Below are 57,501 nucleotides of genomic sequence, written 5' to 3'. Positions count from 1 at the left end.
TCAAGGAGCACGCCCGCACGCCCTTCCGCGAGGAGGTCTGGCAGCAGCTCATCCAGGGGATGCGCTTCGTGCAGGGCACCTTCGACGACGACGAGTCCTTCGAGCGGCTGCGCGACACGATCGACGAGCTGGACAAGGCCCAGGGCACGGGCGGCAACTTCGCCTTCTACCTGTCGGTGCCGCCGCGTTCGTTCCCGGTGGTCATCCAGCAGCTCAGGAAGCACGGGCTGGCCGACCAGACCGGCGGCTCGTGGCGGCGTGCGGTCATCGAGAAGCCGTTCGGCCACGACCTGAAGTCGGCCGAGGAGCTCAACGCCATCGTCCACGAGGTGTTCGCTCCGGACCAGGTGTTCCGGATCGACCACTACCTGGGCAAGGAGACCGTCCAGAACATCCTGGCGCTGCGCTTCGCCAACACGATGTTCGAACCGATCTGGAACCGCTCGTTCGTCGACCACGTGCAGATCACCATGGCCGAGGACATCGGCATCGGCGGCCGGGCCGGCTACTACGACGGCATCGGCGCCGCCCGCGACGTCATCCAGAACCATCTCCTGCAACTGCTGGCGCTGACCGCGATGGAGGAGCCCGCCTCCTTCGACGCGGACGCGCTGGCCGCGGAGAAGACCAAGGTGCTCGGTGCGGTCCGGCTGCCGAAGGACCTGGGCCGGGACACCGTGCGCGGGCAGTACGCGGCCGGCTGGCAGGGCGGCGCGAAGGCGGTCGGGTACCTGGAGGAGGAGGGCATCGACCCCTCCTCGAAGACCGACACGTACGCGGCGATCAGGCTGGGCATCGACAACCGCCGCTGGGCGGGTGTCCCCTTCTACCTGCGCACCGGCAAGCGGCTGGGCCGCCGGGTGACGGAGATCGCCGTCGTCTTCCAGCGGGCGCCGCACTCCCCCTTCGACACCACGGCCACCGAGGAGCTGGGCTCCAACGCGATCGTGATCCGCGTCCAGCCGGACGAGGGCGTCACGGTGCGCTTCGGCTCGAAGGTGCCGGGCACGTCGATGGAGATCCGGGACGTGTCGATGGACTTCGCCTACGGCGAGTCGTTCACCGAGTCCAGCCCGGAGGCGTACGAGCGGCTGATCCTCGACGTCCTGCTCGGCGACTCCAACCTCTTCCCGCGCACGGAGGAGGTCGAGCTGTCCTGGAAGATCCTCGACCCGATCGAGGAGTACTGGGACACCAACGGCAGGCCGGCCCAGTACCCGGCCGGTACATGGGGGCCCGTCGAGGCCGACGAAATGCTCGAGCGAGACGGACGGAGCTGGCGCCGGCCATGAAGACAGACCTCACGGACACCACGGCCAGCAAGATCAACAAGGCGCTGGTGACGGGGCGCCGCGCCATCGGCACTCCTGCCGTCGGCATGGTGCTCACGCTGGTCATCGTGACGGACGAGGAGAACGCCTACGACGCGCTGAAGGCGGCGAGCGACGCCTCGCGCGAGCACCCCTCGCGCACGCTCGTGGTCATCAGGCGCGTCTCCCGCTCGCCCCGTGACCGCACCCAGTCCCGCCTCGACGCCGAGGTGCGGGTGGGCGCGGACGCGGGCACCGGCGAGACGGTGGTGCTGCGGCTGTACGGCGAGGTCGCCGACCACGCCCAGTCGGTGGTGCTGCCGCTGCTGCTGCCGGACGCCCCGGTGGTGGTGTGGTGGCCGGTCAACGCCCCGCTGGATCCGGCGAACGACCCGCTGGGCGCGCTGGCCCAGCGCCGGGTGACCGACACCTACGCCTGCGAGCAGCCGGTGAAGGAGCTCGCCGCCCGCGCGGACGCCTATGCCCCGGGTGACACGGACCTGTCGTGGACCCGCATCACGCCCTGGCGTTCGATGCTGGCGGCGGCGCTGGACCAGGTCGCCTGCGAGGTGCAGGGCGTGGAGGTGGAGGGCGAGGAGTTCAACCCGAGCTGCGAGCTGCTGGCGATGTGGCTCGCGGACCGGCTGGACGTCCCGGTCAGGCGGTCGCACTCGGCCGGCCCGGGACTCACGTCGGTCCGCCTGGACACCGACTGCGGCCCGATCGTCCTGGACCGCGCCGACGGTTCACTGGCGACGCTGTCCATCCAGGGGCAGCCCAAGCGCGCGGTGGCACTCAAGCGCCGGGACACGGCGGAGCTGATCGCGGAGGAACTGCGCCGCCTGGACCCGGACGACACCTACGCCTCGGCCCTGCGCTACGGCGTGGAACGCCTGAAGGCCCCGGACGGGGACGACGCGCCGGCCAAAGGAGAACGGGAGGCGGTCCCCGCTCCCGTCGGGGCGGCTGCGAAAGCTCCCGCGGCCGAGGCGACGGCGCAGGCACCGGTGAAGAAGGCGGCGGCGAAGTGAGTACGGCACCCCAGCTGGTCGTGCACCGGGACAAGGAGCTGATGGCGCAGGCCGCGGCGGCCCGGCTGATCACCAGGATCGTGGACGCGCAGGCCTCCCGGGGCTCGGCGTCCGTGGTCCTGACCGGTGGCCGCAACGGCAACGGCCTGCTGGCCGCGCTGGCCGCGGCACCGGCCCGGGACGCGATCGACTGGGCCCGGCTGGACCTGTGGTGGGGCGACGAGCGGTTCCTCCCGGAAGGCGACCCGGACCGCAATGTCACCCAGGCCCGCGAGGCACTGCTCGCGTCGGTGCCGCTGGACCCGAGGCGCGTGCACGCCATGCCCGCGTCGGACGGCCCGTACGGCACGGACGTGGACGCGGCGGCGGCCGGCTACGCGGAGGAACTCGCCGCGGCCGCGGCCCCGGAGAACCACGCGTCCGTCCCCGCCTTCGACGTCCTGATGCTGGGCGTCGGCCCGGACACGCACGTGGCCTCCCTCTTCCCGGAACTCCCGGCGGTCCGGGAGACGGAGCGCACGGTGGTGGGCGTGCACGGCGCCCCCAAGCCCCCGCCGACGAGGGTCACCCTGACCCTCCCCGCGATCCGGGCGGCCCGGGAGGTCTGGCTCCTGGCCGCGGGCGAGGACAAGGCGGAGGCAGCGGCGATCGCCCTCTCGGGCGCGGGCGAGATCCAGGCCCCGGCGGCGGGCGCCCACGGCCGCGCCCGCACCCTGTGGCTCCTGGACAGGCCGGCGGCGTCACAACTCCCGAGGGCCCTGTACCCACCGGCGTCCCCGTAGTCGGCCCGTCCGGCGATTGAGGACGAGGCCCGTTCAGGGCCGAAAGGGGGTCCGGGGGCGCAACCCCCGGGAACGGGAAGGGAAGGGGCGGAGGGGGCGAAGAACCCTCCCTGCCCCACCCCCTACTTCACCGACCCCGCCATGACCCCCTGCACGAAGTGCCGCTGGAACGCGAAGAACACCACGACCGGCACCACCAGCGACAGGAACGCCCCCGGCGCGAGCACGTCGATGTTGCTCCCGAACTGCCGGATCTGCGACTGGAGCTGCACCGTCAGCGGCTGCGAGGAGCTGTCCGCGAACAGCAGCGCGACCAGCATGTCGTTCCACACCCACAGGAACTGGAAGATGGCGAGGCTGGCGATCGCCGGCCGGCCCACCGGCAGCACCAGCCGGGTGAAGATCCGCCACTCGCTCCCCCCGTCCATCCGGGCGGCCTCCAGCATCTCCTTCGGCATCTCGGCGAAGTAGTTCCGCAGCAGGAACACCGCGAACGGCAGCCCGTAGGCCACGTGGAACAGCACGACGCCGGGAATGGTCCCGAACAGCCCCAGTTGCCCGAAGAGTTTGGCGACGGGCAGCAGCCCGATCTGCACGGGCACCACCAGCAGCGCGACGACCAGCAGGAACACGGAATCGCGGCCGGGGAAGTCCAGCCAGGCGAAGGCGTACCCGGCGAGCGCCGCGACGACCACGACCAGCACGGTCGTCGGCACCGAGATCAGCACGGTGTTCCAGAACGCCTGGGTGATGCCCGAGTTCTCCAGCAGCGCCGAGTAGTTGTCGAAGGACAGCTGCCCCGGGCCGGTGAACACGGTCCACCATCCGCCCTTGGCCGTGTCCTCCGCGGACCGCAGCGAGGACAGGAACAGGCCGGCCAGCGGGGTCATCCACACCAGGCCGATCACGACCAGGAAGGCCTGCACCACCGTGTTGCCGAGGCCGCGCCGGATCGCGTTCATCGCTGACTCCTTCGAAAGCGGCGGACGTTGAACACCATGGCGGGGATGACCAGGAGCAGGAGCAGCACACCGAGCGCACTGCCGAGGCCCTGGTTGTTGCCGCCGCCGAACGACACCAGCCACATCTGGGTCGCCAGCACGGTCGCGTCCTCCTGCACCGGTCCCGGGGCGATGATGTACACCAGGTCGAAGACCTTCATGACGTTGATGACCAAGGTCACGAAGACGACGGTGAGGACGGGCGCGAGCAGCGGAACGGTGATGCGGCGGAAGATCTGCCACTCGTTGGCACCGTCCATTCGCGCGGCCTCGAGTGCGTCCCGCGGCAGGGCCGCGAGCCCCGCGCCGATGAGCACCATCGCGAAACCGGTCCATATCCATAGGTACGCTCCGATGATCGCCGGCGTGACGAGCGCCGGGCCGAGCCAGGAGATGCCGTCGTAGGGTGCCGCGAAGTTGGAGGACGGCAGCTTCACCGCGTACGAGCCGCTGTCCAGTCCGGTGAAGCGGAAGGAACCGTCGGCCGCGGTGGTGGTGCCGGCGACCGTCTTCCCGTCGCGCACCGCCTCCACCGTCACCCCGGGCAGGCCGCTCTCCTCCCGGTCGACCACGCCCGGCTTCCCTCCCCCGCCGGGGGTGAAGTCGAGGTACACCACACCGCGCACCTCGTCGGAGCCCGCCTTCCCCGCCGCCGCCGCGGCGGCGGGTCGCGCGTCGCCCGGCAGATCCTTGGGGGCGACGCCGACCAGCCCCAGCGCCGCCGTGCCGCCGGGCGAGACGTCCGCGCCGGTGACGTACGAGCCGTCCGCCTGCTTGGTCAGGCCCTCGCCGTCACGGGCGCGGGCGGTCGGGTAGGAGGAGGTGCCCTCGAAGGCGTCGTGGACGGAGACGACCGCGGCGTTGAGCACGCCCTTGTCCGGGTCCTCGTCGTAGGCGAGCCGGAAGATGATGCCGGCGGCGAGGAAGGACACCGCCATGGGCATGAACAGCAGCAGCTTGAAGGCGGTGGCCCAGCGGACCTTCTCGACCAGCACGGCCAGGATGAGACCGAGCCCGGTCAGCAGGGTCGGCGCCACGACGACCCAGATGGCCGTGTTCCGGATGGCCGTGAGGGTGGTCGGGTCCCGGAACATCTCGGCGTAGTTCTCCCCGCCGACGAACTCGTTCCCGGAGGCGTCGAAGAGGCTGCGGCCGACGGAGAACAGCACCGGGTACACCACCAGCGCGCCCAGCAGGAGCAGCGCGGGGAACACGAACAGCAGGGCGATGACCCGCCCCCGACGGCGCAGGCGTCGGCCGCGCGCGCCGTCGGGGTGCACAGGTGCCGGAGGGCTCGCCTCTTTCACCATGGTGGCGGTCATGGCCGTCAGTTCCCGTACGCCTTGGCCGCGGCCTTCTCGAGCTCGGCCGCGGTCTTCGCCGGGTCGGCCGGGTCGCGCAGGAAGTCCTGGAGGATCTTCCACTCACCGGCGCCCTTGGTGCCGCCGAAGGCCGCGGGGGCCTGGTCGGACATGTCGAAGCGGACCGAGTCGCCGGCGGCGACGAGGGACTTGGCGGTGGCGCGGGTGACGTCGTCGCCGTAGGAGGAGAGGTCGAGCTTCTTGTTCGGGGAGAGGAAGCCGCCCGCCTCGGCCCACACGGCGGCGGCCTCGGGGGTGGCCAGGTACTCCAGCAGTGCCATGCCGGCCTTGCTGTTCTTGCCGTCCTTGAGGACGACGGCCGCGTCGCCGCCGCTGACCACGGGCGCCTTGCCGTCGCCGACCGGCGGGAAGGGGAAGAAGTTCGCGTCGGTGCCGATGCTCTTGCCGAACTGGTCCTTGGCGACGCCCGCGACGAAGTCGCCCTCGTAGACCATGGCGGCCTCGGCCTCGGGGCCGAAGACCTTCTCCACCGAGCCGGGGAAGTCGGTGTTGAGCGCTGCCTTCTGGCCGCCCGCGATGAGCTGCTTGTCCTTGAAGAGCTTGCCGAGGGTGGTGAGCGCCTCGACCACCGTGGGGTCGGTCCACTTGATCTCGTGCGCGGCGAGGGCGTCGTACTTCTCGGGCCCGGCCTGGGAGAGGTAGACGTTCTCGAACCAGTCGGTGAGGGTCCAGCCGTCCTGTCCGGCGACGGAGAAGGCGGCGAGTCCGGAGTCGGAGATGGTCCGCCCGTCCTTCAGCATGGCGTCGTACGTCTTCGGCGGGGTGACGCCGGCCTGTTCGAGGGCCTCGGGGCTGTACCAGACGGTCGACTTGTGGGCGGCCTTGAAGTAGAGGCCGTACAGGGTGCCGTCGACGCTGCCGTAGTTCTGCCAGACCTCGGCGAAGTTGGCGCCCACGGTGGACCGCACCTTCTCGTCCAGCGGCTTGAGCCAGCCGTTTCCGGCGAACTGCTTGAGCACGCCGACCTGCGGGACCATGACGACGTCGGGGGCGTTGCCGCCCTCGATCTTGCTGCCGACGACGGTGGAGACGTTGTCGCCGGTGGAGACGAACTGGGTCTTGGCGCCGGTCTTCTCGGTGAAGGCGTCGAGCACCTTCTGGAAGTTCTTCTGCTCGCTGCCGGACCAGACGCCGGCCACGGTGACGGTCTGGCCGTCGAGCGACTTGTCGCCGCCGCCGGCCGAGACGGGTTCGTCGCCGCCACAGGCGGTCGCGCCGAGCGCGAGGACGAGGGCGGTGCATCCGGTGAGCAGGGTGGTACGTCGTCGCATCATCATCGATGTCCCTTCGGGATACGGGAGTTGACCGGACTTTCAGGAGCCGTCGATCCACCAGGCGGCGGTGGAGCCGGGAAGCACTCCGGGCGGGCAGGGACCGCTGGCGAGCAGCGGGGTGCCGGGGACCGGAGCGGGTACGGGGGCGGTGCCGAAGTTGACGGCGCAGACGAGGTCGTCGCCGCGGGTGAAGGCGAGGATGCCGGGCTGGGTGTCCAGCCAGCGCAGCGTGCCCTCGCCCAGCTGGTGCAGGGCGGAGCGCAGTTGCAGTCCGTCGCGGTACAGGTGCCAGGAGGAGCGGGTGTCGGCGAGGGCGCGGTGGGTGGCGTACTCGGCGAAGTACTCCGGCTGCGGCAGCCACGGCTTGGCGCCCTCGGCGCCGGAGGTGAAGCCGAACGGGGAGGCCTGTCCCGACCAGGGCAGCGGCACCCGGCAGCCGTCCCTTATCCGGGCGCGGCTGCCGGTGCGGCGGAAGATCGGGTCGGTGAGCACGTCGTCGGGCAGGTCGACGACCTCGGGCAGGCCCAGTTCCTCGCCCTGGTAGATGTACGCGGCTCCGGGCAGCGCCAGCATCAGCAGGGCCGCGGCGCGGGCCCGGGCGGCGCCGAGACCGCTGCCCTCGGGGGCGGGTTCCCCGTAGCGGGTGACGGTGCGGACCTGGTCGTGGTTGTTGAGGACCCAGGTGACGGTGGAGCCGGTGCCGGCTATGTCCTGCATGGCCTCGGAGATGACCTTGCGGAAGGCGTCGGCGTCCCAGTGGGCGCCGAGCAGGTCGAAGAAGAAGGCCTGGTGCAGCTCGTCCGGGCGGACGTACCGGGCGTGCTCGCGTGCGGTGGGCACGGAGACCTCGCCGACCAGGAGGCGTTCGCGGCCGTCCCGGGCGGTGTACTCCTCGCACACCGCGCGCCAGTGCCGCCACACGTCGTGGACCTCGGGCTGGTTCCAGGCGAGCGGGTTGACCGAGTCGCGGGTGCGGGCGTCGGCCTCCGGGTCCGGGGAGTCGGGCAGTTCGGGGTGCTTGAACAGGCCGGCGGCGACATCGATGCGGAAGCCGTCGACGCCCCGGTCCAGCCAGAAGCGGAGGGTGCGGTCGAAGTCGGCGGCGACCTCGGGCTCGCGCCAGTTCCAGTCCGGCTGTTCGGGCGTGAACATGTGCAGGTACCACTGGCCGGGCCGGCCGTCCGGCTCGGTGACACGGGTCCAGGCGGGGCCGCCGAACATGGCGTGCCAGTTGTTGGGCGGCTCGCTGCCGCCGGGGCCGCGGCCGTCGGCGAAGTGGAAGCGGGCCCGTTCGGGGCTGCCGGGGCCGGCGGCGAGCGCCGCACGGAACCAGGGGTGCTCGTTGGAGCAGTGGTTCGGGACGATGTCCAGCAGCACCTTGATGCCGAGCCGGCGGGCGGAGGCCACCAGCAGGTCGAATTCGGCGAGGTCGCCGAAGACCGGGTCGACGTCGCGGTAGTCGGCGACGTCGTAGCCGTGGTCGTGCTGCGGCGAGGGGTAGAAGGGGCTCAGCCAGATCCCGTCCACACCGAGCTTCTTCAGGTAGGGCAGTCCCGCTCTGACCCCGGCGAGATCGCCGATGCCGTCACCGGTGCTGTCCAGGAAGCTGCGGACGTACACCTGGTAGATCACCGCGTCACGCCACCAGTGATGCCTGTTCACCCCGTTGACCTGTCTGTGAGGAGCGCTAGTCGTTATGCATGCATGTTAGGTAGCGGTGTCGAGAGGGTGTCAATGAACTTACGCAAGCTACCGCGCGGTTGGGTTCGCTACATCGGGACGTAAGCGGGCACAGCGGACACATTTGAGACGTCCGCGTTACCTAACATGTAACTAGGAAGGCTCCGGGACTAGCGGGAGGAGACGGCGGCGAGCTCGCCCGCCAGCCGGCGCACCGCGGCCTCGGGCGTCTGCCGCCCGGTCATCGCGTCGTGCACCACCGCCTGCACCACCAGGCTCACCTGGTCGTAGTGCGGGCTCTTGGGGCGCGGAGCGGCGGAGCGCACGCTCTCGCGCAGGGTCGGCAGGTACGGGAAGTCCCGGACCAGTTCCGGATCGTCGTACAGGTCGGCCCGTACCGGCGGCAGCGCGCCGCGGGTGAGCACCTGGCGCTGGACGCGCTCACTGGTGAGGTACGCGATCAGGCGCGCGGCGGAGTCGGGATGCCGGGCGTGGCTGCTGACGGCCAGGTTGGAGCCGCCGAGGACACTGGTGCCCGGACCGTCCGGCCCCGGCAGCGGTACGGCGCCGACCTTGCCGGCGACCACGGAGCCAGGGGCGGAGGCCGCGACGTAGGCGTAAGGCCAGTTGCGCAGGAAGAGCAGCCGCCCGTTCTGGAAGGCCTGCTTGGACTCCTCCTCCTTGTACGTCAGCGCCTCGCGCGGGATCCAGCCCTCGCGGACGCCGCGGGCCAGGAAGCCGATGCCCTCCCGGGCCGCCCTGGAGTTCACGGTGACGCGTTCGCCCTCGTCGCCGAGGATGGTGCCGCCCGCCGAGTAGACGGCCTCGGCCGCGTTCACGGTCAGGCCCTCGTAGGGCAGGAACTGGCCCGCGTAGCCGTCGAGACCGTGCTCCGGGGCGAGGGTCTTCGCGGCCCGCTCCAGATCGGCCCAGGTGCGCGGCGGCGGGACGCCCGCTTCGGCGAGGACGTCCTTGCGGTACAGGAGCAGGCCGGCGTTGGTGACGTAGGGGACGGCGAAGAGCCGGTCGCCGTAGGTCGCCGTGTCCACCACCGGGGGCAGGAAGGTGTCGAGCGGGAACCGGTCGCGGGGCAGCGGACGGATCCACCCGGCGCCGGCGAACTCCGAGGTCCAGCTGACGTCGATGTTGAGCACGTCGAACCGGCCGCGCTCACCGCCGCGCAGATCGGTGATCATCTGCGCGCGCGTCTCGTCGGCGGAGTCGGGCAGCTCGACGAGGGTCACCTTCTCGCCGGGATGGCTGCGGTTCCAGCCGTCGAGCACGGAACCGAGATAGCCGGTGAGATCGCCGGCGGTGGCAAGGGTCAGGGGGCCGCGACCGCCCGCGTCGGCCTCGCCGGCCCGCGCGCCGGAGGCGACGTAGCCGGTCAGGACGACGATCAGGACAAGGAGGCCCCTACCCGCGGCATGCATCCACCGCATAGGTTCCTCCCTGTGCACCGGCACCCGGGCACCCTTGCCGGGGTCAGAGGCCATGTATACCCGTTAGGTATGGGCGATACTAGGTCCTGCGGCACATTACCCAGGATGCGAGGAGGAGAGCACGAGTGCGGCTGCCCCTCCTGGCCCTGCTCGCCCGCGGTCCTGCCCACGGCTATGAGCTGAAGCAGGACCTTGAGCAACTGCTGGGCTCCGCGTACCCTCAGCCGAACGTCGGCCAGATCTACGTCACCCTCGGCCGCCTCGAGAAGACCGGACTGATCGAGGGCGAGGACGTCGCGCAGTCGAGCCGGCCCAACAAGAAGGTCTACCACCTCACCGACGCCGGGCGGGAGGCGCTGCTCGCCTGGTACGAGGAGACGGCGGACGAGCCGCGGGTGCGGGACGAGTTCTTCATGAAACTGGCCCTGGCCCCGCAGACCGGTCTCGCCGACCGGATCGCCCTGATCAACAGACAGCGGCGCCAGTATCTGAACACCATGCGGCAGTTGTCGAAGCTGGCCGCCGCCGAGGACCGGGACAACCGCATTTCCCATCTGCTGATCGAGGGCGCGATGCTGCACCTGCAGGCCGACCTCGACTGGCTGGAGCGGTGCCAGGAAGAGCTGGAGGAGCTGGGGTGAGTGACAGCACCACTCCCGTGCTGCGCGCCGAAGGCCTGGTCAAGACGCACCACGGCGAGGGCGCCCCGGCGCACGCGGTGCGCGGGGTCGACCTGCGGGTGACACCGGGCGAGTTCGTGGCGATCACCGGCCCGTCCGGTGCGGGGAAGTCGACGCTGCTGCATCTGCTCGGCGGGCTCCAGCGGCCCGACGCGGGCAGCATCTGGCTGGACGGCGAGCGCACCGACGGCTACAGCGAGGCCCGCTGGGCCGTCGAGCGCCGCAGGCGCATCGGGATCGTCTTCCAGTTCTTCAACCTGGTCTCCGACCTGTCGGTCGCCGACAACGTGGAGCTGCCCGCCCTGCTCGCCGGGGTGCCCCCGAAGAGGGCCCGCGCCGGGCGGGAGGAACTCCTCGCCGAGCTGGGTCTCGAGGGCAAGGAGCGCAGCATGCCAGGCGAGCTGTCCGGCGGCGAGCAGCAGCGGGTCGCCCTCGCCCGGGCGCTGGTCAACCATCCTCCGCTGCTGCTGGCCGACGAGCCCGCGGGCAGCCTGGACAGCAAGGGCACCCGTGAGGTGATGCGGCTGCTGTCCCGCTTCCACCAGCGCGGGCAGACCATCCTGCTGGTCACGCACGACGCGCGGCTGGCGAGCGCCGCGGACCGGGTGATCAGCTTCTTCGACGGCCGGATCGCCGACGACGCCGCACTCGACGGCGGCGCGCCACTGCGGCGGACCGGGATATCGGGTGTGCTGGAGCTCAAGGACTGACATGCGCCTCCACGACCGACCCGCGAGGGGCTGAGGCCGGTGCGAGCGACTCTGCGCTGGGCGCACTCCGATCTGCGTACGCACCGCGGCGAGGCACTGTTCCTGGTCCTCGCCACCGCGGGCATCGTCGCGTCCCTGCTGCTGGCCACGGCCCTGTTCGGCTACGCCACCAACCCCTGGCAGCGCGTGTTCACCCAGGCGCACGGCGCGCACGTCACGCTGCACACCACCGCCTCCGCCGACGCCGGGAAGCTGGCCGGCCTGGACGGTGTGGACTCCGTGGCCGGCCCCTACCCCACTGCCTCGGTCACCCTCGCCTCGCAGGGCGGCCGCGCCTCGGTGGAGCTGCGCGGCACCTCGGGACGGCCCGGCGTGGGCCGCCCGCTGATCACGTCCGGGCACTGGCTGGACCCGGCCTCCCCCGACGGGGTGGTCCTGGAGAGCCGTCTCGCCCGTGCCCTGCTGACGGCCCCCGGCGACACCCTCACCGTGCCGGGCACCGCGCGCCGGCTGACCGTGGTGGGTATCGCCGACAGCGCCGAGCCGCGCTACCGGCCGGGTGAGCGGACGGGCCTGGTGTGGGCGCTGCCCTCGGCGGTGACGGACCCGGGCGGCCAGGTGGTGGGGCTGCGGCTGACCGACCCGGGCGACACCGGGTACGCGGTGCAGCGGGCGGTGACCGAGCTGGGCGCCGGGGCGATCGGCGAGGTCGCCACCTGGCAGCAGGCGCGCGCCGAGGCCCAGGGTGACAACCGGCTGCTCGGCCAGGTGCTCGGCCTGTTCGGTCTGGGCGCGCTGGTCGCCGCCGGGTTCGCCGTGCACGGGGCGATCGCCACCCGGATCCGGGGGCATCTGCGGGACATCTCCGTCCTCAAGGCGATCGGCTTCACGCCCGGCCAGGTCGTCCGAGTCTTCCTGATCCAGCACCTGGTCTACGCACTGCTCGGTGCCGTCGCGGCCGCCGCGCTCACCGAGGCGCTGGGCAGCGCGGTGCCGGGGCGGCTCGGGGACGCCGTCGACGTGTGGCAGGACCTGCCAGGGCACACCGTGGCGCTGTTCGTGGTGCCGGTGGGGGCGGTGCTGTTCATCGGCGCGACCACCGGGCTGGCCGCCTGGCGTGCGGGACGGGTGCCGCCGGTGCCGGTGCCGCGCCCCGCGGCGCCCCCGGCCGGAGGGCTGACCGGCGTGGCCCGGCGGGCGCTGGGCGCGAAGGTGCCGCCGGCGCTGGTCCTCGGCTGGCACAAGGCGTTCACGCGCCGGCCGCGTTCGCTGGGCGCGGTGGGCAGGCTGGCGCTGCCCCTGCTGCTGATCGTGGTGGCGCTGAGCGCCTGGACCACCATCGACCGCTTCCACAGCACCCCCGAGCGGATGGGGATGCCCACGGCGCTCGGCGTCCGCGCGGACACCTCGCTGGGCGACCGGGAGGTCCGCGCCCTGCTGGAGCGCGATCCGCAGGTCGCCGCCGCCTACCCGGGCGTGGAGGTGGCCGCCCTGGTCCCGGGCCAGACCGCCACCATCGCCCTGCGCGGGCTCGGCACCTCCCGGGAGCCGTACCCGTTCACGCTGGCCGAGGGCCGCGCCGCGCGCGGGCCGGACGAGGCGGTGGCCGGGCAGGGGCTGCTCGACCTGCTGCACGTCCAGGTCGGCGACTGGGTGCGGATGACCGTGGGTGACCAGCCGCAGATCCTGCACATCGTCGGCCGCAGCATCGAACCGGAGAACGCCGGCCGGGTCATCTCCACCTCGCTGGACACCCTCCGCGCCAACGACCCGGACCTGCGGCCGAGCATGTACCAGGTGCGGCTGGACCCCGGTGCCGACCCCGCCGCGGTCGCCGCCCGGCTGGACTCGGCGGGCCGCGGCCACCTGGACGTGCACACCGTGGCGAACCCGGCCGACGGGCTGTCGCCACTGCGCGCGGTCGTCCTCGGAATGATCGCGGTCCTCGCGCTGATCGGGCTGATCGAACTGCTGACGGCGATCGGCGGCACGGTCCGTGAGGGCGAACGCGATCTGCTGGCGCTCAAGGCCATCGGTCTCTCCCCACGGCAGATCACCGCGGTCACGGTCACGGCGACCGCCGGTACCGCCCTCGCGGCCGTGCTGCTCGCCACGGCCCTCGGGCTGCCGCTCGCGCACTGGCTGATCGACGCCCAGGGGAGAACGAGCGGCATCGGCGCCGGGATCGCCCAGGGGCCCTCCCCCGTGCTCCTGCTGCTGCTCGGGACGGCCGCGGTGCTGGGTGCCGCCGCCCTCGCCGCCGTCCCGGCCGCACGAGCGGCCCGCCGCCGCCTCGCGGACACCCTGAGCGCGGTGGCCTGAGCCCCCTCCCGGACGGCCGGTCAGCCGCCGTAGGGGCCGTGCGGGCTGTAGGGGCCTTGCGGGCTGTAGGGGCCTTGCGGGCTGTAGGGCGGCTGCGGAGCGTACGGGCTGCCGCCCGCCCCGGTCGCGTACGGATTGCCGCCCGCCCCGGGGACGTACGGGGGCCGGGGGTGCGCAGGGGCGTACGGGTTTCCCTGGGGCGGTACGTGGGGCAGTCCCGTCGGGGGCACCGGCGGGACGGGGCCGGGGACCGGCGGGAGGCTCGCCGGATGGGTGGCCAGCCGGATGCCGTAGCGGCGCTTGAGCCGCCCCGTCTCCAGCAGGGCGATCGCCGTGACGGTGACGGGTGCGCCCAGGATGAAGACGACGCCCATGGTGAGGCCGAGGCCGTGCAGGTCGCCGGTGACCAGGTCGGGGATCGCCATCAGCCAGCTCGTCACCGTGGCGAGCAGCGCCGGCAGACAGCGGTGCACGGCGGCCGTACCGAAGAAGTTGCCGGAGACCCGGACGGCTCCGTAGGCGACGAAGATCAGCATCCACATCATCGTCGCGCCCACGCCGAGGATCATCAGGATGCTGCCGGAGGCGTTCGTCATCTGCGCCAGCAGCACCACCGTGACCACGCAGCCGATGAACAGCAGGAGCAGCTTGAGGGAGTTGAGCAGCGGCACCCGCAGCTGCCGCACGGTGCCGGTGCGCCGCCAGACGAACAGCATCACGCCGACCGTCAGCGGCGTGAGGAACAGCAGCACCGCCGAGGCGGTCAGCGCGTTCTCCAGCAGCTCCGTGAGGTCGAAGCCGCCCTCGAGGACGGTGTAGACCCCGACGGACGCGACCGCCCCGGCGATGACCCGGATGCGCTTGAGCCGTTCGACGGACGGGTCGAGCGACGGCGGGATCCACGCGGGGTGGAACACCACCGCCGCGACGTGATGGGGCTTCAGGAACGTCCGCGGCGTGAGCGTGCCACCGGTCCAACTTCCGTACGTCCGTGCCATCTTGTGCTCCCCCGAGCGCTCGCCGTGATGATCGCCGGGGATTCTACGGGAAGCGGACGGCGCTCCGCCGCCCGCTTCCCGCGGCGTGCTCACTGCCGCCCGCGCAGCTCCCGGTAGGTGGCGACCAGGGCCTTGGTTGAGGCGTCCAGACCCGGCACCTCGGCGCCCTCGGTGAGGGCGGGTTCGACGCGCTTGGCGAGGACCTTGCCCAGTTCGACGCCCCACTGGTCGAAGGAGTCGATGTTCCAGATCGCGCCCTGGACGAACACCTTGTGCTCGTAGAGCGCGACGAGCTGGCCGAGCACGGACGGCGTGAGCTCGCGCGCGAGGATCGTGGTCGTCGGGTGGTCGCCCTTGAACGTCTTGTGCGGGACGAGCTCCTCCGGCACCCCTTCGCCGCGCACCTCGTCGGGCGTCTTGCCGAAGGCCAGGGCCTGGGTCTGCGCGAAGAAGTTGGCCATCAGCAGATCGTGCTGGGCCTTGAGTTCGTCGCTCAGCTCGGCGACGGGCTCGGCGAAGCCGATGAAGTCCGCCGGGATCAGCTTCGTGCCCTGGTGGATCAACTGGTAGTAGGCGTGCTGCCCGTTGGTGCCCGGGGTGCCCCAGACGACCGGCCCGGTCTGCCACTCCACCTCGCGGCCGTCGCGGCCGACGTACTTGCCGTTGGACTCCATGTCGAGCTGCTGGAGGTAGGCGGTGAACTTCGACAGGTAGTGCGAGTACGGCAGCACCGCGTGCGACTGCGCGTCGTGGAAGTTCCCGTACCACACGCCGAGCAGGCCCAGCAGCAGCGGAACGTTGGACTCGGCGGGGGCGGTGCGGAAGTGCTCGTCGACGACGCGGAATCCGTCGAGCATCTCCCGGAAGCGGTCCGGGCCGATGGCGATCATCAGGGACAGGCCGATGGCGGAGTCGTAGGAGTAGCGTCCGCCGACCCAGTCCCAGAACTCGAACATGTTCGCCGTGTCGATGCCGAACTCGGCCACCTTCTCGGCGTTGGTCGACAACGCGACGAAGTGCTTGGCGACCGCCGTGTCGTCACCGAGCCCCTTGAGCAGCCAGGTCCGCGCGGAGGTGGCGTTGGTGACCGTCTCGATGGTGGTGAAGGTCTTGGACGCGATGATGAACAGCGTCTCCGCCGGGTCCAGGTCCCGGGTGGCCTCGTGCAGGTCGGCTCCGTCCACGTTGGACACGAAGCGGACGGTGAGATCGCGGTCGGTGAAGGCGCGCAGCACCTCGTACGCCATGGCGGGACCCAGGTCGGAGCCGCCGATGCCGACGTTGACGACGTTGCGGATGCGCTTGCCGGTGTGGCCGGTCCACTCTCCGGAACGGACCCGGCCGGCGAAGTCGGCCATCCTGTCGAGCACGGCGTGCACGGCCGGGACGACGTTCTCCCCGTCGACCTCGATCACCGCGTCACGGGCGGCCCGGAGCGCGGTGTGCAGCACGGCCCGGTCCTCGGTCGTGTTGATCTTCTCGCCGCGGAACATGGCGTCGCGCAGCCCGGCCACGTCGGTGGCGGCGGCCAACTCCCGCAGCAGCCGCAGGGTCTCGTCGGTGACCAGGTGCTTGGAGTAGTCGACGTACAGGTCACCGACCCTGAGGGTGTACCCGGTGCCGCGGCCGGGGTCGGCGGCGAACAGCTCGCGCAGCCGCACCTCGCCGAGCTCCTCGCGGTGCTTGGCCAGTGCGGTCCACTCGGGCGTCTGGTTGAGCCTCGTACGGCCGTCTGCGTTCATCTCGGACTTCAGCCTTCTTCCTTGGTGTCCCCGCTGTGCCGGCTGTTCCCAACCTAATTGATCAGCGGTGAAGAGGACTGAAGGCGTCCGCAGTGCGAACCGGTCCGGCGGGAGGCCCGGGGCCCGTCCCTCCGGTCCTAGATCTCGCCCCGCAGTTTGGCGAGCGCCTCGGCGAGAATGGCCTCGCCGTCCGCGTCACTGCGCCGCTCCCGCACATAGGCGAGGTGGGTCTTGTAAGGCTCGGTGCGCGGCGGGTCCGGGGGGTTGTCGCGGTCCTGCCCGGCCGGGAATCCGCAGCGGGGGCAGTCCCAGGTATCGGGCACCTGCGCGTCGCTTGCGAAGCTCGGCTGTGTCTCGTGCCCGTTGGAGCACCAGAAGGAGATGCGCAGCCGCGGCGCGGACTCGCCGCGCTCGGCCTCGCCCATCGGCCCCGCCCCGACCCGGCTTCCCCGGATCGCGTTGCCACTTGCCACGGTCGTAACTCCCTGCGTGATGGTGCCGCGAAGCGAGTCGGCGTTCCGCTTCGCCGCGAGCGCCTCAGTCTACGTAAGGCCCAACGCGCGTCCAGTGGTAGGAGTTACCTGCCCCCGCTTCCAGACGCAAGCCCCATGATAGGCCGCGCTCAGCTGCGCGTACCGTACATGGGGCCTTACGCGGGGAATGCGTGGGTGATTGCGGGCGGATTGCGCCCTCGGCTCAGTTGCTGACCTTCATCATGATGCCGAGCACGACGATGCACGCGAACCAGAGCAGACCGATCACGACGGTGATCCGGTCGAGGTTGCGCTCGGCGACCGAGGAGCCGCCGACGGAGGACTGCATGCCACCACCGAACATGTCGGAGAGGCCGCCGCCCTTCCCCTTGTGCATCAGCACCAGCAGCATCAGCAGCAGGCTGAAGACGATCAGGGCGATGGAGAACCCCAGAACCACGGCTGGACCAACTTCCTCGGATGCGGATGGACGACGCGGGGCCCAGCACAGGACTGGACCCCGCAAGGGTACGACGAATCGTCGTTACCGCATACTCACTGGTCGCGGAAACGAATGATCTTGACGAACTCGTCGGCGTCCAGCGAGGCACCGCCGATCAGGGCACCGTCGATGTCGGCCTGCGCCATGATCTCGGCGACGTTGCCGGACTTGACCGAGCCGCCGTACTGGATCCGGACCCGGTCGGCCAGCTCCTGGGTGTAGAGCTCGGCGATCCTGCCGCGGATGGCGGCGCAGACCTCCTGGGCGTCCTCGGCGCCGCAGACCTTGCCGGTGCCGATGGCCCACACCGGCTCGTAGGCGATCACGATCGTCCCGGCCTGCTCGGCCGGGAGGTCCTTCAGGCCGCCCTCGACCTGGGCGAGGGTGTGCGGGACGTGGTTGCCCGCCTCGCGGACCTCCAGCTCCTCGCCGACGCAGAGGATGGGGGTGATGCCGTGCTTGTAGGCGGCCTTCACCTTGGCGCCCACGATCTCGTCGGTCTCGGCGTGGTACTGGCGGCGCTCGGAGTGGCCGATCGCCACGTAGGTGCACTTCAGCTTGGCCAGCATGGGGCCGGAGATCTCGCCGGTGTAGGCGCCGCCGTCGTGCGCCGAGATGTCCTGGGCGCCGTACTTGATCTTCAGCTTGTCGCCGTCGACCAGGGTCTGCACGGAGCGCAGGTCGGTGAAGGGCGGCAGGACGGCGACCTCGACGGCCTCGTAGTCCTTGTCGGCCAGGGCGAAGGCGAGCTTCTGGACGTGGGCGATGGCCTCGAGGTGGTTGAGGTTCATCTTCCAGTTGCCCGCCATCAGCGGCGTACGGGTGGTCATTGAGGGTCAGTCCTCCAGTGCGGCGAGGCCGGGGAGCGTCTTGCCCTCGAGGTATTCGAGGGAGGCGCCGCCTCCGGTCGAGATGTGGCCGAATGCCTGCTCGTCGAAGCCCAGGGTACGGACCGCCGCGGCGGAGTCTCCGCCGCCCACCACGGTGAATCCCGGGGAGTCGACGAGGGCCTGGGCGACCGCCTTGGTGCCCTCGGCGTAGTCGGGGTGCTCGAAGACGCCCATGGGGCCGTTCCAGAAGACGGTGGCGGCGTCGGCGAGCTTCGAGGCGTACAGCTTGCGGGTCTCCGGACCGATGTCCAGGCCCATGTGGCCGGCCGGAATGGCGTCCGCGGCGACGGTGGTGGGGTTGGCCGACGCCTTGGTCTTCATGTCGGGGAACTCCGCGGCGACCAGCGTGTCGACCGGCAGCACCAGCTCGACGCCGTTCTTCCCGGCGCGCTCCAGGTACTCGCGGACGGCCGGGATCTGGTCCTCCTGCAGCAGGGACGTACCGATCTCGTGGCCCTGGGCCTTGAGGAAGGTGTACGCCATGCCGCCGCCGATGAGGATGCGGTCGGCCTTGCCGAGCAGTGCGTCGATGACGGCGAGCTTGTCGGAGACCTTCGCGCCGCCGAGGGCGACGACGTAGGGACGCCTGACGTCGTCGGTGAGCTTCCTCAGCACGCCGACCTCGGTGGCGATGAGGTACCCGGCGTAGTGCGGCAGGCGGGCCGGGAGGTCGAAGACCGAGGCGTGCTTGCGGTGCACGGCACCGAATCCGTCGCCCACGTACACGTCGGCGAGGGCGGCCAGCCGGTCGGCGAACTCGCCGCGCTCGGCGTCGTCCTTGGACGTCTCGCCGGCGTTGAAGCGCAGGTTCTCCACGACCGCGACCTGCCCGTCGGCGAGGCCCGCGACGGTGGCGCCGGCGGACTCGCCGACGGTGTCGGTCGCGAAGGCGACGTCGGCGCCGAGGAGTTCACCGAGGCGCGCGGCGGCCGGGGCGAGCGAGAAGGCGGGGTCCGGGGCACCCTTGGGACGGCCCAGGTGCGAGGCCACGACCACGCGGGCGCCCGCCTCGGCGAGGGCCTTGACGGTGGGCAGCACGGCGCGGATGCGGCCGTCGTCGGTGATGGTGGTGCCGTCCAGCGGCACGTTGAGGTCGGCGCGGACGAGGACCCGCTTGCCCGCGACATTTTCGGAGAGGAGTTCGTCGATCGTCTTCATAGGGGCTCCCTGGCTAGAGCTCGTGTTCGCTCGTGATCGCTCGTGATCGAAAGGGGGCGACCGTTCCGATACGTGCGTCAGGGCTCGGACAGCGCGTTGCCGCGCCGGCCGAGCCCTGCACTCATATCAGGCCGCCTGCTCCACGGTCAGAGCTGGTTGCCCACGAAGACCGTCAGGTCGACGAGGCGGTTGCTGTAGCCCCACTCGTTGTCGTACCAGCCGATGACCTTCACGTTCTTTCCGTCCTGGACCATGGTCAGGGAGGAGTCGAAGGTGCAGGACGCCGGGGCGTTGACGATGTCGGAGGAGACGATCGGGTCCTCGGTGTACTCGAGGATGCCCTTCAGTTCACCCTCGGCGGCCTTCTGGAAGGCGGCGTTGACCTCTTCCTTGGTCACCTCACGGCCGAGCTCCAGCACCAGGTCGGTGACCGAGCCGGTCGGCACCGGCACGCGCATGGCCATGCCGTCCAGCTTGCCCTTGAGCTGCGGGAGCACCAGGGCGGTGGCCTTCGCGGCACCGGTGGTGGTGGGGATGATGTTCTCGGCGGCGGCACGGGCGCGGCGCAGGTCCTTGTGCGGGAAGTCCAGGATGCGCTGGTCGTTCGTGTACGCGTGCACCGTCGTCATCAGACCCTTGACGATGCCGAAGTTCTCGTCGAGGACCTTCGCCATCGGCGCCACGCAGTTGGTGGTGCAGGAGGCGTTGGAGATGACGTGGTGGTTCGCCGGGTCGTACTGGTCGTGGTTGACGCCCATGACGAGGGTGATGTCCTCGTTCTTCGCCGGGGCGGAGATGATGACCTTCTTGGCGCCGCCGGTGATGTGCTTCTCGGCGTCTTCCTTCTTGGTGAAGATGCCGGTCGACTCGATGACGATGTCGACGCCCAGCTCGCCCCACGGGATGTCGGCGGGGTTGCGCTCGGAGAGGACCTTGACCGTCTTGCCGCCGACGGTGATGGTGTCCTCGGTGTGCGAGACCTCCTGCTTGAGGCGGCCCAGGATGGTGTCGTACTTCAGCAGGTGTGCCGTGGTCGCCGTGTCACCCAGGTCGTTGACGGCCACGATCTCGATGTCGGCGCCTTGTTCCAGCAGTGCGCGGAAGTAGTTGCGACCGATGCGGCCAAACCCGTTGATGCCTACGCGGATCGTCACGAACCGATCTCCTCGTTGGTACGCCGGCTGTGACGCCGGCGAGCTGTATTTGGGATGTCCCCGACCACTGTCGACCCTACCTCTCCGGGGCCCCGGTCGTGACATCGAGTTGCCCCATACCCGGCAGGGCGGTTCGTACCCGCCAGTAGGGTACGGACCGCCCTCCCCGGCGGACCCTTCTCACCCCATTTCGCCACGGATCGCCGGTCTCCGTGGGCGTGCGGTGTCACCCGTCGAGGGCGGCCAGCGCCTTCCCCAGCAGTGCGGACCGGTCGGCCGCGGAGGCCAGGTGCTCCAGGCCGAAGCCCAGCAGCACGGTGTCGTCGGTGGTGACCGCTCCATGGGTCCGGAACAGCACTCCGGTGCGTGTCCAGTCCTTCAGGACGGCCGGGCTGCCCGCGGGCGGTCCGGACGCCTTCCAGACGCCGAGGGAGGTCTCGAAGCCCTCGGTCCCGGTGGCCGTGCCGCCGACCACGAGGGAGGCCTCGTCGGCGAGGACGCCGTGGCCGCCGCTGCCCGGGTCGGTGACGTAGGCGATCGAGACCTCGACCGTCCTTCCGGCGTAGGCGCTCAGGTCGAAGTCCACCTGCTGCCAGCCGCTGGAGGACCCGGTGAGACTGTTCCAGGAACCGGTGGTGCCGGTCGCGGCGCAGCCGTCGTCGGCGAGGGTCAGGTAGTGCTCCAGCCAGGGGTGCTCGCCCAGGTAGAACCCGGCCGCGCACTCGGCCGGCACGGTGGTGCGGGTCGCTCCGCCGGCCTCGGGCAGGGTCGTCCAGTCGTCGGCGCCGGCGGTGTGCGCCTCGACGACGACGTGGTCGTAGCCCGGCTCGGTGTCCCACAGCAGCTGGGTGCGCAGGGTGGGCCGCTCGGCGGCGGCGACACCGGTGAGGTCGACGGTGCGGGTGAGGCGCTTGTAGCCGTCGTCGGTGTGCACGGCGGCCGCCATGTACGAACCGGCGTAGGGCCCGTAGGGGTTGACCGTCCCGGAGAACTGTCCGGCACCGGCGCTCGCGAACCGCGGATACTGCTCGGCGGGCAGCTCGTCGGAGGTGACGCCGTAGGTGCCGGCCCGGTCCAGCGGGTTGCCGGGCGCGTCGCCGAGCGGGCCGGTGAAGCCGCCCAGAGCGCCGGAGCCGGTGAAGGCGGTGGCTCCGGGGGTCGAGGTGCGGCTGTAGGCACCCAGGTAGTACTGGCTGAAGTCGTCGGACAGGGTGCCGCCGCCGAGGTCGACGCTGCCGCCGGCCTGCTCCCCCGCCTCGATCAGCCGGCCGCCCTCGTTGAGGAAGGCCCGCAACTGGAGTTGGGTGGCGACGCCCGGGGCGCCGGCACCGGTGTGGTGCACGACCGTGCGGAAGTGGCTCAGCACCCCGAGCGCGTCCGGGGCTCCCTGCTCGGCGACGTCCCAGACCGCCGCGCGGCGGCCGTTGGCCCTCAGCGCGTCGACGTACTTCTGCGTCCCGGTGGACTTCGTGCCCTCCTCGGAGACGACGAGGACGTCCGCGCGGGGCCGCTCGGCGACGGTGTAGGTGAAGTGCTCGCTGGAGACCTTCCTGCCTCTGCGGTCCTCGCCGGTGAACCACACCTCGACCTCGTCGCCGGGCCCGCCGCGCCTCACCTCGGCCCGGTACTCGTCGAAGTGGAGGTTGTCCTCACCGCCGTACCGCTCGCCGCCCCGCCAGCGCCTGAGGTCCACGTCGTGCGTCCGGCCGCCGTTGACCCGGTACTTCAGCTCCTTGTCGCGCACGGCCCTGCGGGCGACGACGGAGACCTCCTGGCCGGCGCCGCGCGCGTACGACGTGCCGAAGGCGGCCGGGGTGAAGTCGGCGGCCTCCAGGCCGACCGAGGAGGACGGCCGGTCGGGGTGGGCGGCGGACTCGGCGACGGAGAGCGCGAACGGGACGTTCTTGGCGAACTCCTGCTGGATCAGCTTCTCGTCGTCGGGGAAGTTGAAGCCCGAGCGGCAGTCGCCCGGGTTCCACTCGTCGTCCGGGTCGGCCTCGGACACGGTCTGGCAGGTCGACATCTCGGGGGTGAACATCGCCATGCCGTTGACGTTGGCCGCGTGGCCGTCCGCCTCGCCGTTGGTGGTGTACAGCTCGGAGGAGAGCTGCGGGTGGTAGCCGGGGATCGCGGAGTTGCCGGGTGTACCCGCGAGGGCCTCGTGTAGGACGTCGTCGGGGGTCGGCGTGGCCACCTGCCAGCCGACCCCGTAGAGGAGGAGTTCGGCGGCGGAGTGGTAGTTGATGCCGTAGGTGAAGCCGATGCGCTTCTGGAAGGCGTCGATGGCCTTGGTCTCGGGCTCGGAGCCCGGGCCGGCGCCGCGGTAGGTCTGGCTGGTGGGGCTGGGGGACGATCCCTCGTCGTCGTAGCCCCACTTGTAGGGGAAGTTGCGGTTGAGGTCGACGCCGTCGCCGGTGCCGATGACGCCGTCGCCGTTGACGTCCCGCAGGTTCTTGCGCCACAGGCGGTTGTCGTCGTCGGCGAAGGTGTGGTCGTAGCCGTCGGGGTTGGCGGAGAGGACGAACCACAGCTCGGTGCTGTCGACGATCCTCCTGGTCCGCCTGTCCGTCCTGTACGTGTCCAGGTAGTGGTGCATCAGCCGCCGCGTCATCTCCGGGGTGATCCACTCACGCGCGTGCTGGTTGGACATGTAGAGGACGGCCGGCCTGGAGCCGTCCTCGGTCTGCCTGGCCTTCCTGGTGAGCTTCAGGGCGAGGATGTCCTGGCCCCTGACCGTCCTGCCGATGGAGACGACCTTGGTGAGGCCGGGGTGCTCCCGCGCGGTGCGGAGGATCTCCTCCTTGATACCGCCCTCGCCGCCGTACGGGCGGAACACGCCCTCGGCGGCGTCCTCGACGCGGTTCTCCGCCCGGGCGGAGAGGGTGTGCTCGGTGAGGTCGACGCCCTGCTTCTCCAGCTTCTCGGCCTGTCCCTCGGTGAGGTACACCTCGACGGTGGCGGTGCCCCTGCCGGGCACCCGCTCGCCGAGCTCGTGGCCGTCCTGCCCCGCCGCCAGAAGCAGGGGCACCTGCTGCTGGGTGACGTCGGCGCGGAAGACCTTGACCTCCTCCGAGCCGGAGGCCGAGGGGGTTGCTGGCTGTGCCTGGGCGATGGGTGCGAAGCCCGCTCCGCCGATCAGGAGCGTGCCGACAGCGAGGATCGATCTCGCTCTGTGTCTCATGAGCCCCCCAGAGAGTGGTCCGCCACAGCAGCGAACAGATGCCAGGCTCATGACACAACATGATCGAGTCAAGGGTGCCGCCACGACACACGCGAACGGCGCCGGTCACCCAAGTGGACGCCGGCGCCGGTGCTCTGATCGGCCGTCAGCCGACGAGGTTGTCGGCCAGTTCCTCACTGAGATTGGCCTCCGTGCCCGGGATGCCGAGGTCGGAGGCGCGCTTGTCGGCCATGGCCAGCAGTCGCCGGATCCGGCCGGCCACGGCGTCCTTGGTGAGCGGCGGGTCGGCCAGCGCGCCAAGCTCCTCGAGGGAGGCCTGCTTGTGATCCATGCGCAGCCGGCCGGCCGCGGCGAGGTGCTCGGGGACGTCGTCGCCGAGGATCTCCAGCGCGCGCTGGACCCGGGCGCCGGCCGCCACCGCCGCGCGGGCCGAACGGCGCAGGTTGGCGTCGTCGAAGTTGGCCAGCCGGTTCGCCGTGGCCCGCACCTCGCGGCGCATCCGGCGCTCCTCCCAGGCCAGCACCGACTCGTGCGCGCCGAGCCGGGTGAGCAACGCGCCGATCGCGTCGCCGTCGCGGACCACCACGCGGTCCACGCCGCGCACCTCGCGCGCCTTGGCGGCGATGTGCAGCCGGCGGGCGGCGCCGACCAGGGCGAGCGCGGCCTCGGGGCCGGGGCAGGTCACCTCCAGGGAGGAGGAGCGGCCCGGCTCGGTGAGCGAGCCGTGGGCCAGGAAGGCGCCGCGCCATGCCGCCTCGGCGTCGCAGGTGGCCCCCGAGACCACCTGCGGCGGCAGACCGCGGATCGGCCGGCCCCGGCCGTCGACCAGACCGGTCTGGCGGGCCAGCTGGTCACCGCCCGCGACCACCCGGACGACGTAGCGCGAACCGCGGCGCAGTCCGCCCGGGGCCATCACGATCAGTTCGGAACCGTGGCCGAAGATCTCCAGGATGTCCCGCTTGAGGCGGCGGGCCGCCATCGCGGTGTCCAGCTCCGCCTCGATCACAATGCGCCCGCTCACCAGGTGGAGGCCGCCGGCGAACCGCAGAATGGCGGAGACCTCCGCCTTCCTGCAGCAGGTACGGGTGACGGGGAGCCGGCTGATCTCGTCCTTCACCGCTGCCGTCATCGCCATGGGCCGATCCTTCCATGCATCCGAAAAATACGGTCGTACGCGGCGGCCAACAGCTCCGGGTCGTGCCGGGGGCTTCCGTCGGGCCGGGCCACCGGGGCCAGCTCGACCGCGGCGCCGAACCGCTTGGCGGCGTCGGTCAGCGAGTCGCGGTCGGGCACGGCGGCCTCGTCGGCCAGCACCACGTCCAGGGCGAGTTTAGGGGCGTGTCGTCCCAAAACCTCCAAATGACGCTGCGGAGAGAAGCCCTCGGTTTCTCCCGGCTGCGGCGCGAGGTTCAGCGAGAGTACCCGGCGCGCCTTCGTCTCGACGAGCGCGTCCAGCAGCTCGGGCACGAGCAGATGCGGGATGACCGAGGAGAACCAGGAACCGGGCCCGAGCACCACCCAGTCGGCGTCGAGGACCGCGTCCACCGCTTCGGGGACGGCGGGCGGGTCGTTCGGCACGAGGTGCACGGACTGCACCTCGCCCGGGGTGAGGGCGACCGTGGCCTGTCCGCGGACGGTGTCGACCTCCTCGGGCCGCTCCGGGTCGTGGCCCCTGACCAGGGCCTGGAGTTCCAGTGGCACGGCGGACATGGGCAGCACGCGCCCGTGCGCGCCGAGCAGCCGGCCCACCAGGTCCAGCGCCTGGACGTGGTCGCCGAGCTGCTCCCACAGGGCGACGATGAGCAGATTGCCGACCGCGTGCTCGTGCAGGTCGCCCTGGGACTGGAAGCGGTGCTGGATGACCCGGGCCCAGGTCTGGCCCCAGTCGTCGTCCCCGCACAGCGCGGCCAGGGCCTTGCGCAGGTCGCCGGGCGGCAGCACCCCCAGCTCGTCGCGCAGGCGTCCGCTGGAGCCGCCGTCGTCGGCGACGGTGACCACGGCGGTGAGGTCGCCGGTGATCCGGCGCAGGGCGGCGAGCGAGGCCGACAGGCCCATGCCGCCGCCGAGGGCGACGACCTTGGGCTGGGTGCCTCTGCGGCGCGGTCTCGCGCCACGGGTCTCGACCGGCCGGCCGGCGCGGCCGTCGGGGACCGCTCTGCGCAGCCGGCTCAGCCGCGGAGTGCGTCGCGTCATTCCCGTCCCATGTCCCGGTGGACGACCACCGTCTCCACGCCCTCGGCGGCGAGCCGGGCGGCGAGCTTCTCCGACATGGCGACCGAGCGGTGCTTGCCGCCGGTGCAGCCGACCGCGATGGTCACGTAGCGCTTGCCCTCACGGCGGTAGCCCGCGGCGACCAGCCGCAGCATCTCGGCGTACCGGTCGAGGAACTCCTTGGCGCCGGGCTGGTTGAAGACGTACGACGCCACCTCCTCGTTGAGGCCGGTGTACGGGCGCAGCTCGGGGACCCAGTGCGGATTGGGCAGGAACCGCATGTCCACGACCAGGTCGGCGTCGACCGGGAGGCCGTACTTGAAGCCGAAGGACATGACGGTGGCGCGCAGCTCGGGCTCCTCCTCGCCGGCGAACTGGGCGTCCATCTTGGCGCGCAGCTCGTGCACGTTGAGACTGGAGGTGTCGATCACCAGGTCGGCGTCGCCGCGCAGCTCGCGCAGCAGCTCCCGCTCGGCGGCGATGCCGTCGACGATCCGGCCGTCGCCCTGGAGGGGGTGCGGGCGCCGCACCGACTCGAAGCGGCGCACCAGGGCCTCGTCGGAGGACTCCAGGAAGACGGTCCGCCGCGTCACTCCCCGCGCGTCGAGGTCGGCGAGGGACTCGCGCAGATTGTCGAAGAAGCGGCGGCCGCGGACGTCGACGACGACCGCGATCCGCGCCACGTTGCCCTGGGAGCGCGCGCCGAGCTCCACCATGGTGGGGATCAGCGCGGGCGGCAGGTTGTCGACGACGAACCAGCCCAGGTCCTCCAGACACTTCGCGGCCGTCGAGCGGCCGGCCCCGGACATGCCGGAGATGATCACCAGCTCGGGGATGCCCGCCTCGGGCACCCCGGAGTTCTCCTTGCCCGTCTTCACCTGTGCTCCGTCGTCCTGGGGGGCGCTCCCGAGCGTGCCGTTCCCGCCGGTGTGCTGCCGCGCCCCGTCCTGTTCCGTCACGGGCCCTGTCTCGTGCTCCGTCATCGCTCCTGCCCCCGTCGTTCGTCCGGGGCGCCCGTGGACACGGGCTCCCCGGGAGAACCCGTCGCCTGCCCGGGTTCTTCCGTGTCATCCATGATCTCGCCCGTCGCCGTGTTCACGGCGGGGGCGGGTGCCGCCTGTGCGAGGGCCCCGGCGATGGTCTCGGCCGTCTTGCGGCCTATGCCCGGAACCTCACAGATCTGCTCGATTGTCGCCGATCGCAGCTTCTTCAACGAGCCGAAATGCTTGATCAGCGCCTGCTTGCGGGTCCCGCCGAGGCCCGGCACGTCGTCCAGGGGGCTGGACCGGAAGCGCTTGGCACGCTTGGAGCGCTGATAGGTGATCGCGAAGCGGTGCGCCTCGTCACGGACCCGCTGGAGCAGGTAGAGGCCCTCGCTGGTGCGCGGCAGCACCACCGGGTCGTCGTCCCCGGGCAGCCAGACCTCCTCCAGCCGCTTGGCGAGACCGCACACCGCGATGTCGTCGATGCCGAGCTCGTCCAGCGCCCGCTGGGCCGCCGCGACCTGCGGGGCGCCGCCGTCGACCACCACGAGCTGCGGCGGGTAGGCGAAGCGCCTGGGGCGGCCGTCGTCCTCGGTGAGGGTGCTCGCGGGCGGCTCGCCGAGGCCTCCGTCCGATTCCCCGGCAACGGGGTCCTCGCCGTCGGTCCACTCCCCCGTCCGCTCCTTCTCCGCGAGGTAGCGCCGGAACCGGCGGGTGATCACCTCGTGCATGGAACGGACGTCGTCCTGCCCCCCGAAGCCCTTGATCTGGAAGCGCCGGTACTCGCTCTTGCGGGCCAGCCCGTCCTCGAAGACGACCATGGAGGCCACCACGTCGTCGCCCTGGAGGTGCGAGATGTCGTAGCACTCGATCCTCAGCGGGGCGCTGTCCAGGCCCAGGGCGTCGGTGATCTCCTCCAGCGCGCGCGAGCGCGTGGTGAGGTCGGAGGCGCGCTTGGTCTTGTGCAGCACGAGCGCCTGCTGGGCGTTGCGCTCCACGGTCTCCATCAGGGCCCTCTTGTCGCCGCGCTGCGGGACGCGCAGGGAGACGCCGGAGCCGCGCCGTCCGGTCAGCCACTGCTGGACCGGCTCCACCGGGTCCGGCAGGGCGGGGACCAGGACCTCCCGGGGGACCGCGTCGCCGGTCTCCTCGCCGTAGAGCTGCTGCAGGGCGTGCTCGACCAGGGCGCCGGTGGTGATCTCCTCGACCTTGTCGGTGACCCAGCCGCGCTGGCCTCGCACGCGTCCGCCGCGGACGTGGAAGATCTGGACGGCCGCCTCCAGCTCGTCCTCGGCGACCGCGATCAGGTCGGCGTCGGTCGCGTCGGCGAGCACGACCGCGTTCTTCTCCATCGCCTTCCTCAGGGCGCCGATGTCGTCGCGCAGGCGCGCCGCCCGCTCGTACTCCATCTCCTCGGCGGCCTCCGCCATCCGCTTCTCCAGACGGCGGAGGTAGGTGCCGGTGCGGCCGGCCATGAAGTCGCAGAACTCCTCGGCCAGTTCCCGGTGGTCCTCGGCGGGTATGCGGTCCACGCAGGGCGCCGAGCACTTGCCGATGTAGCCCAGCAGACACGGGCGGCCGGTGCGGGCGGCGTTCTTGAAGACGCCGGCCGAGCAGGTGCGCACCGGGAACACGCGCAGCATCAGGTCCACGGTGTCGCGGATCGCCCACGCGTGCGCGTACGGACCGAAGTAGCGGACGCCCTTCTTCTTCTGACCGCGCATCACCTGCACGCGCGGGAACTCCTCGTTCATCGTCACCGCGAGGTACGGGTAGCTCTTGTCGTCGCGGTACTTGACGTTGAACCGGGGGTCGTACTCCTTGATCCAGGAATACTCCAGCTGGAGCGCCTCGACCTCGGTCGACACCACCGTCCACTCCACGGACGCGGCCGTGGTGACCATCGAGCGGGTCCGCGGGTGCAGCCCGGCCAGGTCCTGGAAGTAGTTCGCCAGGCGCTGGCGCAGGCTCTTCGCCTTTCCGACGTAGATCACCCGGCGGTGCTCGTCGCGGAACCGGTAGACCCCCGGCGAGTCGGGGATCTCACCCGGTTCGGGGCGGTAGCTGGAGGGGTCGGCCATGTCTCACACCCTACTGGCGGGGACCGACACCGCGGCGGGCCTGTGGACACCGGGCCCCGGGCGGGCCCGGATGGGTTACGGCGGCCGGGAAGCGGGAAGGTGGGGGGTCCGTCCTCCGGACGACCGGAGCACGGTCACGGAGGCGGCCACGAGGGCGGTCACGAGTCGGAGGACGGTCGGATGATGCGACGGACGCGGATCGAGAAACCACGACGGCCGGCCCGGTCCCGCCGGTACGCGGACGAGACGGCGGCGCTCGTCGAATCCCTCGACCCGCGCGATCCGGACATCGTGCGCGCGAAGCGCCTGCGGCCCCGTCTCCAGGAGCCGGACGGCGCCTCAGGCGCGTAGAGCCGGACGAAAACCGCATCACGGTACGTGCCCCGGGGGCCGTACCGGCCCTCGGGCCGGTACGGCCCCCGGCGGGTGTGCGCCGCCGTGGGGACTCAGGTGTTGTCGGGACTTGGTCAACACGCTTCAATGCGGGGGAACTCGGGGCCCTGAACGACGGCGTACGGATGTGAAGGCTCCGCCGCGCCGACGGGGGTGGGCTCCGGGATGCCCCGCGCGAACGGTCTGACCAGCCGTTGTGGACATTCACAGAAAGGCCCCTGCATGCCGCACGCCACACAGCACGCGGACGTCGCCACCGCGGAACTGGACTCGGCCCTGCGCGGCGGACCGTTCCACGTCGCCCTGCGCGCCGCGATAGCCGCGCGAGGGCTGCCGCTGCAGCGGGTGCAGCACCATCTGTCGCGCCACGGCGTGAAGGTCGGCGTCACCAGTCTCAGTTACTGGCAGCAGGGCGCCCGCCGCCCGCAGCGCCCGGAGTCACTGCGTGCCGTACGGGCGCTGGAGGAGATCCTGCAGCTGCCGGAGGAGTCGCTGATCCGGCTGCTCGCCGCGTCGGACGGGCGCGCCGCGGACCGGCGCTCCCCCGGCCGGTCCTACCGCTCCCTGGTGGAGGCGTCGGGCGTGCTGGACCGGCTGCTGGCCGAGTTCGGCACCCCGCGCGACGGTGGGCTGCACACCCTCGGGCATCACGAGCGGGTGCGGATAGGGACGCGCCGCGAGCTGGCGGAGCGCGAGTCGCACCACATCGTGCGCGCGCACCGGGACGGTGTCGACCGCTATGTGGCCGTGCACCACGGCGACCCCGGTTCCGCGCCGGAGCGGATGAGCGTGCACGCCCTGGAGAACTGCCGGACCGGCCGCGTCCGCCGGCACCACGAGACCGGGGTGCTCGCCGCCGAGCTGCTCTTCGACACCCGGCTGCGGGCCGGTGACACCTTCCTCTTCCGCTACGCCGTCGAGGACGGCACGGCCGGCGTCTCACGCGAGTACGTGCGCGGGGCGGACTCCCCCGGCGGCCAGTACGCGCTCCAGGTGTGCTTCGACTCCGGGGTGCTCCCGGTGCGCTGCCACCGGTTCACCCAGCATTCGGCGGCGGCGCCGCGCGGGGGGCGTCAGGAGCTGCCGCTCAGCGGGCGGCACCGCTCGGTGCACCTGGTGGAACCGCGTGTGCGGTCGGGCTACGTGGGGATCTCCTGGGACTGGGACTGACCCGCTCAGGTCTGCGGCCCGGCGACCATCGTGCCGTTCCTCACCTCGACGGTCAGCGGCACCAGGGGGGCCACGGCCGGCTCGCGCAGCACCTTGCCGGTGGTGACGTCGAACTCGCTGCCGTGACAGGGGCAGATCAGCTTCGTCCCGTCCAGCTTGTTGATCGGGCAGCCCGCGTGCGTGCAGACGGTGTTGTACGCCTTGAGGGTGCCGTCGCCGCTCCGGCTGACCACGACGTTGTGGTCCCGGTACAGCTTCGCGCCGCCTTCGGCGACCTCGCTCTCGGGGCCGAGCTCGACGGGCTCGCTCAGCGGGGCGGACCTGTCGTCGCCGCCCTCGCACGCGGTGAGGCCCAGTCCTGCGACGGGGGTGAGGGCCGCGCCCCGCAGGACGGTACGGCGGCTCGCGGCGGGTCGGGCGGGCATGAGGGCTCCACTGGCGGGACGGTGTGGACGGGGTCACCGGCGACGATACCGGGGGTGGCCGTGCCGCCTGCGACCGCCCCACCACGCCCGGCCGCGCTCTCCCCCTCGGTCCGCATCAGTCCTCATCCGTCCGCGTAAACGCTTGCGCAAACGTTTACGCCCACCCATCGGATGGGGTACGGTCCCCACCCAGTACGTGAGCGCACCGGCACCCGAGGAGAACGCACGATGGCCACCATGGTGGACGTGGCGCGGCGCGCCGGTGTCTCGGTCGCCACCGTCTCGCACGTGCTGAACGACACCCGGCCGGTGCTGCCCCGCACCCGTCAGGCGGTCCTGGACGCGGTCGAGGAGCTCGGCTACACCCCGAACACCCTGGCCCGCTCCCTGGTGACCTCCCGGACCCGGTCGATCGGCCTCGCGGTGTCGGCGATCAGCAACCCGTACTTCACGGAGATCCTGCAGGGCGTCGAGGCCGCGGCCCTGGAGCACGGCTACAGCCTCCTGATCGCCGATCCGCACGACGACCCGGCCCACGAGCGCAAGGTCGTCCAGCTGCTGCATGAGCGCCGTGTGGACGGCATGATCGTCGCACCCTCCGCGCGGCCGCGGGAGCTCCTCGCCTACCTCGGGCGCCACCGGGTGCCCGCCGTGTTCCTGGACCGGCTGGTCGACGCGCCCGGGGACGTCGACGGACCGCGCTTCGACCAGGTCTGCGCCGAGAGCGCCGGACCGACGGCCCGCCTGGTCACCCATCTCGCCGGTCTCGGACACCGCCGCATCGCCCTGGTCGCGGGGCTGCCGGGGCTCAGCACGACCACCGAGCGGATCACCGGGTACCGGCACGGACTGGCGGCCGCCGGTCTGCCGTACGACGAGCGGATCCTGGTGCACGGCGACTCCGCGTCGGCGGGGGCGGAACGGGCCACCGCAGGCCTGCTGGCCCTCGGTTCGCGTCCCACCGCGCTGGTCACCGCCAACAACGCCATGACGATCGGCGCGCTGCGGGCCCTGCGGGCCCACGGGCTGTCCGTGCCCGGGGACATCGCCCTGTGCTGCTTCGACGACTTCGCCTGGGCGGACCTGTTCTCACCCCGCCTGACGGCAGTCGCCCAGCCCAGCAAGGACATCGGGGCCCGCGCCGTGCACATGCTCCTGGACCGCCTCGCCGCGCCGGACCGCCCGGCGCGGACCGAACGGCTCCCGTGCGCCTTCGTGCACCGGAATTCCTGCGGCTGCCCGGATGAACGGCGACGGCCAGGGGATTCCGATCGGCCGTAGCATCCCGCGCACCCCGAGTCCCGAGCCCTCCGAGAAAGGACCTCTCTCGTGATCGTCGTAGCCGGTGAGGCACTGATCGACCTGGTACCGCGGGGCGCGGGCGCGCTCGCGGCGCTGACGCCCGCACTCGGCGGCGGCCCCTTCAACACGGCGGTGGCGCTGGGCCGCCTCGGCTCCCCCGCCGCCTTCTGCTCCCGGGTGTCCCGTGACGCCTTCGGCGAGGCGCTGCTGGAACGGCTCCGGGAGACCGGGGTGGACGTGGCGTCCGTGCAGCGGGGCGACGAGCCGACGACGCTCGCCGTGGCCACCGTGGGCACGGACGGCTCGGCGGCGTACTCCTTCTACGTGGAAGGGACCGCGGACCGGCTCTTCACGGCGCCCGCGGCGTTGCCCGCCGGCACCCGCGCGGTCTCCTTCGGAACCTGCTCACTCGTGCTGGAGCCGGGAGCGAGCGCCTACGAGGAGCTGATGCGCACCGCGTCCGCGCGGGGCGTGTTCACGGCGCTTGACCCCAATGTCCGGCCCGGGCTGATACCGGATCCCGGCGCCTACCGGGCCCGGTTCAGGAGCTGGCTGCCGTCGGTGTCGCTGCTGAAACTGTCGGAGGAGGACGCCCAGTGGCTCGGCGGGGCACCGCGGGAGTGGCTGGCGGCAGGTCCGGCGGCGGTCGTGGTCACCCGGGGCGGCGACGGGCTGACCGTGCTCACCCGCGAGGGCGAGGAGTACTCCGTACCGGGTGAGCGGGTGCGGGTGGTGGACACGATCGGCGCCGGCGACACGGTGAACGCGGCGCTGCTGCACGGCCTGGCGGCCCGTGACGCGCTCAGTGAGGAGGGCGTGGCCGCACTGGGGTCGGAGGGCTGGAAGGGTCTGCTCGGTTTCGCGGCGCGCGCGGCGGCGGTCACCTGCTCCCGTGCGGGCGCGGAACCGCCGTACGCGCACGAGCTGGAGCCGGAGGGCTCCTGACGCACGCGCGCGCCGTGCAGCACGGGGCGTGGGCCCCGGCGGCACGGCGCGTGCGTGCGGGCCGCGCCGGTCAGGACTTGGTCGCGCGTGTCGTCTTCTTCGCGGTGGCATTGGTGGCCGTCTTCCTGGCCGCGGCACCGGCGACGGTCTTGGTGGCCGTCTTCCTGGCGGCGGAGGTGGCGGCGGCCGTCTTCTTCGCGGCGGTCCTGCGCGGGGCCCGCACCTGGGTGGCGTCGCTGACCCGCTCCGCGCCGAGGATCTCCCGCAGGAACTTGCCGGTGTGGCTGGCCGGAACGCCCGCCACCTGCTCGGGCGTGCCCTCCGCGACGACCAGACCGCCGCCGGAACCGCCCTCGGGGCCCATGTCGACGACCCAGTCGGCGGTCTTGATCACGTCGAGGTTGTGCTCGATGACGATGACCGTGTTGCCCTTGTCGACCAGGCCGGACAGGACCGTCAGCAGCTTGCTGATGTCCTCGAAGTGCAGACCGGTGGTCGGCTCGTCCAGGACGTAGACCGTGCGGCCGGTGGAGCGCTTCTGCAGCTCGCTGGCGAGCTTCACGCGCTGTGCCTCGCCGCCGGACAGGGTGGTCGCGGACTGGCCGAGGCGGACGTAGCCGAGGCCGACGTCGTTGAGCGTCCTGAGATGGCGGGAGATCGCCGGGACCGCCTCGAAGAAGTGCATGGCCTCTTCGATCGGCATGTTCAGCACGTCGGCGATGGACTTGCCCTTGTAGTGGACCTCCAGGGTTTCCCGGTTGTAGCGGGCGCCGTGGCAGACCTCGCAGGGGACGTACACGTCCGGGAGGAAGTTCATCTCGATCTTGATGGTGCCGTCGCCCGCGCAGTTCTCGCAGCGGCCACCCTTGACGTTGAAGGAGAAGCGGCCCGGCAGGTAGCCGCGGACCTTCGCCTCCGTCGTCTCGGCGAACAGCTTGCGGACGTGGTCGAAGACACCGGTGTACGTCGCCGGGTTGGAGCGCGGGGTGCGGCCGATGGGCGACTGGTCGACGTGGACGACCTTGTCGACGAGGTCGTCGCCCTCCACGCGCGTGTGCCGGCCGGGGACGCTGCGGGCGCCGTTCAGCTCGCGCGCCAGGTGCGTGTAGAGAATGTCGTTGACCAGCGTGGACTTGCCGGAGCCCGACACACCGGTGACCGCGGTGAACACGCCCAGCGGGAAGGACACGTCGATGTCCTGCAGGTTGTTCTCGCGGGCGCCGTGCACCGTGAGCCGGCGCGAGGGGTCGTGCGGCCGGCGGATGTCGGGCAGCGGGATGGCCTTCTTGCCGGCCAGGTACTGGCCGGTCTGCGACTCCGCGTTGGCCAGCAGCTCCTTCAGGGAGCCGCTGTGGACCACCTTGCCGCCGTGCTCGCCGGCGCCGGGGCCGATGTCGACGATCCAGTCGGCGACCTTGATGGTGTCCTCGTCGTGCTCCACGACGATGAGCGTGTTGCCCATGTCGCGCAGCCGGACCAGGGTCTCGATGAGACGGTGGTTGTCGCGCTGGTGCAGGCCGATGGACGGCTCGTCGAGGACGTAGAGCACGCCGACGAGTCCGGAGCCGATCTGGGTGGCCAGGCGGATGCGCTGGGCCTCGCCGCCGGAGAGGGTGCCCGCCGCGCGGTTGAGCGAGAGGTAGTCCAGGCCGACGTCGACCAGGAACCGCAGCCGTTCGTTGACCTCCTTGAGCACGCGCTCGGCGATCTTCTTTTCCCGTGCGGTGAGCTTCAGCTCGCCCAGGAAGTCCGCGCAGTCGCTGATGGACATGCCGGAGACCTCGGCGATCGACTTGCCCATGACCGTGACGGCGAGGACGACCGGCTTGAGCCGGGTGCCCTCACAGGTGGGGCAGGGCACCTCGCGCATGTAGCCCTCGAAGCGCTCCCGGCTGGCGTCGCTCTCGGCCTCGCTGTGCCGGCGCTTGACGAAGGGGACGGCGCCCTCGAAAGCCGTCGTGTACCGGCGCTCTCGCCCGTAGCGGTTGCGGTACCGCACCTCGACCTGGGTCTTGTGGCCGTGCAGCAGGGCCTTCCTGGCGCGCTGCGGCAGCCCCGCGAAGGGGATGTCCGTACGGAATCCCAGCGCGTCCGCGAGGGCGCCGATCAGGCGGTCGAAGTAGTCCCTGGTGTGGCCGTGCGACCACGGGTGGATGGCGCCCTCGTCGAGGCTCTTGTCCGGGTCGGGGACGATGAGCTCCGGGTCGACCTCCATGCGCGTGCCGATGCCGGTGCACTCGGGGCAGGCGCCGAAGGGCGAGTTGAAGGAGAAGGAGCGGGGCTCCAGCTCCTCGAAGGACAGGTCGTCGTACGGGCAATACAGGTGCTCCGAGAACATGCGCTCGCGCTCGGGGTCGTCCTCGGGGAGGTCGACGAAGTCGAGCACGACCATGCCGCCGGACAGTCCGAGGGCGGTCTCCACGGAGTCGGTGAGCCGGCGCTTGGCGCTGTCCTTGACCGTGAGGCGGTCGACGACCACCTCGATGGTGTGCTTCTCCTGCTTCTTCAGCGTGGGCGGCTGGGAGAGCTGGACCGTCTCGCCGTCCACCCGCGCGCGGGAGTAGCCCTTGGTCTGGAGGTCGGAGAAGAGGTCGACGAACTCGCCCTTGCGCTCGCGCACCAGCGGGGAGAGCACCTGGAAGCGGCTGCCCTCGGGCAGTTGCAGGACCCTGTCGACGATGGCCTGCGGCGACTGCCGGGAGATCGGGCGGCCGCACTCGGGGCAGTGCGGCTTGCCGATGCGCGCGAAGAGCAGACGCAGGTAGTCGTAGACCTCGGTGATGGTGCCGACCGTCGAGCGCGGGTTGCGCGAGGTCGACTTCTGGTCGATGGAGACCGCCGGGGACAGACCTTCGATGAAGTCGACGTCCGGCTTGTCCATCTGGCCCAGGAACTGCCGGGCGTACGAGGAGAGCGACTCCACGTAGCGCCGCTGTCCCTCGGCGAAGATCGTGTCGAAGGCCAGCGAGGACTTGCCCGACCCCGACAGGCCCGTGAAGACGATGAGCGAGTCGCGCGGGAGATCGAGCGAGACGTTCTTGAGGTTGTGCTCGCGCGCTCCACGGACGATGAGACGGTCGGCCACGCCGGTCCGCACCTTTCTTGAGAGAAGTGACAGGGGCGGGGCCCCCGTCCTTCTCAGACTAGGGGGAGCCACTGACAACGCCGGTTCGGGTTCACGGGTTGTCAACAATCCCCGGCTCTCCAGCATGCCCGACGCCGCACCCGACCATATAGCACGTGCATTCGATTTAGCGTGCCGGTTCACCACCTTCACCCGAAGGTGTGACGGGACTAGGGTCAGCACCATGATTGATCACGCTGATGACCTGGCGTCTGTACAAGCCGCTACGGAGCGGCTGCTCACCGCGGTCGGCACCCTGGACAACGCGGCTGTGACCCAGTCGTCACGCCTGCCCGGCTGGACCCGCGGCCATGTCCTGGCCCACCTGGCCCGCAACGCCGACGCCCTGCTGAACGTCCTGGAGGGACGTCCCATGTACGTCTCCGGCGAGGCCCGGGACGCCGACATCGAGCGGGGAGCCCCGCGTCCCCTCGACGCGCACCTCACCGACCTGAGGGAGAGCGCGGAGCGCTTCCGCGCGGCGGGCGCGGCACCGGCGGACTGGTCGCGCACGGTGGAACTGCGCAACGGTGTCACCGACCGGGCGGAGCGGGTCCCGTTCCGGCGGTGGGCCGAGGTGGAGCTGCACCACGTGGACCTCGGGATCGGCTACGAGCTGGAGGACCTGCCGGAGGACTTCACGGAGCGGGAGATCGACTTCCTCGCGGCGCGGTTCGCCGGTCACCGGGACGTTCCGCCGACCGCCCTGGCCACCGCGGACGGCAGGACCTGGACGACCGGCGGCGGGGCGGACGGCGGCCCGGTCGCGGTCGAGGGGACACCCGCCGACCTGCTCGGCTGGCTCGCCGGCCGCCGGGACGGCTCCGGCCTGGCGGTGAAGGGCGGCGGCCTTCCGTCGCTTCCCCCGCTGTAGGACGCCGGGGAGCCCGGACGCCGGGGCCCGGGTGCCGGGACGACCGGCGCGGGTTCCGGCGATAGGCTGACGGCCATGACGTACAGCGGTCGGGTGACGGTCGGCGGCCCAGCCGACGTGCACGAACTCAAGGACCTGATGATCACCAAGATCGCGGTCGGCCCCATGGACAACAACGCCTATCTGCTGCGTTGCCGGGCCACCGACGAGCAGTTGCTGATCGACGCGGCCAACGACGCGAGGACCCTGCTGGGCACGATCGGTGACGACGGCATCGCGTCCGTCGTCACCACCCACCGCCACGGGGACCACTGGCAGGCGCTCGCCGAGGTCGTGGCGGCCACCGGCGCCCGCACCCACGCGGGCCGGGACGACGCCGAGGGCATCCCGGTGCCGACCGACGTACTGGTCGACGACGGCGACGTCATCCGCGTGGGACAGGTGGAGCTCACCGCCCGCCATCTGGCCGGGCACACCCCCGGCTCGATCGCCCTCGTCTACGACGACCCCCACGGGCATCCGCATGTGTTCACGGGGGACTGCCTGTTCCCGGGCGGTGTGGGCAACACCCGCAAGGATCCGAAGGCGTTCGCCCGTCTGATCCACGATGTGGAGACCAAGATCTTCGGCGTGCTCCCGGACGAGACCTGGGTCTACCCCGGCCACGGCAACGACACCACCCTGGGCGCGGAGCGCCCGCATCTGCCGGAGTGGCACGCGCGGGGCTGGTAAGGGCGCGGGCGGACCGTGAGGAGGGCCCGCCCGGCCGCACGGGGCTCACGCCTCGGTCAGTCCCGGGCCGGCGAGCGCCGCGATCCGCTCCACCGCGAACACATAGCCCTGCACCCCGCACCCCGCGATGACCCCGTCGGCGCGCAGGGAGACGTAGGAGTGGTGCCGGAAGGACTCGCGCCGGTGGATGTTGGAGATGTGCACCTCGATCACGGGCAGGCCGTCACAGGCGTTGAGGGCGTCCAGGATCGCGACGGAGGTGTGCGAGTAGGCGCCGGGATTGATCACGATCCCGCAGTGGTTCAGCCGGGCCTCGTGGATCCAGTCCACCAGCCGGCCCTCGTGGTTGGACTGCCGCAGGTCCACCGTGCCGCCCCGCGCTGCCGCCGCCTTCGCGCACAGCGCCTCCACGTCGGCGAGCGTGTCGGACCCGTAGATCTCCGGCTGGCGCTGCCCGAGGAGGTTCAGGTTGGGGCCGTTGAGGATCATGATCGGGGCGCTGGCCAGGGTGCGGGGCACGGTTCCTCCGGTCGGTCGGGTGGGTCGGTTCCCGCCGGAACCGCTGCTCGCACCCGGTTTATCACGGTGCGGCGCACGGCCGTCGGGTCCTAGCCTTCCCCCATGACGACGACCCCCTCGTACCCTCCCAAGCCCTCCCCGGGTGACCGCGTCGCCGTGCTCTCCCCCTCCTCGGGTCTTCCGGGGCTCCTCCCGCTCCCCTACGAGCTGGGGCTGCGACGGCTGCGCGAGGAGTACGCCCTGGAGCCGGTCGAGTATCCGGCGACGCGCACGATGGGCTCGACACCGCGGCAGCGTGCCGACGACATCCACGCCGCCTTCGCCGCCCCGGAGATCAAGGCGGTCATCGCGTCGATCGGCGGTGACGACCAGATCACCGTGGTGCCCCTGCTGGACCGGGAGTTGATCCGCGCCAACCCGAAGCCGTTCTTCGGGACGAGCGACAACACCAACCTCCTCGCCTTTCTCCGCGAGACCGGCATCGTCGGGTTCCACGGGGCGAGCGTGATGGCCGAGCTGGGCCGCCCCGGGGCGATGCATCCGCAGACCGCCGATTCCCTGCGGGCCGCGCTGTTCACCTCCGGCGAGTACGAGCTGCGCCCCGCCGAGCGGTGGCGCGACATCGACCGGGACTGGGCGGACCCGGCGACGTTCGACGCGGAGCCGGAGACGCGGCCGGGGACGGGCTGGATCTGGCTGAACGCCGATCGCGTGGCCGAGGGCCGCACCTGGGGCGGGTGTCTGGAGGTCCTCGGCTGGATGCTGATGGCCGGCCGCGGGGTCGCGCGGGACCTGTCCGAGTACGACGGCGGCGTGCTGTTCCTGGAGACCTCGGAGGAGATGCCGAGCGGGGAGGAGGTCTTCCGCACCCTGCGGAACATGGGCGAGCGGGGACTGCTCGGGCGCTTCTCGGCGCTCCTGATGGGCCGCCCCAAGACCTGGTTCTTCGACCGGCCCCGCACTCCCGTGGAGGCCGCGGCCTACGCCGCCGAGCAGCGCGAGGCCGTGACGCGGGCGATGCGGGCCTACGCGCCCGAGGCGCTCGTCGTCTTCGACGTGGACCTCGGGCACACCGATCCGCAGCTGGTGATCCCCTACGGCGGCCTGGTCCGTGTCGACGGTCCCGCCCGGCGCGTCACCGTCACGTACTGAAGCCGGGCGGAACCGCCGTTCTACGGATTGACCGCCAGCTCCAGGTAGGCGGCGAGCAGCACGAGGTGCACACCGCCCTGAAGCGGCGTGGCCCGGCCGGGCACCACGGTCAGCGCGCCCACCACCATGGTCAGGGCGAGCAGCACCATATGGGTGCTGCCGAGGCCGAGGACGAGGGGGCCGGTGAGCCAGAGGGAGGCCAGCGCGACGGCGGGGATGGTCAGGCCGATACTGGCCATCGCCGAGCCGAGTGCGAGGTTCATGCTGGTCTGCACCTGGTCGCGGCGCGCGGCCCGCACCGCGGCGATGGTCTCCGGGAGGAGGACCAGCAGGGCGATGATCACACCGACGACGGAGTGGGGCAGCCCCGCGCCCTCCACGCCCGACTCGATCGTGGGCGAGACCCCCTTGGCCAGGCCGACCACTCCGACCAGGGCCAGGCCCAGCAGTCCCAGACTGATCAGCGCGGTGCGGGTGGACGGCGCCGGGGCGTGCTCGTCGGGCGCGGTCGCCTCGCCCTGCTTGGCCACCGGCAGGAAGTAGTCGCGATGTCTGACGGTCTGGGTCGCGACGAACAGGGCGTAGAGGATCAGCGAGGAGACCGCCGCGAACGTGAGTTGCACGGTGGAGAACTCCGGGCCCGGCTTGCTGGTGGTGAACGTCGGCAGGACCAGGCTGAGGGTCGCCAGGGTGGCCACCGTGGCGAGGGCCGCTCCCGTGCCCTCGGAATTGAAGACGGCCGTGCCGTGACGCAGCGAGCCGACCAGCAGACTCAGCCCGAGGATTCCGTTGACGGTGATCATCACGGCCGCGAACACGGTGTCTCTGGCGAGCGTCGCGCTCTTGTCCCCGCCGTCGATCATCAGCGTGACGATCAGCGCCACCTCGATGACGGTGACGGCGACGGCCAGGACCAGGGAGCCGAAGGGCTCACCGACCCGGTGCGCGACCACCTCGGCATGATGCACCGCCGCCAGCACCGATCCCGCGAGAACCAGGGTCACCACCACGACGAGCCAGCCGGGCAGATCCCGCCCCCAGGTCAGCGCCAGCAGCACCACGGCGATGGCCGGCACCGCGGTCGTCCACCGCGCCGCGAGCGGCCCGATCCGAGCGATCATGGTGCGATCGTCCCGGACGTCAGGAGGCGCCGCACCTTGCTGGAAACCTCCGCCCGACGGCCGGCCGCGGTGGGCGCGAGAGGTGTCAGCGCCCCACGGCGTGTCCCTTCGCCGCGCCCTCCTGATCGTCCCGGGGTCATCAGGGTCATGCATGGCCTCCTCGTACGAGTCGAATACGGTCGGCGCCGGCGGGCGGCGCGGGGGGAAACAGGCGGGCACCGGGAGCGGTGGCCGGCGTTGTGCTGACCTCCGTTCCCGGTGCCCGTGTTTCCCTGTCCGACAGGGTCAGACGTCGATGTCGCTCTTGGCGGAGGTGTCGTCCCGGTCCCCGGCCGCCGCGGCCTCGGCCTGCTTGCGGGAGGCCCGGAGGCTGGTGATCGTGGTGACGATCAGAACCGAGCAGATCACGCCCAGCGAGACGGGGATGCTGATCTCCGGTACGTGCACCCCGGACTCGTGCAGTGCGTGCAGCACGAGCTTCACGCCGATGAAACCGAGGATGATCGACAGTCCGTAGGAGAGGTGCACCAGCTTCCGCAGCAGTCCGCCGATGAGGAAGTACAGCTGCCTGAGGCCCATCAGCGCGAACGCGTTCGCCGTGAACACGATGTACGGGTCCTGCGTCAGGCCGAAGATCGCGGGGATCGAGTCGAGCGCGAACAGGACGTCCGTGGTGCCGATGGCGAGCATGACGACCAGCATCGGGGTCATGACCCGCTTGCCGTTCTGCTCGATCCAGAGCTTGGTGCCGTGGTACCGGTCGGCCACACCGAAGCGGCGCTCGGCGGCCTTCAGCAGCTTGTTCTCCTCGAACTCCTCGTCCTCCTCGTCGGTCCGGGCCTCCTGGATGAGCTTCCAGGCGGTCCAGATCAGGAAGGCACCGAAGATGTAGAACACCCACGAGAAGCTGGCGATGATCGCGGCGCCGGCGGCGATGAAGATCGCGCGCAGCACCAGGGCGATGAGGACACCGACCAGGAGCACCCGCTGCTGGTACTGCGACGGAACCGCGAACTTCGCCATGATCAGGACGAAGACGAAGAGGTTGTCGACGCTCAGCGACTTCTCGGTGATGTAGCCGGCGAAGAACTCGCCCGCGGGCTGTCCCCCGCCCCAGATCAGCAGACCGAGCCCGAAGAGGGCGGCCAGGACGATCCAGACGATGGTCCAGATTCCGGCCTCTTTGATGGACACGTCATGCGGTTTGCGGCCGATGAAGAAGTCGACCGCGATGAGGGCGCACAGGCCCACGATCGTCAGGACCCACAGGGTCAGGGAAACATCCACTGCGCCTCCGGCAGTACGTCACAGGGCAAATGTCAGCGTCGTCGCTGCCGGAGGTCTCTTCCACCCGGGCCTCCGGCGCTCGATTGCGCCCGGACGGTCCTTCGGGCCGACGCCCCGGGATCTGGCCTGATCCGTATTGACGGGGTCGCCGCACAGACAGGGAGTACTCCCCTCCGTGCGGCCAACAGTACCGAATCACCAAGGATTGGTAAAGACTCAAGTAAAGAAACTCACAAAGCCCCAGCTCACAGGGGCTTTGCGTGGGCTTGGTCAAGGGCCCGGCGAGGTCACCGGTCCCAGGCGCGGCGGGCCGCCGCGACCTGGGTGAGCACCTGGTGGAGAACCTGGCTGCCCGGCGGCACCAGCGGCGGCTCGTACGTCCAGGCGTGCCCCACCCACGGGTCGGCCAGGTGGTCGTCGGGCACGGGGGTCAGCCGCAGCAGCGAACGCCACAGCGGGTCGAGGAGCGGGCCGTAGCCGGCGGACTCCTCGCGGTCGGCGACCATCATCAGGTGGACGCCGACGGACGGACCCTCGTCGGCGAGGTAGCGCAACTGGTTCACCGCCCGGTCGTCGAAACCGTGCGGGAAGTCGTTGACGATCAGCAGGTGCTGGGAGGTGTCGAAGCCGGGCGGCAGCGCGTCCGGGGCGCCTCCGCGCAGCGCCATCTGCACCAGGTCGACCCGCTGGGTGAGCCGGCCCAGGACATCCGTCACGCCCGCCGCGCCCTGCGCGGGCGGGGCCGCCAGCACACCGGTCTGCGTCAGCGGTGCCAGTGCCTGCGCGCCGGACCCCGCCGGGTCGACGACGTGCACGGTGAACTCGCCGGCCGGGTAGACGGCGAGCAGCCGGGCCGCGTGCGCCACCGCCGTCTCCATGGCGAGGCGCCGCATGTCGTGCGAGTCGGTGAACGACCCGTCCACGGAGTCGGCGCGCCCGCTGTCGATCCACAGGCCGCGCTCGAGCGGCAGCCGCAGCAGCATCGGGATGCGGATCCGCTCGGCCTCGGGGAGGCGGAGGTCGCCCAGACGGAGCGCCATGGGTATCTCCATCGGTACCCGGTACGCGTGCCAGGCCGGGTTGTCCCACCGGGCGAAGGCGGGGGGCAGTGCGGGCTCGACGACCTCGGCCTCGGCGACGAGCTGGACGAGGTCCCGGTCGAGGGACTCCCGGGCCTGGCCGACGAGCTGGGCGTGCCGTGCCCGGGCGCTCTCGCGGGCGGCGTCGCCCTGACCGCCGATCCGGCTGCGCGGGTCGGACAGGGCCTGCTCGAGCTCCTTGTCCATGCGCGACTCGGCGAAGTCGACGGCGCTCCGGTAGGCGGCTGTGGTGCGGGCCAGGTCCTCGAACATGCCCCAGACCTGGTTGTAGAGACGCTCCTCCATGGACCAGCCGGTCGCGTCCCCCGCCACGGGCTGCGCGGGCTGCCCGGGCGGGGCCTGCGGCGCGGCCGGCGGAGGCGGCGGCGGAGCGGAGTTCCGCCGGCCGGGATGGCTGTAGTCGACCGGGCCGCCGCCGGTGGTCGCCGACGGGTCCGCGGCGCCGGTCGCGCCGTACGCCGGCTGCGGACCGCCCTGCCCGGTCCCGCCGGCCGGCTGACCGCCGTACGAGGGCGGTACGGGGCCGGGGACGCCCTGGGGCGCGGTGCCGCCCTGGTCCGGGCCGACCGCGGGGGCTGCCGCCTGCCGCGAACGGTCGCCGTCGGAGGGGCGGGGCGGGGGTGCCTGCACGGAACGGGCGAGGCCCCTCGCGACCGCCTCGTTGATGCTGCCCGCGAGCTGCGCGGCCTCGGGCAGGCCCTGGTCGGTGAGGAGTTCGGCCAGACCGCCCGCGTAGCCCTGGCCGACGGCGCGCACCTTCCAGGCGCCCTGCCTCCGGTAGAGCTCCAGCGCGACGACGGCCGACTCGGCCTCCAGGCCCGTGATGGTGTAGCTGGCGACCTCGTCGCCGTCCAGGCCGGTGACGGCGACGAAGGGGGCCGCCACGGCGCCGAACCGGGCGGGTCCCGGGCCGCCGCCCGGGGCCGGCAGGGCGAGCAGCACGCTGACGCGGTGGACCGCGTCCGTCATGGCGTCCAGGTCCACGGCGAGACGGTGGTCGGCGGCCGCCTGACGCGACACCTCCAGCCCGGGCCGGGTGGGGGTACCCGGATGGGCCACCCAGTCCGTCCCGTGGATCCGGCCGTTCTCGTCGCCGAGCGCGGCCGCGGCCACGACCGGCGTGCCGGCCGAGATCCGGATCTCCAGACGGGACTGGGAGAGCGGGTGGTTCTGTCCCCGCACCAGCTCGGCCGTCATCGCCTTCGTCCCCCTGCGTCGCATGTGATGGATCGTGTGCCGCTCACCGGCCCGGTGAGGGGCCGGTGAGCCTTCGGGTGCCTAGAGGACCGGCAGGATCGCCGGCATCAGGTCCTGGAAGGTGCGGCCGTTGGCCGGGTTGCCGAGCGCCGTCATCGTCCAGCCCGTGCCGGTGCGGTGCACCTTGGCCATGATCTGGGCCGTGTAGGCGCCGCCGCCGGCCAGCGTGTAGCGGGCGAGCTCCTGGCCGTTGGTCTCGTCGACGAGGCGGCAGAAGGCGTTCTGCACCTCCTGGAAGGTCTGGCCCGTGAAGGAGTTCACGGTGAAGACGATCTGGTCGATGTGGACCGGGACGCGCGACAGGTCGACGAGGACGGCCTCGTCGTCGCCGCCCTGGCCGACACCGCCGACGAGGTTGTCACCGGTGTGGCGCACGGAGCCGTCGTCGCTCACGAGGTGGCGGAAGAAGACGACGTCGACCGGCTGCTTGTCGGCGAACAGGACGGCCGAGGCGTCCAGGTCGATCTCCCGGGTGCGGGAGCCGAACAGGCCGCGACGGGGAGCCGCCTGCCAGCCGAGACCCATGCGCACCGCGGTCAGGCTGCCGCCGTCGTTCTTCTGCAGACTGATGGCCTGACCCTTGGTCATGTTGACGGTCACGCGCTGATTCCCCTCTCGAACTGTCCCCTGTTGCCGCGAAACCGCGGTTGACCAGAACCCTACGCAGGGGCACTGACAGTGACGTACTCCGGTCCGCACTTTGTGTCGTTCTTGCAACACATCCCGTACGCGGCCGTCAGGACAGGCCGGCCTCCTGCATCTGCCGCAGTTCCTTCTTCATCTCCGACACCTCGTCGCGCAGCCGGGCCGCGATCTCGAACTGGAGGTCGGCGGCGGCGGCCCGCATCCGTGCGGTGAGTTCCTCGATCTGCCCGGCGAGTTCGGCGGCGGGCCGGTCGGTCGGCACGGTCGCGGCGGCCTTGCCCTTCTTCGCGCCCTTGGCGGCCTTGGTTCCGAGGGAGGGCACGGGCGCCTTGGTGCCGCCGCCGTCCTTCCTGGCCTGGCGGTAGCCCGAACCGAGGAGGTGCTCGGTGTCGATGTCCTCGCGGGCGATCTGCGCGACGATGTCGTTGATCTTCTTGCGCAGGGGCTGCGGGTCGATGCCCTTGGCCCGGTTGTACGCGATCTGCTTCTCCCGGCGGCGGTTGGTCTCGTCGATGGCCTTCGCCATCGCCGGGGTGATCTTGTCGGCGTACATGTGGACCTGCCCTGAGACATTGCGCGCCGCGCGGCCGATGGTCTGGATCAGGGAGGTGCCCGAGCGCAGGAAGCCCTCCTTGTCGGCGTCGAGGATCGCCACCAGGGACACCTCGGGGAGGTCGAGGCCCTCGCGCAGCAGGTTGATGCCGACGAGGACGTCGTACTCGCCGCTGCGCAGCTCCCGCAGCAGTTCCACGCGGCGCAGGGTGTCGACGTCGCTGTGCAGGTAGCGCACCTGGATGCCCAGTTCGAGGAAGTAGTCGGTGAGGTCCTCGGCCATCTTCTTGGTGAGCGTGGTGACCAGGACGCGTTCGTCCTTCTCCACGCGCGCGCGGATCTCGTGGACCAGGTCGTCGATCTGGCCCTCGGTGGGCTTGACCACGACCTCGGGGTCGACGAGGCCGGTGGGGCGGATGATCTGCTCGACGAAGCCGTCCGAGCGGGAGAGTTCGTACTGTCCGGGGGTGGCCGACAGATAGACGGTCTGGCCGACGCGCTCCTGGAACTCCTCCCACTTCAGCGGGCGGTTGTCCAGGGCGGAGGGGAGCCGGAAGCCGTGGTCGACGAGGGTGCGCTTGCGGGAGGCGTCGCCCTCGTACATGGCGCCGATCTGAGGGACGGTGACGTGCGACTCGTCGATGACGAGGAGGAAGTCGTCCGGGAAGTAGTCCAGCAGGGTGTTCGGCGGCGAGCCCGGCGCGCGGCCGTCGAAGTGCATCGAATAGTTCTCCACGCCGGAGCAGGAGCCGATCTGGCGGAGCATCTCGATGTCGTACGTGGTCCGCATGCGCAGCCGCTGGGCCTCCAGGAGCTTGCCCTGGTTCTCCAGCTCGGTCAGGCGCGCCCCGAGCTCCTTCTCGATGTCGTTGACCGCGCGCTCCAGCCGCTCGGGGCCCGCGACGTAGTGGGAGGCGGGGAAGACGTACAGCTGCCGGTCGTCGCTGATGATCTCGCCCGTGAGCGGGTGGAGGGTGGACAGTGCCTCGATCTCGTCGCCGAACATCTCGATGCGGACGGCCAGCTCCTCGTAGACCGGGAAGATCTCGATGGTGTCGCCGCGGACGCGGAAGGTGCCGCGGGTGAAGGCCATGTCGTTGCGCGTGTACTGGATGTCCACGAAGCGGCGCAGCAGCTCGTCGCGGTCGAACTCGTCGCCGACGCGGAGGGGGACCATGCGGTCCACGTACTCCTGCGGCGTGCCCAGGCCGTAGATGCAGGAGACGGAGGCGACCACGACGACGTCGCGGCGGGTGAGCAGCGAGTTGGTCGCCGAGTGGCGCAGCCGCTCGACCTCCTCGTTGATGGAGGAGTCCTTCTCGATGTAGGTGTCCGACTGGGGGACGTACGCCTCGGGCTGGTAGTAGTCGTAGTACGAGACGAAGTACTCGACCGCGTTGTTCGGCAGCAGCTCGCGGAACTCGTTGGCCAGCTGTGCGGCCAGGGTCTTGTTCGGCGCCATCACCAGGGTGGGGCGCTGGAGCTTCTCGATCATCCACGCGGTGGTGGCGGACTTGCCGGTGCCGGTCGCGCCGAGCAGGACGACGTCCTGCTCACCTGCTTCGATGCGCCGGGCGAGGTCGGCGATGGCCGTCGGCTGGTCACCGCTCGGCTGGTAGGGGCTGACGACCTCGAAGGGCGCCACCGTGCGTTCGATCTGGGAAACGGGCCGCATGCCATCCACCGTACGACCCCCCACTGACAACGGGTCCGGATCAGCGTCGCTGCGGGGTCCCGGAGTGGTGTTCCACCGGGCCGCGGAGGCGCAGTCGCGAACGCGTCGGGCGGTGGTGGGCCGGGGAGTGGGCGGGGATGCCGGGCTTGCGCTCGGCCGGGGGCGCGCCGGATCCGTGCGTGACCAGCGTCGGGTCGAAGATCACCACGATGCCCGCGAGGACCAGGAAGGCGAGCGGGCCGACCATCAGGGGCCCGAGCAGGCTGGTCGCGGCTTCCCCCGCGGCGGGGGTGGCCGTGCCGTGGACGTGCACGTCGAGCGCGGCCATGCCGGTGTAGTGCATGCCGGTGACCGCGAGCCCCATGACGAGACTCGCGCCCGCGCTCCACAGGAAGCCCCTCACCTGTCCGGCCGCCCACAGGGCGGCGGTTGCGGCGGCCATGGCTATGGCCACGGAGACGGCGACGACGAGGGTGTCGTACTCCAGCCGGCCGTCAAGGCTCATGCCGGCCATGCCGAGGTAGTGCATCGAGGCGATGCCGAGGCCGGTGACGGTGCCCCCGGTGAACAGGGCGGTTCCGGAGGCGCCCCGGTAGCCCACGATGAAGATTCCCGTGCCCACCATGACGATCCCCACGGCCAGACTCGCGAAGGTCAGGGCCCGGTCGTAGTGGATCGGGCTGCCCTCGATCGTGAAGCCCATCATGCCGATGAAGTGCATGGTCCATATGCCGGAGCCGATGGCCACGGACCCCAGGGCGAGCCAGCCGGGGCGCCAGGACCGGGGCGCCGTTCCGGCCCGGGTGACGCAGCGCAGGCCCAGGGCCCCGCCGAGACAGGCCATGAGAAAGGCCACCAGCGGTGTGACCAGGCCGTAGCTGAATCCGTCGACCGTGCCTTGCATGCGCGGCTGCCCTTCCCGCCCTGTACGTCCCGCAAAATTCCGACGTGGTCCCCCTCCCAGGACCGCGAGGGCGGCCAGGGTTGACGCAGAGAGTATGGCCCCCACCGGAATGGTCGAACGACTTTCCGGCAAAGAAACACGCTCTTGCCCCAGGTGTGTGCCACCAGTGTGCGGAGTTCGGGCAACTCCGTTCAATCTGTGGCCATCCTGCACCCGCCTCGCGTTGACCCTCTGCTGTCACAGTTGAGCTGACCGTGAACGTTCGACGCGAGGAGTACGCATGCACGCACGCGCTGTTGCCGCCTCGACCACCGCGCTCCTGGGGACGGCCGCCCTCCTGCTCCCGCTCTCCCCCGCGCGGGCCGCCGACGACGGCGCCCGTCCCGTGATCGTCGCTCACCGGGGCGCCTCCGCGTACGCGCCCGAGAACACGCTCGCGGCCGTCGACAAGGCGGCCGCCCTCGGTGTCGACTGGGTGGAGAACGACGTCCAGCGCACCAAGGACGGCGAACTCGTCGTCCTGCACGACGACAGCCTGCAGCGCACCACCGACGTGGAGGAGGTCTTCCCCGACCGGGCCCCCTGGAAAGTGAGGGACTTCACGGCCGCGGAGATCGCCCGGCTGGACGCGGGCAGCTGGTTCGATCCGGCGTACGCGGGCACGCGCGTTCCGACACTGGAGCAGTTCGTGCACCGTGTGGAGCGGAATCACCAGAAGCTGCTCCTGGAGATCAAGAACCCCCAGCTCTATCCGGGCATAGAACGGCAGACCCTCAAGGTCCTGAGCAACGAGGGGTGGCTCGACCGCCGGCATGTGAAGCACCGGCTGATCGTGCAGAGCTTCAGCGCGGACAGCGTACGGGCGGTCCATGACCTCAAGCCCGCGGTGAAGACCGGGTTCCTCGGGACGCCGCCGGTCACGGATCTGCCCGCCTACTCGGCCTTCACCGACCAGATCAACCCCTCGCACGGCTCACTCTCCGCCCCCTACGTCGCCGCCGTGCAGGCCTTCCGGGGCCCGCACGGCAAGCGGATGGAGGTGTTCACCTGGACCGTGAACGACGCGGCCGCGGCACGCCGGGTCGCCGGGTTCGGGGTCGACGGGATCATCACCAACACGCCCGACGTGGTGCGGGACGCGGTCGGCGGCTGACGCCTGCGCGGTCGGATACCGAGCGTCCCGCCGGGTCGCCGGCGCTCACCCGGCGTTGTCGGTGCCGGGCCGTACGGTGGGTCGCATGGACAGCCAAGGGCAGTACGAGCAGCGGGTCGTGTGGGCCGTCGTGGACACCGGCATCGGCCCGCTGCTGCTGGCCGCGACCCGCGGGGGTCTGGTCAACGTCGTGTTCCACGCCACGGCCGAGGTGCGCGACGGCGCGCTGGAGCGGCTCGGGTCCCGGCTCGGCGCCGCGCCGGTCGAGCTCGGCACCGAACGGTCCGGGGAGCCGGGCGGTCCGCTGCTGACCGAGGCGATACGACAGGTGAGGGCGTACTTCGCGGGCGAGCGGCGGTCCTTCGAACTGCCGCTGGACTGGTCGCTGGTATCGGGCTTCAACCGGGAGGTGCTGCGGGAGCTGGCCGCCGGGGTGCCGTTCGGCGCGGTCGTCGGGTACGGCGACCTGGCCGGGCGGGTGGGCCAGCCGGGCGCGGCGCAGGCCGTCGGGACGGCGATGGGCGCCAATCCCCTGCCGGTGGTGGTGCCCTGCCACCGGGTCGTGGAGAGCGGCGGCGGCATCGGCGGTTTCGGGGGCGGACTGGAGACGAAGAGGCGGCTGCTCGCCCTGGAGGGCGTGCTGCCCGAGCCGCTGTTCTGACGGCTCGGGCACGCCACGGGTCCCGGGTCAGTCGTAGTGCTGCGCCTCGAACACGTTGCCGTCCGGGTCGCGGAAGTAGAAGCTGCGCTTGGCCGGGCCGCGCGCCCCGAAGGAGTCGTGCGAGACGTCAGACATCGGCACGGACTGCTCCTCGAGGCGGCTGCGGAGGGCGTCGAAGGCGTCGGCCGGGAGAGACAGGCAGACGTGGTTCACGGGGTGGCCGGAGCTTTCGACGGCGCCGGGAAGCATCCTCATGCGTTCCGCCATGGCCGACGGCATGAGGTCGAGGATGGTCTCCTCGTTGACGCGCACCGAGGGAAAGGGAGCCTCGCCCACGGAGAAGTCGGTGAGCCTGACCGGCTCCAGGCCCACGGCCTTCTCGTAGAAACCGGCACTGGCGATGGGGTCACGCACCCACAGGACGATGTGGTCGAGGCGAGTCGTGTTGTCCGTCATGCCGCCAGCCTCCGCGATCCGCGCGACGGCACGCAAGGGGGTTTGGCCCGGGGCGCGGCCCGCCAGAGATGAGGGAGAGGCGGCAGACAGGAGGCAGGCGCGTGGTGCTCAGGGTGTCCGAAGAGGTGCGGGAGGCGATCGCCGCGGGCCGGCCGGTGGTCGCCCTGGAGTCCACGATCATCGCGCACGGGCTGCCCCGGCCGCGTAACCTCCGGGTGGCGCTGGAGCTGGAGGCGGCCGTACGGCACGAGGGCGCGGTCCCGGCGACGATCGCCGTCCTGGACGGACTGCCCCGCATCGGCCTGGACAAGGATCAGCTGGAGCGGATCGCGAGCGGGGACGGCATCCGTAAGCTGGGCCATCGTGATCTGCCGCTCGCGGCGGCGGCCGGGGCGAGCGGGGCGACCACGGTGTCGGCCACGGCGCTGCTCGCGGCCCTCGCGGGCATACGGGTGTTCGCCACCGGAGGGCTCGGCGGGGTGCACCGGGAGTGGACGGTGACCCAGGACGAGTCGGCCGACCTGGGCCTGCTGGCGCGCACTCGGATCACCGTGGTGTGCGCGGGGGTGAAGTCGATCCTCGATGTGCCCGCGACCCTGCAGCGGCTGGAGACACTGGGCGTGGCCGTCGCCGGGTACGGCACGGACCGTTTTCCGGGCTTCTATCTCTCGGACTCGGGGCATCCCGTGGACTGGCGGCTGGACACCCCGGGGCAGGTGGCGCGGGCGATGCGGGCGCAGGACGCGCTCGGCGGGCCCGAGTCGGCGCTGATCGTGGCCAACCCGGTGCCCGAGGACGAGCAGTTGGATCCCGGGGTGCACGCGCGGGTGCTCGACGAGGCGCTGCGGGCGTGTGCGGCGGAGGGGGTCACCGGTCAGGGGGTCACCCCGTTCCTGCTCGGCCATCTGGTCCGCCACACCGACGGCGCCTCCCTCGCCGCGAACCTGGCCGCGGTCCGGGGCAATGTGCGCCTGGCGGCTCGCGTCGCGTCCGCCTGGGCCGCCGGGGAGTGACGGGGAGTGCCGGAGTCCGTGCGGGTGGGGGCGTTGCTGGTCGTCGGTGACGTGATCACGGACGTGGTCGCCCGGCACCGGGGGCCGCTCGCCCCGGGGACGGACACGGCGGCCGTGATCCGGACGGTACCGGGCGGCGCGGGTGCCAATGTGGCCTGCTGGGCGGCGCGTCGGGAGGGCACCGAGGTCCGGCTCGTCGGGCGGGTGGGCGCGGACACCGCGGCGTGGCACGAGCGGGAACTGACCGCCTGCGGGGTCCGTCCCCTGCTGGTCGTGGACGGCCGGGTGCCGACGGGCACGGTGATCTGCCTGGTCGACGGGGACGCGGCGGCCGAGCGGACCTTCCTCACCGACAGCGGCGCGTCACTGCGGCTCGGTCCCGGTGACTGGTCGGACGCGTTGCTGGACGGAGTGGCGTGGCTGCATCTGTCGGGTTACCTGCTGTTCGCCGAGGCGAGCCGTGCCTTCGTCGCGGTGGCGTTGGAGGCGGCACGTGCGCGGGGGGTGCCGGTGAGTCTGGATCCCGCGTCGGCGGGGTTCCTCGGCGCGCTGGGCATCGACCGTTTCCCGGCGCTCGTCGAGGGCGTGGACGTGCTGCTGCCCAGCCGTGACGAGGCCTGTCTGCTGACGGGGGCGTCCGACGCCGCGGACGCCGCCGCGCGGCTGAGCCGCCGTGTCCCGCTGGTGGTGGTCAAGCGGGGCGCGGAGGGTGCGCTGATCGCGAGGTCCGGCGAGGTGTGCGCCCGTGTGCCCGCCGTGCCGGCGACGCCCCGCGACACCACCGGCGCCGGTGACGCCTTCACCGGCGCGTTCCTCGCGGCTCTGCTCGCGGGCGCCGAACCGGAACAGGCGGCGAAGGAGGGCTGCCGGGCGGGCGCACAGGCGGTGGAACAGACAGGGGGCCGCCCGCCGGCACGCACCTGACGGGTGGGCCCTTCACCGGGTGAACGCCCTTTGTCCACAGGAGGGAACAAAGCGGAACGACTCCTGCCCACAGCCTCGCACACGGTGCGCCGAGGACTGGCAGACTGGCGAGCCGGACCCGGAGAGCGGGAACGCGCGGGGGAACACGCAAGGGGGCCACATGTCCATGGCTGGGAATCTGCGGAAGGTCACGAGTCTCGGCGGGGTCGGCGGGCTGCGCCGGGTGGCCCGCCTGGCCCGGCGGCGTCCTCGTGTGGACCTCAGTCATCCGGCCCGGTCGCCGCTGGGCTCCTCGGTGGTGAACTGCGTGACGTACCGGGACGGTCACCGCGTCCTGGCGCGAGGTGATCTGGTGGAGGCCGTGAAGCGGGTCCGCAGGGACGGGCAGGGGTTCGTCTGGCTGGGGCTGCACGAGCCGACCGACCGGGAGTTCGCCGGCATCGCCGAGCTGTTCGACCTGCACCCGCTGGCGGTCGAGGACGCCGTCGAGGCCCACCAGCGGCCCAAGCTGGAGCGGTACGGGGAAACGCTGTTCGCCGTGTTCAAAACGGTCTGCTACGTGGAGCACGAGGAACTCACCGCGAACAGCGAGGTGGTGGACACCGGGGAGATCATGGTGTTCCTCGGAGGGGACTTCGTGGTCACCGTGCGGCACGGACGGCACGGTTCGCTGGGGCCGCTGCGCGAGGGGCTGGAGTCCGATCCCGCGCAGCTCGCCCAGGGTCCGTCCACCGTGCTGCACGCGGTCGCGGACCATGTGGTCGACGACTATCTCACGGTCATCGACTCGGTCCAGGACGACATCGACCAGGTCGAGACGGACGTGTTCGCGGAGCACGGCGCGCGGGTCGATCCGGGCCGCATCTACCAGCTCAAGCGGGAACTCCTCGAGTTGAAGCGGGCGGTGGTGCCGCTCGGCCGGCCGCTGGAGGAACTGGCCACACGACCGATCCGGGTCGTCGCCCCGGAGACACAGGCGTACTTCCGTGACGTCTCCGACCATCTGCTGCGGGCGAAGGAGCAGATAGCGGCGTTCGACGAGCTGATCAACTCGATCCTCCAGGCGCACCTGGCCCAGGTCACGGTCGCGCAGAACGAGGACATGCGCAAGATCACCGCCTGGGCGGCGATCGTGGCGGTGCCGACGATGGTCTGCGGGATGTACGGCATGAATTTCGACCATATGCCGGAGCTGCACTGGCGGTACGGCTACGGCATGGTCGTCGGAGTGATATCCGTGGCGTGTCTGCTGCTGTACCGGGCGTTCCGGCGCAGCCGCTGGCTCTGACGCGGGCCCGCGCGCACCGCCGCCCCGCGGATGGGCTCAGCCCGTGGTGGACCGGGCGTAGACGCTCTCGGCCCAGGTGGCCATCTGGTCCTCCGTCAGGTGCCGGGCGAGGTCGGCCTCGCTGATCATGCCGACCAGGCGTTTGTCGTCGATGACGGGCAGCCTGCGGATCTGGTGGGTCTGCATCTCGTGCAGCACCTCGTCGACGCCGGCGTCCGCCTCGATCCAGCGCGGGGTGCCCTTCGCCATCTCGCCGGCGGTGACCCGGGCGGGATCGTGGCCCATGGCGACGCAGCCGACGACGATGTCGCGGTCGGTGAGGATGCCGCACAGCCGCTCGTTCTCGTCGCTGATGGGCAGGGCGCCGACGTTCAGCTCGCGCATCAACTGTGCGGCGCGGTCGAGGGTTTCGTGCGCGGGGATCCACTGGGCTCCGCGGTGCATGATGTCTCCGGCGGTGGTCATGGAGTACCTCCCGGTGCCGGACGGCCGGCGCGATGCGGGGCGCACCGCGAGTCCCGACGTGCCTCATTCTCGTCGGGCCGGACGCGGACGGCACCCGGAGGGGCCGCTCGCGCCGGGAGGGCGGCCGGCCGGACCCGGCCGACGGGCCCCGTCGGGTCAGCCGCGCCAGGCCGGATGGCGGGGATCGTCGGCCCGCACGAGTACGTCGGCGGTGCCGGCCGGGTCGGTCTCCCGCTCGTAGCGTTCGAAGGCGGGGAGGGTCCAGTGCTCGGCCTCGGGGGTACGGCGACGCAGGGCACCCGGGGAGAGGAGGAGGTTGACGCTCAGGTCGAAGGGGAACCAGTGGCGCAGGAGGAGGGGGCCGTGCAGCAGCAGAACGCCACCGGGCGGGAGCTCGGCGTAGGGACTGCGGGTGGCGCGGTCGGTGACCGGGTCCCACAGGTCGGGCAGGACCAGGCCGTTCCCGCCGGGTTCGAGGGGACCGAACACCTCGCGCCACAGGGCACCGGTGTCGTACCAGCCGTCGTAGTAGGACTCGGCGTCCTGATGGCCGTACTCGAGCCGGACCGAGGCGGGGCGCAGAAAGCCGTCGGTGCCCACGACCAGGGAGGGCCGGCCGCGTATCCGCAGTGCCTGGGCGATCCGTTCGGCGAGGTCTCCGGGCCGGGCCGCCGGAGCGCCGTCGAGGGCGACCCGGGGCCGGGGGCCGCCGTCGGCGGTCCTCAGCTCCAGCAGGCGCTCGGCGAGGAGGTCGCCGAGCCGGTCCCAGGTGATCGCTTCGAGTCGCACACGGCCATCATGCGTCAGCCCGGCCTCCGGAACGTGGTCCGCGGCCTGTCAGGGGGAACGATGCACTCATGGCGTCCGTACGGCATCTGGACGCGCCGTACGACCGCCTGCTGATGAGCGGGTTGCCGCGCACGAGGCGACGGCGGATCGCCGCGGCCGTGGAGACGGTGCTGAGGGGGTGGCCGGAGGAGGGGCTGGGTTCCACGGGGCGACGTCCGGCGGGTCACCGGCCCGGCCCTGGACGCTCACGCATGCGTCCGCGCCCCTCGGCCATGGCCGGGCGCTTCCCGGTGCGCGTTCACTTGTGGTGACGGTGGTGGCCGGGAGGGATCCCGGCGGACGGGGGTGACGACGTGATCGACGGGCCGTACTACGTGCTGACGGTGCTGGGCGTGCTGGGGACCGGGCTGGCGGCCGGGGTGTTCTGCGCCTTCTCGGCCTTCGTGATGAGAGGGCTCGCGGCGCTGCCGCCCGCGCAGGGCGTGGCGGCGATGCAGGCGGTCAACGTGGCGGCGGTGCGGCCCGCCTTCATGCTGGTGTTCCTGGGCTCGGCGGTGCTGTGCGCGGTGCTCACGGTGGTGACGTTCGTGCTGTGGCCGGACGAGGGGGCGGTCGAGCTGCTGGCGGGTGGCGCCCTGTACCTGCTGGGCTCGTTCGGCCTGACCGTGGTGGCGAACATACCGCGCAACGACGTGCTGGCCCGGCTGGAACCGGGGAGCCCTGAGGCGGCCGCGTACTGGCCGGTCTATGTGCGCGAGTGGACGCTGTGGAATCACGTCCGCACGCTCGCCTCCGCCGGGGCGGCGCTGGCGTACGTCCTGGCTCTCGCGGGCTGACGGGCCCGCCGCCGTCCTCCGCCCCCGTCCGGGAAAGCACTGTTCCGGCACTCTGCGGGCGGGGGTGAGCGGACGTATCGTGGCCGCAGGAGTGCCGCCCGACGCACGGCCTGTCACCCGCGCACGCAAGGAAGACGGCCATGGCCGATCCCAAGGGTTTCCTGACCACGCCCCGCGAGGAATGGCCACGCAGGCCGGTGGCGGAACGCGTCCGCGACTGGAACGAGGTGTACGTCCCCGGAGCGCTGCTGCCCATCGTCGGCGCACAGGCCGACCGCTGCATGGACTGCGGTGTGCCCTTCTGTCACGAGGCGTGTCCGCTGGGCAATCTCATCCCCGAGTGGAACGACCTGGTGTCCCGGGAGGACTGGCGGGCGGCGGCGGAGCGGCTGCACGCCACCAACAACTTCCCCGAGTTCACCGGACGGTTGTGTCCGGCACCCTGCGAGGCGGGCTGTGTGCTCGCCATCAACCAGCCGGCGGTCACCATCAAGAACGTCGAGTGCGCGATCGCCGACCGGGCCTGGGAGGAGGGCTTCGCTCCCCCGGCGCCGCCGGACCGGCTCTCCGGCAGGACGGTCGCGGTCGTCGGCTCCGGCCCCACCGGACTGGCCGCGGCCCAGCAGCTCACCCGGGCCGGTCACACGGTCGCCGTGTACGAGCGGGACGACCGGATCGGCGGGCTCATGCGGTACGGCATCCCCGAGTTCAAGATGGAGAAACGTCATCTGGAACGGCGTGTGGAACAGATGCGGGCGGAGGGGACGAAGTTCCGCACGTCCACGACGGTCGGGCGGGACGTGGACGCGACGGAGCTGCGGGCCCGTTACGACGCCGTGGTGATCGCCACGGGGGCGACCGCGTGGCGCGAACTGCCGGTGCCCGGGCGTGAACTGGGCGGTGTTCACCAGGCGATGGAGTACCTGCCGCTGGCCAACCGGGTGTGCGAGGGGGACCTGCCCTCGTCGCCGCTGTCCGCCGCGGGCCGGCACGTCGTCATCGTGGGCGGCGGCGACACGGGTGCGGACTGTCTGGGGACGGCCGTGCGTGAGGGAGCCGCGTCGGTCACCCAGCTCGACATCTACGGCCGGCCGGGGAGCGAGCGGGACGAGGACGCCGAGCCGTGGCCGACGTATCCGAAGCTGTACCGGCTGTCCGCCGCGCACGAGGAGGCACGTGATCTGCGGACGGCGCCGGCGGCGGACGCGGACGCGCGGCTGTTCGCGGCGTCGACGCTGCGCTTCACGGGGGACGGGGAGGGGCGCGTGCGTGCGCTGCACCTGGCCGAGGTGGACTCCGAACGCCGGCCGGTGCCTGGCACGGAGCGGACGCTGCCCGCCGATCTGGTCCTGCTCGCGCTCGGGTTCTCCGGGCCCGATCCCGGGGACGGGCTCGTCGCCCGGCTGGGACTGTCGCTGGAACCTCGTGGCACGATCGCGCGGGGGCCGGACTTCGCCACGAACATGCCGGGGGTGTTCGCGGCGGGGGATGCCGCCCGGGGCCAGTCGTTGATCGTGTGGGCGATCGCCGAGGGGCGGGCGGTGGCGGCGGCGGTCGACCGCTTCCTGATCGACGCGCCGACCCGCCTGCCGGCGCCGATCGGTCCGTACGACCGTCCGATGACGGCGTGACACCCCGTTATGTTCTTCGTGGTCCTGCAAGAGGGCCGCTGGCCTCCGGGCCCGGCATGACTGTTGCCCCCTGTCGAACGGATGACCTGGGGGGTGGTGTCACCGGGCCCGAGAGGTGCCG

General features: G+C 71.6%; 49 protein-coding genes and 1 pseudogene (1 of these 50 only partly in view). 21 read left to right on the top strand and 29 right to left on the bottom strand.

The features are described from left to right. The 3 genes in view from zwf to pgl are tightly spaced (each overlapping or abutting the next) and all read left to right on the top strand, a layout consistent with a single transcriptional unit that may run on beyond the window. Window positions 1-1,292: the 3' portion of a glucose-6-phosphate dehydrogenase gene (gene zwf, locus F1615_RS23365; RefSeq protein ID WP_149551017.1), read on the top strand. It extends 232 nt beyond the left edge of the window; 1,292 of the gene's 1,524 nt are visible here — the last part of the coding sequence; its start codon lies off the left edge, out of view; its stop codon occupies window positions 1,290-1,292. Then, window positions 1,289-2,341 (top strand): glucose-6-phosphate dehydrogenase assembly protein OpcA, encoded by a 1,053-nt coding sequence (gene opcA / locus F1615_RS23360; RefSeq protein WP_149551016.1) that lies wholly within the window; start codon window positions 1,289-1,291, stop codon window positions 2,339-2,341. Before zwf ends, opcA begins: the two co-directional genes overlap by 4 nt. Continuing rightward, on the top strand, window positions 2,338-3,123 hold the full coding sequence (gene pgl, locus F1615_RS23355) for a 6-phosphogluconolactonase (protein WP_149551015.1): 786 nt from the start codon (window positions 2,338-2,340) through the stop codon (window positions 3,121-3,123). The genes opcA and pgl overlap by 4 nt, the downstream gene beginning before the upstream one ends. A gap of 122 nt (window positions 3,124-3,245) precedes the next feature. Here the strand turns inward: pgl and F1615_RS23350 are convergent, their stop codons facing one another. The 5 genes from F1615_RS23350 to F1615_RS23330 all read right to left on the bottom strand — a co-directional run bounded on the left by F1615_RS23350 (window position 3,246) and on the right by F1615_RS23330 (window position 9,902). Further along, window positions 3,246-4,085, bottom strand: coding sequence for a carbohydrate ABC transporter permease (locus tag F1615_RS23350; RefSeq protein WP_149551014.1), 840 nt, complete (start codon window positions 4,083-4,085; stop codon window positions 3,246-3,248). Next, on the bottom strand, window positions 4,082-5,446 hold the full coding sequence (locus tag F1615_RS23345) for an ABC transporter permease subunit (RefSeq protein WP_149551013.1): 1,365 nt from the start codon (window positions 5,444-5,446) through the stop codon (window positions 4,082-4,084). Before F1615_RS23345 ends, F1615_RS23350 begins: the two co-directional genes overlap by 4 nt. A 5-nt stretch (window positions 5,447-5,451) precedes the next feature. After that, window positions 5,452-6,780 (bottom strand): ABC transporter substrate-binding protein, encoded by a 1,329-nt coding sequence (locus F1615_RS23340; protein ID WP_149551157.1) that lies wholly within the window; start codon window positions 6,778-6,780, stop codon window positions 5,452-5,454. A gap of 39 nt (window positions 6,781-6,819) precedes the next feature. Further along, entirely contained in the window at window positions 6,820-8,442 is a 1,623-nt protein-coding gene (locus F1615_RS23335) for a glycoside hydrolase family 13 protein (RefSeq protein WP_149551012.1), read from the bottom strand. Between the two features lie 188 nt (window positions 8,443-8,630). After that, window positions 8,631-9,902: an ABC transporter substrate-binding protein gene (locus F1615_RS23330; RefSeq protein ID WP_149551011.1), complete on the bottom strand. Its 1,272-nt coding sequence runs from the start codon at window positions 9,900-9,902 to the stop codon at window positions 8,631-8,633. Between the two features lie 125 nt (window positions 9,903-10,027). Between F1615_RS23330 and F1615_RS23325 the strand changes: the two genes are divergently transcribed. Genes F1615_RS23325 through F1615_RS23315 form a run of 3 tightly spaced genes read left to right on the top strand, consistent with a single transcriptional unit; the run spans window position 10,028 to window position 13,614 of the window. Next, window positions 10,028-10,543, top strand: a complete 516-nt coding sequence (locus F1615_RS23325; RefSeq protein ID WP_149551010.1) for a PadR family transcriptional regulator — start codon at window positions 10,028-10,030, stop codon at window positions 10,541-10,543. Beyond that, complete coding sequence (locus tag F1615_RS23320; protein WP_149551009.1) at window positions 10,540-11,292, top strand: ABC transporter ATP-binding protein; 753 nt, start codon at window positions 10,540-10,542, stop codon at window positions 11,290-11,292. The genes F1615_RS23325 and F1615_RS23320 overlap by 4 nt, the downstream gene beginning before the upstream one ends. A gap of 39 nt (window positions 11,293-11,331) precedes the next feature. Beyond that, window positions 11,332-13,614 carry an ABC transporter permease gene (locus F1615_RS23315; protein WP_149551008.1) on the top strand — a complete coding sequence of 761 codons (2,283 nt, stop codon included), beginning with the start codon at window positions 11,332-11,334 and terminating at the stop codon, window positions 13,612-13,614. Between the two features lie 20 nt (window positions 13,615-13,634). Here the strand turns inward: F1615_RS23315 and F1615_RS23310 are convergent, their stop codons facing one another. From F1615_RS23310 to uvrC, 12 genes are all read right to left on the bottom strand, one after another. After that, complete coding sequence (locus F1615_RS23310; RefSeq protein ID WP_149551007.1) at window positions 13,635-14,612, bottom strand: hypothetical protein; 978 nt, start codon at window positions 14,610-14,612, stop codon at window positions 13,635-13,637. A gap of 89 nt (window positions 14,613-14,701) precedes the next feature. Continuing rightward, window positions 14,702-16,354 (bottom strand): glucose-6-phosphate isomerase, encoded by a 1,653-nt coding sequence (gene pgi, locus F1615_RS23305; protein WP_149551006.1) that lies wholly within the window; start codon window positions 16,352-16,354, stop codon window positions 14,702-14,704. A gap of 137 nt (window positions 16,355-16,491) precedes the next feature. Next, a complete protein-coding gene (locus tag F1615_RS23300; protein ID WP_003957010.1) occupies window positions 16,492-16,827 on the bottom strand; it encodes an RNA polymerase-binding protein RbpA in 336 nt (111 codons plus the stop codon). 223 nt (window positions 16,828-17,050) lie between these two features. Continuing rightward, window positions 17,051-17,287, bottom strand: a complete 237-nt coding sequence (gene secG / locus F1615_RS23295; RefSeq protein WP_149551005.1) for a preprotein translocase subunit SecG — start codon at window positions 17,285-17,287, stop codon at window positions 17,051-17,053. Between the two features lie 95 nt (window positions 17,288-17,382). Next, a complete protein-coding gene (tpiA, locus tag F1615_RS23290; RefSeq protein ID WP_149551004.1) occupies window positions 17,383-18,159 on the bottom strand; it encodes a triose-phosphate isomerase in 777 nt (258 codons plus the stop codon). 6 nt (window positions 18,160-18,165) lie between these two features. Beyond that, window positions 18,166-19,377 (bottom strand): phosphoglycerate kinase, encoded by a 1,212-nt coding sequence (locus F1615_RS23285; RefSeq protein ID WP_149551003.1) that lies wholly within the window; start codon window positions 19,375-19,377, stop codon window positions 18,166-18,168. A 146-nt stretch (window positions 19,378-19,523) separates the two neighbouring features. After that, a complete protein-coding gene (gap, locus tag F1615_RS23280; protein ID WP_149551002.1) occupies window positions 19,524-20,531 on the bottom strand; it encodes a type I glyceraldehyde-3-phosphate dehydrogenase in 1,008 nt (335 codons plus the stop codon). A gap of 226 nt (window positions 20,532-20,757) precedes the next feature. Further along, on the bottom strand, window positions 20,758-23,712 hold the full coding sequence (locus tag F1615_RS23275) for a M14 family metallopeptidase (RefSeq protein WP_149551001.1): 2,955 nt from the start codon (window positions 23,710-23,712) through the stop codon (window positions 20,758-20,760). 145 nt (window positions 23,713-23,857) lie between these two features. Next, window positions 23,858-24,847, bottom strand: coding sequence for a DNA-binding protein WhiA (gene whiA / locus F1615_RS23270; protein ID WP_149551000.1), 990 nt, complete (start codon window positions 24,845-24,847; stop codon window positions 23,858-23,860). Beyond that, a complete protein-coding gene (locus F1615_RS23265; RefSeq protein WP_149550999.1) occupies window positions 24,838-25,905 on the bottom strand; it encodes a gluconeogenesis factor YvcK family protein in 1,068 nt (355 codons plus the stop codon). The genes whiA and F1615_RS23265 overlap by 10 nt, the downstream gene beginning before the upstream one ends. After that, on the bottom strand, window positions 25,902-26,906 hold the full coding sequence (gene rapZ / locus F1615_RS23260) for an RNase adapter RapZ (RefSeq protein ID WP_149550998.1): 1,005 nt from the start codon (window positions 26,904-26,906) through the stop codon (window positions 25,902-25,904). The genes F1615_RS23265 and rapZ overlap by 4 nt, the downstream gene beginning before the upstream one ends. Further along, window positions 26,903-28,987: an excinuclease ABC subunit UvrC gene (uvrC, locus tag F1615_RS23255; RefSeq protein WP_149550997.1), complete on the bottom strand. Its 2,085-nt coding sequence runs from the start codon at window positions 28,985-28,987 to the stop codon at window positions 26,903-26,905. The genes rapZ and uvrC overlap by 4 nt, the downstream gene beginning before the upstream one ends. Before the next feature lie 180 nt (window positions 28,988-29,167). On the opposite strand from uvrC, the gene F1615_RS35685 reads away from it, so the two are divergent. Together F1615_RS35685 and F1615_RS23245 are read left to right on the top strand one after the other, a co-directional pair. Then, window positions 29,168-29,338 carry a hypothetical protein gene (locus F1615_RS35685; protein WP_167533827.1) on the top strand — a complete coding sequence of 57 codons (171 nt, stop codon included), beginning with the start codon at window positions 29,168-29,170 and terminating at the stop codon, window positions 29,336-29,338. Between the two features lie 264 nt (window positions 29,339-29,602). Beyond that, on the top strand, window positions 29,603-30,550 hold the full coding sequence (locus F1615_RS23245) for a hypothetical protein (protein ID WP_149550996.1): 948 nt from the start codon (window positions 29,603-29,605) through the stop codon (window positions 30,548-30,550). 5 nt (window positions 30,551-30,555) lie between these two features. Here F1615_RS23245 and F1615_RS23240 read toward each other — a convergent pair whose 3' ends face one another. Next, the gene (locus F1615_RS23240) at window positions 30,556-30,975 is read right to left on the bottom strand and encodes a Rieske (2Fe-2S) protein (protein ID WP_149550995.1); all 420 of its coding nucleotides are present in this window, start codon (window positions 30,973-30,975) and stop codon (window positions 30,556-30,558) included. 228 nt (window positions 30,976-31,203) lie between these two features. On the opposite strand from F1615_RS23240, the gene F1615_RS23235 reads away from it, so the two are divergent. Next, entirely contained in the window at window positions 31,204-32,256 is a 1,053-nt protein-coding gene (locus F1615_RS23235) for a LacI family DNA-binding transcriptional regulator (RefSeq protein WP_149550994.1), read from the top strand. A 48-nt stretch (window positions 32,257-32,304) separates the two neighbouring features. After that, window positions 32,305-33,222 carry a carbohydrate kinase family protein gene (locus F1615_RS23230; RefSeq protein ID WP_149550993.1) on the top strand — a complete coding sequence of 306 codons (918 nt, stop codon included), beginning with the start codon at window positions 32,305-32,307 and terminating at the stop codon, window positions 33,220-33,222. A 70-nt stretch (window positions 33,223-33,292) separates the two neighbouring features. Here the strand turns inward: F1615_RS23230 and uvrA are convergent, their stop codons facing one another. Then, the gene (uvrA, locus tag F1615_RS23225; protein WP_149550992.1) at window positions 33,293-36,307 is read right to left on the bottom strand and encodes an excinuclease ABC subunit UvrA; all 3,015 of its coding nucleotides are present in this window, start codon (window positions 36,305-36,307) and stop codon (window positions 33,293-33,295) included. 223 nt (window positions 36,308-36,530) lie between these two features. Here uvrA and F1615_RS23220 point away from each other — a divergent pair, with 223 nt between their 5' ends. Further along, entirely contained in the window at window positions 36,531-37,220 is a 690-nt protein-coding gene (locus tag F1615_RS23220; protein ID WP_149550991.1) for a maleylpyruvate isomerase family mycothiol-dependent enzyme, read from the top strand. 75 nt (window positions 37,221-37,295) lie between these two features. Next, the gene (locus F1615_RS23215) at window positions 37,296-37,952 is read left to right on the top strand and encodes an MBL fold metallo-hydrolase (protein ID WP_149550990.1); all 657 of its coding nucleotides are present in this window, start codon (window positions 37,296-37,298) and stop codon (window positions 37,950-37,952) included. Between the two features lie 45 nt (window positions 37,953-37,997). Here F1615_RS23215 and aroQ read toward each other — a convergent pair whose 3' ends face one another. After that, window positions 37,998-38,471, bottom strand: coding sequence for a type II 3-dehydroquinate dehydratase (aroQ, locus tag F1615_RS23210; RefSeq protein ID WP_149550989.1), 474 nt, complete (start codon window positions 38,469-38,471; stop codon window positions 37,998-38,000). A gap of 102 nt (window positions 38,472-38,573) precedes the next feature. Between aroQ and F1615_RS23205 the strand changes: the two genes are divergently transcribed. After that, entirely contained in the window at window positions 38,574-39,623 is a 1,050-nt protein-coding gene (locus F1615_RS23205; RefSeq protein ID WP_149550988.1) for a S66 family peptidase, read from the top strand. Window positions 39,624-39,643: 20 nt separating this feature from the next. On the opposite strand, the gene F1615_RS23200 is transcribed toward F1615_RS23205, so the two are convergent. From F1615_RS23200 to F1615_RS23175, 6 genes are all read right to left on the bottom strand, one after another. After that, a complete protein-coding gene (locus F1615_RS23200) occupies window positions 39,644-40,744 on the bottom strand; it encodes a calcium:proton antiporter (protein ID WP_149550987.1) in 1,101 nt (366 codons plus the stop codon). 285 nt (window positions 40,745-41,029) lie between these two features. Continuing rightward, entirely contained in the window at window positions 41,030-42,031 is a 1,002-nt protein-coding gene (locus F1615_RS23195; protein WP_149550986.1) for a TerC/Alx family metal homeostasis membrane protein, read from the bottom strand. Between the two features lie 287 nt (window positions 42,032-42,318). Further along, window positions 42,319-44,328, bottom strand: a complete 2,010-nt coding sequence (locus tag F1615_RS23190; RefSeq protein WP_149551156.1) for a TerD family protein — start codon at window positions 44,326-44,328, stop codon at window positions 42,319-42,321. 81 nt (window positions 44,329-44,409) lie between these two features. After that, a complete protein-coding gene (locus F1615_RS23185) occupies window positions 44,410-44,988 on the bottom strand; it encodes a TerD family protein (RefSeq protein WP_149550985.1) in 579 nt (192 codons plus the stop codon). Between the two features lie 136 nt (window positions 44,989-45,124). Further along, a complete protein-coding gene (uvrB, locus tag F1615_RS23180; protein ID WP_149550984.1) occupies window positions 45,125-47,260 on the bottom strand; it encodes an excinuclease ABC subunit UvrB in 2,136 nt (711 codons plus the stop codon). Between the two features lie 40 nt (window positions 47,261-47,300). Next, the gene (locus F1615_RS23175) at window positions 47,301-48,164 is read right to left on the bottom strand and encodes an MHYT domain-containing protein (RefSeq protein WP_149550983.1); all 864 of its coding nucleotides are present in this window, start codon (window positions 48,162-48,164) and stop codon (window positions 47,301-47,303) included. A 280-nt stretch (window positions 48,165-48,444) separates the two neighbouring features. Between F1615_RS23175 and F1615_RS23170 the strand changes: the two genes are divergently transcribed. Together F1615_RS23170 and F1615_RS23165 are read left to right on the top strand one after the other, a co-directional pair. Further along, window positions 48,445-49,317 (top strand): glycerophosphodiester phosphodiesterase, encoded by an 873-nt coding sequence (locus tag F1615_RS23170; RefSeq protein ID WP_149550982.1) that lies wholly within the window; start codon window positions 48,445-48,447, stop codon window positions 49,315-49,317. Between the two features lie 85 nt (window positions 49,318-49,402). Beyond that, window positions 49,403-49,978 carry a methylated-DNA--[protein]-cysteine S-methyltransferase gene (locus F1615_RS23165; protein ID WP_149550981.1) on the top strand — a complete coding sequence of 192 codons (576 nt, stop codon included), beginning with the start codon at window positions 49,403-49,405 and terminating at the stop codon, window positions 49,976-49,978. 27 nt (window positions 49,979-50,005) lie between these two features. On the opposite strand, the gene F1615_RS23160 is transcribed toward F1615_RS23165, so the two are convergent. Beyond that, window positions 50,006-50,434, bottom strand: coding sequence for a VOC family protein (locus F1615_RS23160; RefSeq protein WP_149550980.1), 429 nt, complete (start codon window positions 50,432-50,434; stop codon window positions 50,006-50,008). Window positions 50,435-50,535: 101 nt separating this feature from the next. Between F1615_RS23160 and F1615_RS23155 the strand changes: the two genes are divergently transcribed. The 3 genes from F1615_RS23155 (at window position 50,536) to F1615_RS23145 (ending at window position 53,659) form a co-directional block, all read left to right on the top strand. After that, window positions 50,536-51,447, top strand: a complete 912-nt coding sequence (locus F1615_RS23155) for a pseudouridine-5'-phosphate glycosidase (protein WP_149550979.1) — start codon at window positions 50,536-50,538, stop codon at window positions 51,445-51,447. 6 nt (window positions 51,448-51,453) lie between these two features. Next, window positions 51,454-52,371: a carbohydrate kinase family protein gene (locus tag F1615_RS23150; protein WP_244328821.1), complete on the top strand. Its 918-nt coding sequence runs from the start codon at window positions 51,454-51,456 to the stop codon at window positions 52,369-52,371. A gap of 160 nt (window positions 52,372-52,531) precedes the next feature. Further along, window positions 52,532-53,659, top strand: a complete 1,128-nt coding sequence (locus F1615_RS23145) for a magnesium and cobalt transport protein CorA (RefSeq protein WP_149550978.1) — start codon at window positions 52,532-52,534, stop codon at window positions 53,657-53,659. Window positions 53,660-53,695: 36 nt separating this feature from the next. Here the strand turns inward: F1615_RS23145 and F1615_RS23140 are convergent, their stop codons facing one another. Both F1615_RS23140 and F1615_RS23135 read right to left on the bottom strand, forming a co-directional pair. Then, on the bottom strand, window positions 53,696-54,124 hold the full coding sequence (locus F1615_RS23140) for a CBS domain-containing protein (protein ID WP_149550977.1): 429 nt from the start codon (window positions 54,122-54,124) through the stop codon (window positions 53,696-53,698). A gap of 156 nt (window positions 54,125-54,280) precedes the next feature. Beyond that, window positions 54,281-54,913 carry a uridine kinase gene (locus F1615_RS23135; RefSeq protein WP_149550976.1) on the bottom strand — a complete coding sequence of 211 codons (633 nt, stop codon included), beginning with the start codon at window positions 54,911-54,913 and terminating at the stop codon, window positions 54,281-54,283. Between the two features lie 59 nt (window positions 54,914-54,972). On the opposite strand from F1615_RS23135, the pseudogene F1615_RS36985 reads away from it, so the two are divergent. From F1615_RS36985 to F1615_RS23120, 3 genes and pseudogenes are all read left to right on the top strand, one after another. Beyond that, window positions 54,973-55,224: pseudogene (locus F1615_RS36985) on the top strand (DUF2293 domain-containing protein); the annotation flags it as partial. A 42-nt stretch (window positions 55,225-55,266) separates the two neighbouring features. Beyond that, window positions 55,267-55,749, top strand: a complete 483-nt coding sequence (locus F1615_RS23125) for a DUF1772 domain-containing protein (protein WP_149550974.1) — start codon at window positions 55,267-55,269, stop codon at window positions 55,747-55,749. 140 nt (window positions 55,750-55,889) lie between these two features. Further along, the gene (locus tag F1615_RS23120) at window positions 55,890-57,380 is read left to right on the top strand and encodes a glutamate synthase subunit beta (protein ID WP_149550973.1); all 1,491 of its coding nucleotides are present in this window, start codon (window positions 55,890-55,892) and stop codon (window positions 57,378-57,380) included. The last annotated feature ends 121 nt before the right edge of the window (window positions 57,381-57,501 follow it).

The sequence above is a fragment of the Streptomyces marokkonensis genome (genome assembly GCF_008312835.1).
In the GTDB taxonomy this organism is placed as follows: domain Bacteria; phylum Actinomycetota; class Actinomycetes; order Streptomycetales; family Streptomycetaceae; genus Streptomyces; species Streptomyces marokkonensis_A.
This window is presented reverse-complemented; position numbering and strand designations above follow the sequence as displayed.

Coding starts and splice junctions, on each gene's coding strand:
- F1615_RS23200 (WP_149550987.1), bottom strand. CDS start 40,744: ATGATCGCTCGGATCGGGCCGCTCGCGGCGCGGTGGACGACCGCGGTG.
- F1615_RS23235 (WP_149550994.1), top strand. CDS start 31,204: ATGGCCACCATGGTGGACGTGGCGCGGCGCGCCGGTGTCTCGGTCGCC.
- F1615_RS23310 (WP_149551007.1), bottom strand. CDS start 14,612: ATGGCACGGACGTACGGAAGTTGGACCGGTGGCACGCTCACGCCGCGG.
- F1615_RS23220 (WP_149550991.1), top strand. CDS start 36,531: ATGATTGATCACGCTGATGACCTGGCGTCTGTACAAGCCGCTACGGAG.
- F1615_RS23215 (WP_149550990.1), top strand. CDS start 37,296: ATGACGTACAGCGGTCGGGTGACGGTCGGCGGCCCAGCCGACGTGCAC.
- F1615_RS23275 (WP_149551001.1), bottom strand. CDS start 23,712: ATGAGACACAGAGCGAGATCGATCCTCGCTGTCGGCACGCTCCTGATC.
- F1615_RS23245 (WP_149550996.1), top strand. CDS start 29,603: ATGCCGCACGCCACACAGCACGCGGACGTCGCCACCGCGGAACTGGAC.
- F1615_RS23240 (WP_149550995.1), bottom strand. CDS start 30,975: ATGCCCGCCCGACCCGCCGCGAGCCGCCGTACCGTCCTGCGGGGCGCG.
- pgi (WP_149551006.1), bottom strand. CDS start 16,354: ATGAACGCAGACGGCCGTACGAGGCTCAACCAGACGCCCGAGTGGACC.
- opcA (WP_149551016.1), top strand. CDS start 1,289: ATGAAGACAGACCTCACGGACACCACGGCCAGCAAGATCAACAAGGCG.
- F1615_RS23165 (WP_149550981.1), top strand. CDS start 49,403: ATGGACAGCCAAGGGCAGTACGAGCAGCGGGTCGTGTGGGCCGTCGTG.
- F1615_RS23140 (WP_149550977.1), bottom strand. CDS start 54,124: ATGACCACCGCCGGAGACATCATGCACCGCGGAGCCCAGTGGATCCCC.
- F1615_RS23350 (WP_149551014.1), bottom strand. CDS start 4,085: ATGAACGCGATCCGGCGCGGCCTCGGCAACACGGTGGTGCAGGCCTTC.
- F1615_RS23190 (WP_149551156.1), bottom strand. CDS start 44,328: ATGACGGCCGAGCTGGTGCGGGGACAGAACCACCCGCTCTCCCAGTCC.
- tpiA (WP_149551004.1), bottom strand. CDS start 18,159: ATGACCACCCGTACGCCGCTGATGGCGGGCAACTGGAAGATGAACCTC.
- F1615_RS35685 (WP_167533827.1), top strand. CDS start 29,168: ATGATGCGACGGACGCGGATCGAGAAACCACGACGGCCGGCCCGGTCC.
- F1615_RS23345 (WP_149551013.1), bottom strand. CDS start 5,446: ATGACCGCCACCATGGTGAAAGAGGCGAGCCCTCCGGCACCTGTGCAC.
- F1615_RS23170 (WP_149550982.1), top strand. CDS start 48,445: ATGCACGCACGCGCTGTTGCCGCCTCGACCACCGCGCTCCTGGGGACG.
- F1615_RS23205 (WP_149550988.1), top strand. CDS start 38,574: ATGACGACGACCCCCTCGTACCCTCCCAAGCCCTCCCCGGGTGACCGC.
- whiA (WP_149551000.1), bottom strand. CDS start 24,847: ATGGCGATGACGGCAGCGGTGAAGGACGAGATCAGCCGGCTCCCCGTC.
- uvrC (WP_149550997.1), bottom strand. CDS start 28,987: ATGGCCGACCCCTCCAGCTACCGCCCCGAACCGGGTGAGATCCCCGAC.
- F1615_RS23340 (WP_149551157.1), bottom strand. CDS start 6,780: ATGATGCGACGACGTACCACCCTGCTCACCGGATGCACCGCCCTCGTC.
- rapZ (WP_149550998.1), bottom strand. CDS start 26,906: ATGACGGAGCACGAGACAGGGCCCGTGACGGAACAGGACGGGGCGCGG.
- F1615_RS23175 (WP_149550983.1), bottom strand. CDS start 48,164: ATGCAAGGCACGGTCGACGGATTCAGCTACGGCCTGGTCACACCGCTG.
- F1615_RS23265 (WP_149550999.1), bottom strand. CDS start 25,905: ATGACGCGACGCACTCCGCGGCTGAGCCGGCTGCGCAGAGCGGTCCCC.
- F1615_RS23120 (WP_149550973.1), top strand. CDS start 55,890: ATGGCCGATCCCAAGGGTTTCCTGACCACGCCCCGCGAGGAATGGCCA.
- F1615_RS23285 (WP_149551003.1), bottom strand. CDS start 19,377: ATGAAGACGATCGACGAACTCCTCTCCGAAAATGTCGCGGGCAAGCGG.
- F1615_RS23330 (WP_149551011.1), bottom strand. CDS start 9,902: ATGCGGTGGATGCATGCCGCGGGTAGGGGCCTCCTTGTCCTGATCGTC.
- F1615_RS23145 (WP_149550978.1), top strand. CDS start 52,532: ATGTCCATGGCTGGGAATCTGCGGAAGGTCACGAGTCTCGGCGGGGTC.
- F1615_RS23160 (WP_149550980.1), bottom strand. CDS start 50,434: ATGACGGACAACACGACTCGCCTCGACCACATCGTCCTGTGGGTGCGT.
- uvrB (WP_149550984.1), bottom strand. CDS start 47,260: ATGCGGCCCGTTTCCCAGATCGAACGCACGGTGGCGCCCTTCGAGGTC.